The organism is Dietzia sp. UCD-THP (genome assembly GCF_000349585.1).
Taxonomy (GTDB): domain Bacteria; phylum Actinomycetota; class Actinomycetes; order Mycobacteriales; family Mycobacteriaceae; genus Dietzia; species Dietzia natronolimnaea_A.
The window spans coordinates 406,048-463,718 of record NZ_KB714650.1 but is presented as its reverse complement, the minus strand read 5'-3'; the positions used below and the strand labels follow the sequence as shown (position 1 = coordinate 463,718).

50 protein-coding genes and 1 tRNA gene (3 of these 51 cut by a window edge) are annotated in these 57,671 nt (G+C 70.4%); 36 read left to right on the top strand and 15 right to left on the bottom strand.

The genetic code is table 11. From position 1 onward, the window contains the following. Window positions 1-76: the final stretch of a hypothetical protein gene (locus H483_RS30640; RefSeq protein ID WP_017837132.1), read on the top strand. 326 nt of this gene lie to the left of the window's left edge; 76 of the gene's 402 nt are visible here — the last part of the coding sequence; the start codon falls outside the window, past its left edge; its stop codon occupies window positions 74-76. Here H483_RS30640 and H483_RS30635 read toward each other — a convergent pair. After that, window positions 1-1,672 carry the 5' portion of a PH domain-containing protein gene (locus tag H483_RS30635; RefSeq protein WP_017837131.1) on the bottom strand. The gene continues 5 nt to the left of window position 1, outside the view, so the window shows 1,672 of its 1,677 coding nt (coding positions 1-1,672); it begins with the start codon at window positions 1,670-1,672; its stop codon lies off the left edge, out of view. The two genes, H483_RS30640 and H483_RS30635, sit on opposite strands and share 81 nt — an antisense overlap. Beyond that, window positions 1,669-2,313 (bottom strand): PH domain-containing protein, encoded by a 645-nt coding sequence (locus H483_RS30630; protein ID WP_017837130.1) that lies wholly within the window; start codon window positions 2,311-2,313, stop codon window positions 1,669-1,671. The genes H483_RS30635 and H483_RS30630 overlap by 4 nt, the downstream gene beginning before the upstream one ends. A gap of 99 nt (window positions 2,314-2,412) precedes the next feature. On the opposite strand from H483_RS30630, the gene H483_RS30625 reads away from it, so the two are divergent. The 3 genes from H483_RS30625 to dapC all read left to right on the top strand — a co-directional run bounded on the left by H483_RS30625 (window position 2,413) and on the right by dapC (window position 6,535). Further along, window positions 2,413-5,007 (top strand): bifunctional FO biosynthesis protein CofGH, encoded by a 2,595-nt coding sequence (locus H483_RS30625; protein ID WP_031264923.1) that lies wholly within the window; start codon window positions 2,413-2,415, stop codon window positions 5,005-5,007. Window positions 5,008-5,093: 86 nt separating this feature from the next. Continuing rightward, entirely contained in the window at window positions 5,094-5,417 is a 324-nt protein-coding gene (fdxA, locus tag H483_RS30620) for a ferredoxin (protein WP_017837128.1), read from the top strand. 5 nt (window positions 5,418-5,422) lie between these two features. Beyond that, on the top strand, window positions 5,423-6,535 hold the full coding sequence (gene dapC, locus H483_RS30615; protein WP_017837127.1) for a succinyldiaminopimelate transaminase: 1,113 nt from the start codon (window positions 5,423-5,425) through the stop codon (window positions 6,533-6,535). Window positions 6,536-6,601: 66 nt separating this feature from the next. Here dapC and dapD read toward each other — a convergent pair whose 3' ends face one another. Next, entirely contained in the window at window positions 6,602-7,570 is a 969-nt protein-coding gene (gene dapD / locus H483_RS30610) for a 2,3,4,5-tetrahydropyridine-2,6-dicarboxylate N-succinyltransferase (protein ID WP_017837126.1), read from the bottom strand. Window positions 7,571-7,630: 60 nt separating this feature from the next. On the opposite strand from dapD, the gene dapE reads away from it, so the two are divergent. The 8 genes from dapE to H483_RS30575 all read left to right on the top strand — a co-directional run bounded on the left by dapE (window position 7,631) and on the right by H483_RS30575 (window position 14,310). Continuing rightward, window positions 7,631-8,800 (top strand): succinyl-diaminopimelate desuccinylase, encoded by a 1,170-nt coding sequence (gene dapE, locus H483_RS30605; RefSeq protein WP_017837125.1) that lies wholly within the window; start codon window positions 7,631-7,633, stop codon window positions 8,798-8,800. A gap of 64 nt (window positions 8,801-8,864) precedes the next feature. Further along, the gene (locus H483_RS30600) at window positions 8,865-9,665 is read left to right on the top strand and encodes a TIGR00730 family Rossman fold protein (protein WP_017837124.1); all 801 of its coding nucleotides are present in this window, start codon (window positions 8,865-8,867) and stop codon (window positions 9,663-9,665) included. Next, window positions 9,665-10,219, top strand: coding sequence for a TIGR00730 family Rossman fold protein (locus H483_RS30595; protein WP_017837123.1), 555 nt, complete (start codon window positions 9,665-9,667; stop codon window positions 10,217-10,219). Before H483_RS30600 ends, H483_RS30595 begins: the two co-directional genes overlap by 1 nt. Before the next feature lie 68 nt (window positions 10,220-10,287). Next, window positions 10,288-11,100, top strand: a complete 813-nt coding sequence (gene folP / locus H483_RS30590) for a dihydropteroate synthase (protein ID WP_081615195.1) — start codon at window positions 10,288-10,290, stop codon at window positions 11,098-11,100. 84 nt (window positions 11,101-11,184) lie between these two features. Beyond that, on the top strand, window positions 11,185-11,535 hold the full coding sequence (locus tag H483_RS30585) for a DivIVA domain-containing protein (RefSeq protein ID WP_017837121.1): 351 nt from the start codon (window positions 11,185-11,187) through the stop codon (window positions 11,533-11,535). 90 nt (window positions 11,536-11,625) lie between these two features. Continuing rightward, window positions 11,626-11,793, top strand: a complete 168-nt coding sequence (locus tag H483_RS38800; RefSeq protein WP_081615186.1) for a DUF3117 domain-containing protein — start codon at window positions 11,626-11,628, stop codon at window positions 11,791-11,793. Between the two features lie 79 nt (window positions 11,794-11,872). Beyond that, window positions 11,873-13,348, top strand: a complete 1,476-nt coding sequence (locus H483_RS30580) for a M17 family metallopeptidase (RefSeq protein ID WP_017837119.1) — start codon at window positions 11,873-11,875, stop codon at window positions 13,346-13,348. Beyond that, window positions 13,345-14,310: a putative RNA methyltransferase gene (locus tag H483_RS30575; protein ID WP_238556298.1), complete on the top strand. Its 966-nt coding sequence runs from the start codon at window positions 13,345-13,347 to the stop codon at window positions 14,308-14,310. The genes H483_RS30580 and H483_RS30575 overlap by 4 nt, the downstream gene beginning before the upstream one ends. Here H483_RS30575 and glgA read toward each other — a convergent pair. Next, entirely contained in the window at window positions 14,299-15,465 is a 1,167-nt protein-coding gene (gene glgA, locus H483_RS30570) for a glycogen synthase (RefSeq protein WP_202959114.1), read from the bottom strand. The genes H483_RS30575 and glgA overlap by 12 nt on opposite strands. A 143-nt stretch (window positions 15,466-15,608) precedes the next feature. Between glgA and glgC the strand changes: the two genes are divergently transcribed. Next, on the top strand, window positions 15,609-16,835 hold the full coding sequence (glgC, locus tag H483_RS30565) for a glucose-1-phosphate adenylyltransferase (protein WP_017837116.1): 1,227 nt from the start codon (window positions 15,609-15,611) through the stop codon (window positions 16,833-16,835). Window positions 16,836-16,901: 66 nt separating this feature from the next. Here the strand turns inward: glgC and H483_RS30560 are convergent, their stop codons facing one another. Beyond that, window positions 16,902-17,510 (bottom strand): O-methyltransferase, encoded by a 609-nt coding sequence (locus H483_RS30560; RefSeq protein WP_017837115.1) that lies wholly within the window; start codon window positions 17,508-17,510, stop codon window positions 16,902-16,904. Between the two features lie 206 nt (window positions 17,511-17,716). Here H483_RS30560 and sigE point away from each other — a divergent pair, with 206 nt between their 5' ends. From sigE to tatB, 4 genes are all read left to right on the top strand, one after another. Next, window positions 17,717-18,340: an RNA polymerase sigma factor SigE gene (gene sigE, locus H483_RS30555; RefSeq protein WP_017837114.1), complete on the top strand. Its 624-nt coding sequence runs from the start codon at window positions 17,717-17,719 to the stop codon at window positions 18,338-18,340. Window positions 18,341-18,459: 119 nt separating this feature from the next. Further along, window positions 18,460-18,879, top strand: coding sequence for an anti-sigma factor (locus H483_RS30550; RefSeq protein WP_017837113.1), 420 nt, complete (start codon window positions 18,460-18,462; stop codon window positions 18,877-18,879). A gap of 10 nt (window positions 18,880-18,889) precedes the next feature. Then, entirely contained in the window at window positions 18,890-20,443 is a 1,554-nt protein-coding gene (locus H483_RS30545; protein ID WP_238556297.1) for a S1C family serine protease, read from the top strand. A 61-nt stretch (window positions 20,444-20,504) separates the two neighbouring features. Beyond that, a complete protein-coding gene (gene tatB / locus H483_RS30540; protein ID WP_017837111.1) occupies window positions 20,505-21,005 on the top strand; it encodes a Sec-independent protein translocase protein TatB in 501 nt (166 codons plus the stop codon). A 48-nt stretch (window positions 21,006-21,053) separates the two neighbouring features. Here tatB and H483_RS30535 read toward each other — a convergent pair whose 3' ends face one another. The 4 genes from H483_RS30535 to H483_RS30520 all read right to left on the bottom strand — a co-directional run bounded on the left by H483_RS30535 (window position 21,054) and on the right by H483_RS30520 (window position 25,342). Next, the gene (locus tag H483_RS30535; RefSeq protein ID WP_017837110.1) at window positions 21,054-22,193 is read right to left on the bottom strand and encodes an Mrp/NBP35 family ATP-binding protein; all 1,140 of its coding nucleotides are present in this window, start codon (window positions 22,191-22,193) and stop codon (window positions 21,054-21,056) included. A 54-nt stretch (window positions 22,194-22,247) separates the two neighbouring features. Next, window positions 22,248-23,378, bottom strand: coding sequence for a lytic transglycosylase domain-containing protein (locus tag H483_RS30530; protein ID WP_017837109.1), 1,131 nt, complete (start codon window positions 23,376-23,378; stop codon window positions 22,248-22,250). 72 nt (window positions 23,379-23,450) lie between these two features. Then, window positions 23,451-24,002: a DUF1003 domain-containing protein gene (locus tag H483_RS30525; RefSeq protein ID WP_017837108.1), complete on the bottom strand. Its 552-nt coding sequence runs from the start codon at window positions 24,000-24,002 to the stop codon at window positions 23,451-23,453. Beyond that, window positions 23,999-25,342: a magnesium transporter MgtE N-terminal domain-containing protein gene (locus H483_RS30520; protein WP_017837107.1), complete on the bottom strand. Its 1,344-nt coding sequence runs from the start codon at window positions 25,340-25,342 to the stop codon at window positions 23,999-24,001. Before H483_RS30520 ends, H483_RS30525 begins: the two co-directional genes overlap by 4 nt. A gap of 70 nt (window positions 25,343-25,412) precedes the next feature. Here H483_RS30520 and H483_RS30515 point away from each other — a divergent pair, with 70 nt between their 5' ends. The 3 genes from H483_RS30515 to H483_RS30505 are packed head-to-tail and all read left to right on the top strand — an operon-like array spanning window position 25,413 to window position 27,564. Beyond that, window positions 25,413-26,453 carry a CoA ester lyase gene (locus tag H483_RS30515; RefSeq protein WP_017837106.1) on the top strand — a complete coding sequence of 347 codons (1,041 nt, stop codon included), beginning with the start codon at window positions 25,413-25,415 and terminating at the stop codon, window positions 26,451-26,453. Further along, the gene (locus tag H483_RS30510; RefSeq protein WP_017837105.1) at window positions 26,453-26,959 is read left to right on the top strand and encodes a general stress protein; all 507 of its coding nucleotides are present in this window, start codon (window positions 26,453-26,455) and stop codon (window positions 26,957-26,959) included. The genes H483_RS30515 and H483_RS30510 overlap by 1 nt, the downstream gene beginning before the upstream one ends. Then, complete coding sequence (locus H483_RS30505; protein WP_017837104.1) at window positions 26,956-27,564, top strand: suppressor of fused domain protein; 609 nt, start codon at window positions 26,956-26,958, stop codon at window positions 27,562-27,564. The genes H483_RS30510 and H483_RS30505 overlap by 4 nt, the downstream gene beginning before the upstream one ends. On the opposite strand, the gene H483_RS30500 is transcribed toward H483_RS30505, so the two are convergent. After that, on the bottom strand, window positions 27,565-28,638 hold the full coding sequence (locus H483_RS30500; RefSeq protein ID WP_042329829.1) for a magnesium and cobalt transport protein CorA: 1,074 nt from the start codon (window positions 28,636-28,638) through the stop codon (window positions 27,565-27,567). Window positions 28,639-28,782: 144 nt separating this feature from the next. On the opposite strand from H483_RS30500, the gene H483_RS30495 reads away from it, so the two are divergent. Continuing rightward, entirely contained in the window at window positions 28,783-29,697 is a 915-nt protein-coding gene (locus tag H483_RS30495) for a glycine betaine ABC transporter substrate-binding protein (RefSeq protein WP_017837102.1), read from the top strand. 163 nt (window positions 29,698-29,860) lie between these two features. On the opposite strand, the gene H483_RS30490 is transcribed toward H483_RS30495, so the two are convergent. The 3 genes from H483_RS30490 to H483_RS30480 form a co-directional block, all read right to left on the bottom strand. Beyond that, window positions 29,861-33,736 carry a multifunctional oxoglutarate decarboxylase/oxoglutarate dehydrogenase thiamine pyrophosphate-binding subunit/dihydrolipoyllysine-residue succinyltransferase subunit gene (locus tag H483_RS30490; RefSeq protein ID WP_017837101.1) on the bottom strand — a complete coding sequence of 1,292 codons (3,876 nt, stop codon included), beginning with the start codon at window positions 33,734-33,736 and terminating at the stop codon, window positions 29,861-29,863. Window positions 33,737-33,862: 126 nt separating this feature from the next. Further along, window positions 33,863-34,558, bottom strand: a complete 696-nt coding sequence (locus tag H483_RS30485; RefSeq protein ID WP_017837100.1) for a hypothetical protein — start codon at window positions 34,556-34,558, stop codon at window positions 33,863-33,865. A gap of 84 nt (window positions 34,559-34,642) precedes the next feature. Next, a complete protein-coding gene (locus tag H483_RS30480; protein WP_017837099.1) occupies window positions 34,643-35,977 on the bottom strand; it encodes a D-arabinono-1,4-lactone oxidase in 1,335 nt (444 codons plus the stop codon). Between the two features lie 131 nt (window positions 35,978-36,108). Between H483_RS30480 and H483_RS30475 the strand changes: the two genes are divergently transcribed. From H483_RS30475 to H483_RS30455, 5 genes are all read left to right on the top strand, one after another. Further along, complete coding sequence (locus H483_RS30475) at window positions 36,109-36,747, top strand: TetR/AcrR family transcriptional regulator (protein ID WP_017837098.1); 639 nt, start codon at window positions 36,109-36,111, stop codon at window positions 36,745-36,747. A gap of 36 nt (window positions 36,748-36,783) precedes the next feature. Further along, complete coding sequence (locus H483_RS30470; RefSeq protein WP_031264915.1) at window positions 36,784-37,968, top strand: alanine racemase; 1,185 nt, start codon at window positions 36,784-36,786, stop codon at window positions 37,966-37,968. Next, a complete protein-coding gene (locus tag H483_RS30465; RefSeq protein WP_017837096.1) occupies window positions 37,965-39,299 on the top strand; it encodes a M20/M25/M40 family metallo-hydrolase in 1,335 nt (444 codons plus the stop codon). The genes H483_RS30470 and H483_RS30465 overlap by 4 nt, the downstream gene beginning before the upstream one ends. Before the next feature lie 65 nt (window positions 39,300-39,364). Further along, window positions 39,365-40,576, top strand: a complete 1,212-nt coding sequence (locus tag H483_RS30460; RefSeq protein WP_017837095.1) for an MFS transporter — start codon at window positions 39,365-39,367, stop codon at window positions 40,574-40,576. A 13-nt stretch (window positions 40,577-40,589) separates the two neighbouring features. Next, window positions 40,590-42,746, top strand: a complete 2,157-nt coding sequence (locus tag H483_RS30455; protein ID WP_017837094.1) for a DEAD/DEAH box helicase — start codon at window positions 40,590-40,592, stop codon at window positions 42,744-42,746. Window positions 42,747-42,793: 47 nt separating this feature from the next. Here the strand turns inward: H483_RS30455 and H483_RS30450 are convergent, their stop codons facing one another. Next, complete coding sequence (locus H483_RS30450) at window positions 42,794-43,555, bottom strand: HNH endonuclease family protein (RefSeq protein ID WP_017837093.1); 762 nt, start codon at window positions 43,553-43,555, stop codon at window positions 42,794-42,796. Window positions 43,556-43,741: 186 nt separating this feature from the next. On the opposite strand from H483_RS30450, the gene H483_RS30445 reads away from it, so the two are divergent. The 8 genes from H483_RS30445 (at window position 43,742) to H483_RS39230 (ending at window position 54,898) form a co-directional block, all read left to right on the top strand. Next, entirely contained in the window at window positions 43,742-46,711 is a 2,970-nt protein-coding gene (locus H483_RS30445) for a DEAD/DEAH box helicase (protein ID WP_017837092.1), read from the top strand. 83 nt (window positions 46,712-46,794) lie between these two features. Beyond that, entirely contained in the window at window positions 46,795-47,499 is a 705-nt protein-coding gene (locus tag H483_RS30440) for a hypothetical protein (RefSeq protein WP_017837091.1), read from the top strand. A gap of 61 nt (window positions 47,500-47,560) precedes the next feature. Next, a complete protein-coding gene (locus tag H483_RS30435; RefSeq protein WP_017837090.1) occupies window positions 47,561-48,748 on the top strand; it encodes a metallophosphoesterase in 1,188 nt (395 codons plus the stop codon). After that, window positions 48,745-51,387 carry an ATP-binding protein gene (locus tag H483_RS30430; protein ID WP_017837089.1) on the top strand — a complete coding sequence of 881 codons (2,643 nt, stop codon included), beginning with the start codon at window positions 48,745-48,747 and terminating at the stop codon, window positions 51,385-51,387. The genes H483_RS30435 and H483_RS30430 overlap by 4 nt, the downstream gene beginning before the upstream one ends. Before the next feature lie 75 nt (window positions 51,388-51,462). Then, entirely contained in the window at window positions 51,463-51,942 is a 480-nt protein-coding gene (locus H483_RS30425; RefSeq protein ID WP_017837088.1) for a MarR family winged helix-turn-helix transcriptional regulator, read from the top strand. A 326-nt stretch (window positions 51,943-52,268) separates the two neighbouring features. Continuing rightward, the gene (locus tag H483_RS30420) at window positions 52,269-53,078 is read left to right on the top strand and encodes a hypothetical protein (RefSeq protein ID WP_017837087.1); all 810 of its coding nucleotides are present in this window, start codon (window positions 52,269-52,271) and stop codon (window positions 53,076-53,078) included. Window positions 53,079-53,282: 204 nt separating this feature from the next. After that, window positions 53,283-53,486, top strand: coding sequence for a hypothetical protein (locus tag H483_RS30415; protein ID WP_017837086.1), 204 nt, complete (start codon window positions 53,283-53,285; stop codon window positions 53,484-53,486). Continuing rightward, window positions 53,483-54,898 carry an HIRAN domain-containing protein gene (locus H483_RS39230; RefSeq protein WP_152427956.1) on the top strand — a complete coding sequence of 472 codons (1,416 nt, stop codon included), beginning with the start codon at window positions 53,483-53,485 and terminating at the stop codon, window positions 54,896-54,898. The genes H483_RS30415 and H483_RS39230 overlap by 4 nt, the downstream gene beginning before the upstream one ends. 552 nt (window positions 54,899-55,450) lie before the next feature. On the opposite strand, the gene H483_RS30410 is transcribed toward H483_RS39230, so the two are convergent. Next, a tRNA-Arg gene (locus H483_RS30410) sits at window positions 55,451-55,523 on the bottom strand. A 212-nt stretch (window positions 55,524-55,735) separates the two neighbouring features. Here H483_RS30410 and argS point away from each other — a divergent pair. Together argS and lysA are read left to right on the top strand one after the other, a co-directional pair. Further along, window positions 55,736-57,388 (top strand): arginine--tRNA ligase, encoded by a 1,653-nt coding sequence (gene argS, locus H483_RS30405; protein WP_017837085.1) that lies wholly within the window; start codon window positions 55,736-55,738, stop codon window positions 57,386-57,388. Next, window positions 57,385-57,671, top strand: the 5' portion of a protein-coding gene (gene lysA, locus H483_RS30400) for a diaminopimelate decarboxylase (RefSeq protein ID WP_017837084.1). Its footprint extends 1,132 nt past the window's final position; the window shows 287 of its 1,419 coding nt (coding positions 1-287); its start codon is at window positions 57,385-57,387; the stop codon falls past the right edge of the window. The genes argS and lysA overlap by 4 nt, the downstream gene beginning before the upstream one ends.

Here is a 57,671-nt window from a genome sequence, read left to right as displayed (position 1 = left end):
GGTGGTGGGCGGTCTCATCCCGCTGTGGGTCGCGACGCTGAGACGCCCGCTGCGGGCGGACGCCCATCGACGGTGAGGAGCGCACGTCGGAATCCCCGTCGTGGTGCCACACGTCCGTGATGCCTGGGGTCAGCGCCTCGGCCAGTGCCCACGCCTCATCGGCGTCCATGTCGACGACGGAGTAGACACCGTTGCCCGCCGGGGTGGCCGCCGAGACGGTCGCGACCCCGGCGGAACGCTGGAACACCGACTGGGTGACCGTCCACCCGATGATCCCCTCCGCCTCGAGCACGGTGCGCTTGGCGGTCCACGACCCACTCGAGCTCACCAGGACGTCCGGCAGCAAGGCGTGCCCGAGCATCCTGATCCGGTCGACGGACAACGCGAGGAAGAACACCAGGGCCGCCGGGATGCCCCACCGCACCCAGATGTCGGCGGAGGGGCCGGAGTCGATCCGCACCAGGACGATCAGACCGGCCACGACCCAGAACGGGAGGAGTCCACGGGTGATCCGCCGACGCGCGGCCTTCCACTGGTGGCGCCGGAGCCTCACGGTGACCGGCGTCGGGTCGCCGAGGATGCGGACGGCCACCCGCCGGACGTCCTTGATCGGGGCCTGCGGCAGCAGCGTCGACGCGGCGGCACCCTTCTTGGTCCCCGTCATGATCGGCTCGAGCCGGCCACCGCCCAGGAGCCGCAGATAGACCGGCAGACGGATCTCGACCCCGCGGAGCCTGGCCTTGTCCAGCGCCTGATGCTTGCGGCGAAGGATGCCGTTCTGGACGTAGAGCAACTGTCCACGGTCGGTGAGGGCGTACTTCCCGTAACGGATCGCGTACGTGATGATCGCCAGGACCCCGGCCACCATCCAGACCGCGATCACCTCGCCGACCAGCGTCCACGGCTGTCCCAGCGAGTCGAGCCACGAGACGGTCGCCTCGACCACCGCGAGCTCCATGACCCGGTCGTGCATGTCGCCCATCTGCCAGGTGAGGAGCCACAGGGACAGGAGCACGCCGAACCCGAGGAACGAGAACGGCGCGAACCGGGCCCACGTGACGCGCCACCGGGAGATGTCCTCGCCGTACCTCGACCCCCACTGCTCCTCGTCCTCCTCGCGCAGCGTCGGGTCCAGGGCGCGTCGGTGTTTGAGCAGCTCGTCGCGCAGCGGTTCGACCTGGGCCGTGTCGATGGCGTTGAGCCGGAACCGCTCGGCGTCCGACTTCCCGGAGTCCGCGCGGCCGGTGCCGACCTCGACGATCGACACCCGCATGACCCGGTGGAACAGGTCCGACTCGGTGTCCACACTGCGGATCCGCTGGCGCGACACCGTGACCACGTTGCGGCTGAAGAAGCCCTTCTTCAGGACGATGTGGGTCCGGCCGACCTGATAGCTCGTGGACAGCCACCTCAGCAGACCGCCCAGGACGATCAACGAGATGACGCCGATCTCGAACCAGTAATTGTTCCGATTCGAGCCCAGCCACAGGGAGATGAGGAAGAGCGGGAGCAACCGGGTGAGCATCCCCAGCGGGTCCACCAGCAGCATCCGCCAGGACAGCCGGTGCCACGGGGCCTCCGGGTCGACCGCGCCGGCGTCGTCGGGGGAGCCGGCCTCGTCGTCGTCGTCCGGACCGGCCGTCACCCCGGTCGCGGCCTGCGGTCCGCTCACGTCCCGTCCTCCGAGTCGAGGTTCGCGATGGCGATGAGGTGCTGGGCCAGCGCCTCCGCGTCGGCGAGCTCCAGGCCCCTGATCTCCACCGTGCCCTGTGCGGAGGCGGTGGAGGCGTGGACGGTGGCCAGGCCGAACCACCGCTCGAACAGGTTGCGGGTGGTGTAGACGGTCTGCAGGCGTGCCAGCGGGGCGATGCGGAACTGGGTGGTCCACCAGCCCTTGCGCGAACACACGGCCGTGTCCGAGACGTCCCACCGGGCCACGACGTAGCGCCACCACGGCGCCACCACGATCGACATGAACGCGAACGGTACGGTCGCGGCCAGCGCCACCCAGTTCCAGAAACCCATCACGTTGTCGCCCCAGAAGTACCATCCGACCTGCAGGGCGGCGAGGATCGCCCACGACCAGATCCCCTCGATAACCCAGAGCACGGGCGTGCGGGGCGAGATGCGGTGTCGCGGAGCAGTGACCAGCACCCGGTTGGAAGTCAGCAGATCCTCCCCGGAGTCCGAGGAGTCGCCGGGGAGCGCCGACGGCGCCGGGTCACGCAACGCATGGGCGCCACCGGTGCCACGGGGTGGCGCGGACACGAGGGGATCGCCGTTGCTGCGCAGGGGGCGGTCGGGATCGGGCATGCAGCCCAGACTAGTGCGCGGTTCCGTTCGGCACGCCTCTGACCACCCACGGAGCACCGGTCGCCCGGGACGTCGGCGGTGTGGGGCATCATCGCGTGCATGGATCTCGCCCCGGAACCCGCCGATCCCCACCCCACGTCGTCCGCGATGAGGCGGGCGCTGCGCCGGGCGCGGGACGGACTGACTCTCGACGTGACGGAGGCGGCGGTCCTGCTGGCCGCGCGCGGTGACGACCTGGAGTCGCTCATGGGGCTCGCTGCCGCACGACGCGATGCCCGGCTCGTCGACGAGGGACGCCCGGGGGTGGTGACCTATTCCCGCAAGGTGTTCGTCCCGCTGACCCGACTGTGCCGGGACCGCTGTCACTACTGCACGTTCGTCACCGTTCCCGGCAAGCTCCGGGCCGCCGGCGAGGGGATGTTCCTCGACCCCGACGAGGTGGTCGACCTGTGCCGACGCGGGGCGGAGGCCGGGTGCAAGGAGGCCCTGTTCACGCTGGGGGACCGGCCGGAGGACCGCTGGCCGGAGGCGAAGCAGTGGCTGGAGTCCCGGGGCTTCGCCTCCACCCTGGACTACGTCCGGGCCATGGCGATCCGCGTTCTGGAGGAGACCGGGCTGCTGCCGCATCTCAACCCCGGGGTGATGAGCTGGTCGGAGATGTCCATGCTCAAGCCGGTCGCACCGTCGATGGGAATGATGCTCGAGACCACCGCCACGAGGCTGTTCACCACCCCGGGTGCGTGCCACCACGGCAGCCCGGACAAGGACCCTGCGGTGAGGCTGCGGACCCTGACCGACGCGGGGCGTCTCGCGGTGCCGTTCACCTCGGGGATCCTGGTGGGCATCGGCGAGAACCGGACCGAGCGGGCCGAGAGTCTGCTCGCGCTGGCCGCGTTGGCCCGGGAGTTCGGTCACCTGCAGGAGGTGATCGTCCAGAATTTCCGGGCCAAGCCCGACACCGCGATGCGCGGGGTGGCCGACGCGGATCGCGACGAGTTCCTGGCCGCGATCGCCGTCGCGCGGCTGGTGCTCGACCCGCGTGTCGCCGTCCAGGCCCCTCCCAACCTCGTTGAACGTCAGGACGTGCTGGCGCTCGTCGGCGCCGGGGTGGACGACCTGGGCGGCATCTCCCCGCTCACACCCGACCACGTCAACCCCGAGCGTCCGTGGCCGCACCTCGAGGGACTGACCGCCGACCTGGCGGCGGCGGGCTGGTCGTTGACCGAGCGACTCACCGCCCACCCGCGCTACGTCGGTGCGGGCGACGCCTGGATCGACCCCAGGGTGTCGGGGCACGTCCACGCGCTCGCCGACCCGGACACGGGCCTGGCGGCGGTCGGCGGTGGTGGCGAGGGCGACGACGACGAGGTGGTCCGTTCCTCGGGGCGGCCGTGGCAGGAGCCCGACGACGACTGGGACTCGAGCGGCCGGACCGACCTGCACACCGCGATCGACGCCGAGGGCCGCAACACCGACACCCGTTCGGACATCGGCGAGGCGTTCGGCAACTGGGACGTCATCCGGGCCCGCGCGGCCGAACTCGGCGCCGCGGCGCTGGTTCCCGAGCGGGCGGATTCCGAGGTGGTCGCGGCGCTGCGGGCCGCGGAATCGGACCCCGCCGGCCTCACGGACGACCAGTACCTCGCCCTGGCCACCGCGACCGGGGACGGGCTCGCCGCAGTGGCCGGACTCGCCGACCGGATCCGCGCGGACGTGGTGGGCGAGACGGTGACGTACGTGGTCAACCGGAACATCAACTTCTCCAACATCTGCTACACGGGGTGCCGGTTCTGCGCGTTCGCCCAGCGCAAGGGGGACGCCGACGCGTTCTCGCTCTCGGCAGCCGAGGTCGCCGACCGCGCATACGAGGCGTACGTCGCCGGCGCGTCGGAGGTGTGCATGCAGGGCGGGATCGACCCGGACCTTCCGGTCACCGGGTACGCCGACCTCGTCCGGGCGGTCAAGGAGCGGGTGCCGTCGATGCACGTCCACGCGTTCAGCCCCATGGAGATCTCCAACGGGGCGGCCAGGTCCGGAGTGGGGGTCAGGGACTGGCTCACCGAGCTGCGGGCGGCCGGCCTGGACACCATCCCCGGGACGGCGGCCGAGATCCTCGACGACGAGGTCCGCTGGGTGCTGACCAAGGGCAAACTCCCGGCCTCCGAGTGGATCGACATCGTCACCACCGCCCACGAGGTGGGGCTGCGCTCGAGCTCGACGATGATGTACGGCCACGTGGACACGCCGCGGCACTGGGTGGCGCACCTGCGCACGCTGCGGGGGATCCAGGAGCGGACCGGGGGGTTCACCGAGTTCGTCCCCCTGCCCTACGTGCACCGCAGCGCGCCGCTGTACCTGGCCGGCGCCTCACGGCCCGGACCGACCTGGGAGGAGAACGTCGCGGTCCACGCCCTGGCCCGCATCATGCTGCACGGGGCGATCGACCACGTGCAGACGAGCTGGGTCAAGCTCGGGGTCGCGGGGACGCGGACCATGTTGCGATCCGGCGCCGACGACCTGGGCGGGACCCTGATGGAGGAGACCATCTCGCGGATGGCCGGCGCAGAGAACGGCTCGGCCAAGACCCCGGAGGAGATCGAGGAGATCGCCACCGGGATCGGACGTCCGGTCCGCCGTCGTGACACCGTCTACGGACCCGCCCACCGACCCGTCGGGGTGACCGTCGTCACATAGGTCGACCGGCTCGCGGGGCGGCTCCCGCATCCGCGTGGCCTGTGACATACGATTCAGGTCATACCGCTACGAGGAAGGTGGCTGACGTGACCTACATCATCGCAGAGCCGTGCGTCGACGTGATGGACAAGTCCTGCGTCGAGGAGTGTCCTGTCGACTGCATCTACGAGGGTGGACGGATGTTGTACATCCACCCCGACGAGTGCGTCGACTGCGGGGCGTGTGAGCCGGTCTGCCCCGTGGAGGCCATCTTCTACGAGGACGACGTCCCGGACGAGTGGACCGAGTACATCGCCGTGAACGCGGACTTCTTCGTCGAGCTCGGATCGCCGGGCGGCGCGGCCAAGGTCGGCAAGGTCGACTACGACCACCCGATGGTCAAGGCGCTCCCGCCCATGAACCAGGAGTGACCCCGGTGGTGTCGCGCCCGGAGCGCCGTCCTCCCGCGCGCGCACTTCCCGTGTTCCCGTGGGACACCCTCGCCGAGGCGAAGACCCTCGCCTCGGCGCATCCCGACGGCCTGGTCGACCTCACCGTCGGTACGCCCGTGGATCCGGTCGCCCCGGTGATCCGCGAGGCGCTCGCCGCAGGCTCGGACCGGCCCGGGTACCCCACGACCGTCGGCACCCCCGCTCTGCGGCGGGCCGCGGTTGACGCGCTGGAGCGCCGGTACGGCGTCACCGGCCTGGATGCCGGCTCGGTGCTCCCCGCCATCGGAACCAAGGAGATCATCGCGGGGTTACCCACCCAACTCGGACTCGGTCCGGGCCACACGGTCGTCGTACCGGAGGTGGCATATCCGACGTACGAGGTGGGGGCACTGCTCGCGGGGGCGGCAGTCGTCCGCGCCGACTCTCTGACCCAGCTCGGCCCGTCGTCGCCCACCCTGCTCTACCTCAATTCTCCGGCGAACCCCAGCGGTCGGGTACTCGGAGTGGATCACCTGCGCAAAGTTGTCGAGTGGGCCCGCGATCGCGGTGTGATCGTGGCCTCCGACGAGTGCTACCTGGGGTTGGTGTGGGAGGGGGAGGCGCCCTCGATCCTGGACCCCCGTGTGTGCGACGGCGATCACTCCGGCCTGTTGGCCCTGCACTCGCTGTCCAAGACCTCGAATCTCGCCTCGTACCGGGCGGGCTTCGTGGCGGGTGATCCGACCCTCGTGGCGGAGCTGCTGGCGGTCCGGAAGCATGCCGGCCTGATGATGCCGCTGCCCGTTCAGAACGCCATGACCGCGGCGCTGCGGGACGACGCACACGAGGCCGAGCAGCGCGAGCGATACCGGGCCCGGCGCGAGCTCCTGCTCCCGGCCGTGGAGGCCGCCGGATTCCGGGTGGATCACTCGGAGGCCGGGTTGTACCTCTGGGCGACGCGGGACGAGCCCTGCCGCGAGACGGCGGGCTGGTTCGCCCGGCGCGGACTGCTGGTGGCGCCCGGCGAGTTCTACGGGTCCGCTGGCGCCCGGCACGTCCGCATCGCCCTCACCGCCACCGACGCCACGGTGGCCGAGGCGGTGCGGCGGCTGGCCTGAGGCCGCTGAGCCCCGGCCGGCGCTCTTGTCGATGTTGGACGTCAGACGTGGGACGTCCTCCTGAGGTCAGTCGTTGGCGTGGAGCGCGTCGTTGAGCTCCACACCCTCCTTCTTCCACGGCACGGCCTCGACCGCGCCGGAGACGGAGTTGCGACGGAAGAGCAGGTTGTCCATCCCGGAGAGCTGGCCGGCCTTGACGGGTTCGCGGTCGGCCCAGGCACCCGCCCGGACGTCGACCTTCGTGCCCGCGGTGACATAGAGCCCGGCTTCGACCACGCAGTCGTCACCGAGCGAGATCCCTATCCCGGAATTGGCTCCCAGCAGGCACCGCTCGCCGATCGAGATGGTCTCCTTGCCGCCGCCCGAGAGCGTGCCCATGATCGAGGCGCCACCGCCGACGTCGGAGTCGGCGCCGACCACGACCCCGGCCGAGATGCGTCCCTCGACCATCGACGGCCCGAGGGTGCCCGCGTTGAAGTTGACGAACCCCTCGTGCATGACGGTCGTGCCCTCCGCCAGGTGAGCCCCCAGACGGACGCGGTCGGCGTCGGCGATCCGCACCCCGGACGGGACCACGTAGTCCACCATGCGCGGGAACTTGTCGATTCCGTAGACCGTGACAGGTCCGCGGGCGCGGAGCTTGGCGCGGACCAGCTCGAAGCCCTGGACAGCGCAGGGACCGAAGTTGGTCCACACCACGTTGCTCAGGGTCCCGAAGAGGCCGTCCATGTTCGCGTAGTGGGGCTTGATGAGGCGATGGCTGATCAGGTGGAGCCGGAGGTAGGCGTCGTACGCGTCGGTTGGGGCCTGCGTGAGGTCGTCGATCTCCACCCGGACCGCGACGCGCTCGACACCGCGGTCGGCATCGGGTCCGGTCAGCGGGGCGAGCTCGGCGGGGACCTCGTCGCCCGAGAGGATCCGGTGGCCCCCCTCGGAGGCGGCACCGAGCTCCGGCGCGGGATACCACACGTCGAGAACGGTGTGATCGGACGTCAGGGTGGCGATTCCGGTGGCTACGGCTCCGTGTGCACTCATACCCCGATGCTAGCGGTCGTCCCCGGCGCGCAACGGCGACGGGCATCTAAGGTGGACGCCGTGACCGCCGCCCTCGATCTGACCGCAGACCCGGTCGACCTCGCCCGTGCGCTCGTCGACATCCCCAGCCCCTCCCGGGCGGAAGCGGCGATCGCCGGCGCCGTCCACGCCGCGCTCGAGAAGGCGGTCGCCGGTTTCACCGGGCCGGCCGCCGGGCGGACCGAACTCATCCGGGACGGCGACCGCGTCCTGGCCCGGACCACCAGGGGCCTGCCCACGCGCGTGGTACTCGCGGGCCATCTCGACACCGTCCCGGTGGCGGACAACGTGCCGTCCACGATCACCGGAGAAGGCGAGGATCTGGTCCTGCACGGGTGCGGGGCGGTCGACATGAAGTCCGGGGACGCGGTGTTCCTCCACCTGTTCGCGACCCTGGCCGACTCCGCCGGGCTCGCACACGATCTCACCCTCGTCCTCTACGACTGCGAGGAGATCGAGGCCACCGCCAACGGCCTGGGGTTTCTCGAGCGCAGCCACCTTGACTGGCTCCGCGGGGACGTGGCGATCCTCGGTGAGCCCACCGGTGGTCTGATCGAGGCGGGATGTCAGGGGACCCTCCGTCTACGGATCCACACCCGCGGCACCCGAGCCCACTCGGCGCGGAGTTGGTTGGGCGACAACGCGGTACACCGGCTCGCCCCGCTGTTGGCGGCGCTCGAGTCGTACGAGCCGCGCTCGGTGGACATCGACGGATGCGTGTACAGGGAGGGGCTGCAGGCGGTGCGGATGTCCGCAGGCGTGGCCGGCAACACCGTCCCAGACGAGGCATGGCTCGACGTCAACTTCCGGTTCGCCCCGGACCGGGATCCCCATGCGGCGCTCACGCACGCACTCGAGGCGCTCGGGCTGACCCGGCCGGACCGCATCCCCACGGGTGAGGATCCGCCGAACGAGCCCGGCGTGTACTGGGAACTGACCGACATGTCCCCGGGAGCGCTGCCCGGTCTCGCGGCCCCGGCGGCCGCCGACCTCGTGCGTGCGGCGGGTGGGCGGGTGCGGGCGAAGTACGGGTGGACCGACGTGTCGCGGTTCGCTGCTCTGGGCATCCCCGCGGTGAACCTCGGCCCGGGCGATCCCGGGTTGGCGCACACGCGGGAGGAACACTGCCCGGCCACCCAGATCACCGCGGTGACCGGGATGCTCCACGCCTACCTCACCGCATCCGGCTGAACCCCGGAGCCGACACGATCCGGCCTCCGATTCCGGGCCGACCACTGTAGGAGATCTGACCCTGATGGCACAGAACGATTCGGTACACCTGCGCGGCCCGCTCCTCCTACGACGGGACAAGGGCGGCGATCGCACGACCACGGACCAGCGGTTGCTGGACAAGAATCAGGACACAGACTGGTTGCACACCGACCCGTGGCGGGTCCTGCGTATCCAGAGCGAGTTCGTCAACGGGTTCGGTGCACTCGCGGAGCTCTCCGACGCGGTGAGCGTCTTCGGCTCGGCGCGGACGCGCCCGGGCGATCCCGCCTACGAGCAGGCGGTCGAACTGGGTCGTGCGCTCGCCGAGGCGGGGTACGCCGTCGTGACCGGTGGTGGGCCCGGTCAGATGGAGGCGGCGAACAAGGGCGCCTGGGAGGCGAACGGTGAGTCCGTGGGTCTGGGGATCGAGCTGCCCACGGAGCAGGGGATCAACCGCTGGGTCGACCTCGGCCTGCACTTCCGCTACTTCTTCGTCCGCAAGACGATGTTCGTCAAGTACACGCAGGCCTTCGTGTGCACCCCGGGCGGTTTCGGCACCCTCGACGAGTTCTTCGAGGCCATCACCCTGGTCCAGACCAACAAGATCACCCGGTTCCCGATCGTGTTGCTGGGTGTGGACTTCTGGACACCTCTGGTGGACTGGATCCGGGGCACCCTCGCCGAGCAGGGCATGGTCTCGGCGTCCGATCTCGATCTGTTCCTTGTCACGGATTCCGTCGACGAGGCCGTCCAGTACATCCGCCGGGCGCATCATCAGGCCGCGCTGACCGCAGAGGAGCGGGAAGACCTGTTCGGCGAGGAGCACCGCGGGGTCGAACGATGATGGCCCCGGTGCCCGGGCGCAGGGTCTGCGTCTACTGCGCCTCCTCGTCGTACGACCCCGAGCTGCTGGGGATCGCCACCGAGGTGGGGGCGGCTATCGCCCGCCGCGGGTGGTCCCTGGTCTCGGGTGGAGGGCACGTGTCGATGATGGGCGCGGTCGCGGAGGCGGTGCGGGACGGCGGAGCCCGGACCGTGGGTGTCATCCCCGAGGGGCTGCGGGTGCGGGAGGTGGCCGACACCGCCGCGGACGAGTTGGTGGTGGTGACCACCATGCGGGAGCGCAAGCGCGAGATGGAGGAGCGCTCCGACGCCTTCCTCACCCTGCCCGGGGGGATCGGGACTATGGAGGAGATGTTCGAGATGTGGACGTCCGCCTCGCTCGGTTTCCACCACAAGCCGGTGGTGCTCTACGACCCGATCGGCTTCTACCGGCCGTTGCTGGACTGGGTAAGGGGACTCGTCGAGTCGGGGCTGGTCTCACCTCAGGCGTTCGAGCATCTCGTGGTCCGCGATGAGGTGGAGGCAGCCCTCGACGCCTGCGGAGGGCGTCGGTGACCCCACCGCCCTCGACCCCACCGCCCACGCTCTGCGGTCACCCGGTTCCCGTCGACCGTCCACTGGTGATGGCGATCGTCAATCGCACCCCCGACTCCTTCTACGACCGCGGAGCGAGCTTCACCGACGCGGCGGCGATGGAGCGGGTCGAGCGGTGCGTGGCGGACGGCGCGGACATCCTCGACATCGGTGGGGTCAAAGCGGGGCCCGGTGAGCTCGTCGACGCCCGTGAGGAGGTGCGTCGGGTCGTCCCCTTCGTCGAGGCGGTGCGCAGCAGGTACCCCGACGTCGTCCTCTCCGTCGACACCTGGCGCGGGTCGGTCGCCAGGCAGGCGCTGGCCGCAGGGGCCGATCTGGTCAACGACACGTGGGCCGGACACGATCCCGAGGTTCTGGCCGCAGCTGGCGAGGTGGGGGCGGGATTCGTGTGTTCCCACACCGGCGGCGCGGTTCCGCGGACCCGTCCCTTCCGGGTCGGGTACCGCGATGTCGTGCTCGACGTGGTCGCGGAACTGTCGGCCGCCACCGACCGCGCGACCGCCGCGGGCGTCCCGGCCGACGGGATCCTGATCGACCCCACCCACGATTTCGGGAAGAACACCTTCCACGGTCTGGAACTGCTGCGGCGGCTGGACGAGATCGTCGCCCTGGGCCACCCCGTCCTCATGGCTCTGAGCAACAAGGACTTCATCGGCGAGACCCTGGACGCGGGCATCGACGACAGGGCGGAGGGCACACTGGCCGCGACCGCCGTCGCGGCGATGATGGGTGCCCGGGTGTTCCGCACCCACGACGTGCTCGCGACCCGTAGGGCGGTGGAAATGGTCGCATCCATCTCGGGGAGCCGCCCACCTGCGCGAACGGTCCGGGGCCTGGCCTGACCCCGGGCGAGTCGCCGCCGCCGCCGTCGTGGCGGATGTGCCAGACTGGGGGACCGGCCCGGAATCCGAGGGGGACTCGCCCGCATGCTCACCGTCGTCGTCTACGTGGTGCTCACCCTGATCGTCGCCGCCGCGCTCTTCGCCCTGTCAGTCGTGGTCTTCGGCCGCTCCGAGTTACTGCCGGCCGTGGCGCGGGGCCACACGGTCACCTCGCTGCCGGAGGGCCCGCTCCGTGGAGACGATCTGCGATCGGTCCGGTTCGGGATGTCCGCACGTGGGTACACGATGGCGGAGGTGGACTGGGCGCTCGAGGAGGCGGCCGCGGAGATCGACCGCCTCCGCGCTCGACTCGACGGCGCGGGAAACGGCCCGCAGGCCTCGGACGAGGCGGGCCCAGAACGCGCTCCCGCGTCCGGGCACGGTGTGACGCGCTAGAATCGCAGCATCCATTCAGCAACACCGCACGTGGGCGCGGTCGTCCTCATCGGACGCGGCCCACTGCCAAGGACGAAGGGAATCGACCTGATGGCGGCTATGAAGCCCAGGACCGGTGACGGACCGATGGAAGCGGCCAAGGAGGGCCGCGGGATCGTCATGCGCGTCCCTCTCGAGGGTGGCGGACGCCTCGTCGTGGAGTTGACCCCCGATGAGGCGAGGTCGCTCGGCGAGGAGCTGACCCAGGCCATCTCCTGATCGTTCTCTGCTCTGTCGACTCGACGCACCCGACCCACGTGGCGGGTGCGTCGTTTCGGCTCTACGGAAGGTGAACCCGATGTCCGAGATCCCCTCACGTCCACTTCCCACCGTCCGAGTGGTCGGCGGATCGGAGGACGTCGACGGATGGCCCCTGGTCACCCGGCCCGCGGCGACGGTCGGATCCCTCCGTGGTCGCCCGGCGGAGGCGCGGACGAGCGTCGTCGACGGGCGGCCGGTGGTGGAGGTGGAGGTCGACGCGTCGTCGCCCCGCCCCGGCTGGGCGGGCACGGTGGACGTCGGGATCGGTTTCCGGCGCGCGGGGGCGGCCGTGGCGAGGCACCTGCGCGATACGGGCAGGACCGAGCAGGTCGCGGTCGCGGTTCCCGGGGTCGTTCCGGTGGACCGGCTGGGGGATCTGGTGCTGGGATACCTCCTGGGCGCCCGTGGTCAGGACGTCTTCGCCGCCGAGCTGACGCCGGTGCCACCGGCCCTGGTGGTCCGGGTGTCGACCGGCACGGGGACCGAGGACGACGACGAGGAGGTCGTCCGCGCCACCGTGGCGGCCGCCGAGGGCTCCGCTCGGGCGACCGCCCTGGCCCGCGATCTCGCCGGCGCTCCCGCCGACCTCAAGACCCCTGAGTGGCTCGTGGCGCGGATGGCCGACGTGCTGTCCGATGCCGGGATGAGGACCCGGGTGCTCGAGGGTGACGAGCTCGTCGAGGGCGGATTCGGGGGTGTCCTCGCGGTGGGCGGTGGTTCCGCCGCGTCCCCCCGGGTCCTGGTGGCGCGCCGACCCGGACCCGGTACGCGCGTGCTGCTGGTGGGAAAGGGCATCACGTTCGACACCGGCGGGATCTCGGTCAAACCGGCGGACGGGATGCATCTCATGCGCACGGACATGGCGGGTTCGGCCGCGGTCGTGGCGGCCGCGGCCTCGTACTGCGCCGACGCGAGTGACCGGTACGCCGATCTCGATGTGACCGTCGTGGTGCCCTCGGCCGAGAACATGCTCTCCGGTTCCGCGTACCGACCCGGGGACGTGGTCACGCACGTGGGGGGTACGACGTCGGAGGTGACCAACACGGACGCGGAGGGCCGGATGGTGCTGGCCGATGCGTTGGTGCACGGTATCGCGGAATGCGATCCGGACGTGGTCGTGGACGTGGCCACTCTGACCGGGGCGATGAAGGTGGCGCTCGGGATGCGGACGGGTGCGGTGATGGCGACCGACGACGATCTCGCGGACCGCGTGTCCACCGCGGGAGCGGACGCGGGCGAGCGGTGGTGGCGCCTCCCGCTTCCCGACGACCTGCGCCGGGCCGTGGATTCCGGTATCGCGGATCGGCGGCAGGCTCCCGCGGGCCCGGGTGCGATCACCGCGGCCCTCTTCCTGGAGGGGTTCGTCGACGGTCGGCCGTGGGCTCACCTGGACATCGCCGGCCCGGCGCGGTCTCCGGAGGAGATCGACGAGGTAGGACCGGTGGCGACCGGTTTCGCCACCCGCACCCTGGTGGGGCTGCTCCGGGATCTCGTGGACCGGCCGCGGCGGTGACCCCGGCCCCGGCCGCGCTGACGAGGGCGGTGCCGCTGTTGCGGTGTCCGCTGTGCCGAGCGCGCCTGGAGTCGACAGAGGCCGGAGTGCGGTGCGAAGGCGGGCATGCGTTCGACCGCGCGCGCGGTGGTCATCTGACGCTCCTCGGCGCACGGGGCCGACGATTCCCCGGCGATTCGGTGGACCAGGTCGCCGCCCGCGAACGAGTCCTCGGCCACGGGGTGTTCGACGGCGTGGCCGAGGTGCTGGTGGAAGCGGCGGTGGAGGCGGTGTCGAAGGGGTTTGCCGGGACGGTCGACTCAGACGATCGCCCCGTGGTCCTGGACGCCGGTGCCGGCACCGGGTTCTATCTCGACAGGGTCATCGACGCGCTGCGCCGTACCGGTCCGAGGAGCGGGGCGGGCAGTGGTGCGAGCTGTGGTGCGGGGGGCGATGAGGCCGCGGACGCCGCGGGAGGCCCGCTCGGCATCGGCACGGAACTCTCCGTCGCCGCCGCCCGTCGGCTGGCCCGCGTCAATCCTCTCGTCGCGGCGCTGGTCGTCGACACGTGGGACGGGTTACCCCTGGAGGACGGGTGCGTCGATGTGGTCCAGGTGGTCTTCGCACCCAGGAACCCCGCCGAGTTCGCGCGGGTCCTACGACCGGGCGGGACCCTGCTCGTCGCGGTGCCGGGCCCGGGCCACCTCGAGCCCCTGCGGACCCGTGCCGGGATGCTCGCGCCCGCGTCGGACAAAGCGCAACTCCTCGACACCCGACTGGCCGCGGGCTTCGACACCGGACCGGTCCGGGTGGTCGACGTCACCACGGCGGTCCCCGCGCGCATCGCCGCGGATCTCGCGCTCATGGGGCCCAGTGGCGTGCACCTGGACCGCGCCGGTGTCGAGGCCGCGGTGGGGGTCGGTGACGCTCCCCTGCGGGTCCACGTCGAAGTGCGGTCCTTCCGCAGGTCTCTACAGGAGTGAGGCGTACATCGCGTGGGTCTGCTCGGCGATCGCCTCCCACGCGAACCGGGTCCGGGCCCGCTCCTGACCGGCGCGGCCGTAGGCGGCGGCCTCGACGGGGTCGGCCACCAGCTCGTTGACCGCGGCGGCGAGGCCGGCCTCGAAGGCGTCCGGGTCCGCCTCGTCGTAATGGACGAGGATGCCGGTCTCGCCGTCGACGACGACCTCCGGGATCCCCCCGACATCAGAAGCCACGACCGCGGTGTCGCACGCCATCGCCTCGAGGTTGACGATCCCGAGGGGTTCGTACACGGATGGGCACGCGAACACCGTGGCGGCGGAGAGGATCTCGATGACCTCGTCGCGCGGCAACATGTCACGGAGCCAGAACACGCCGTCACGGGAGGACTGCAGATCGCCGACCAGGGACTCCATCTCGGCGGCGATCTCCGGGGTGTCCGGCGCACCCGCGCACAGCACGAGCTGCGCGTCCGGGTGGAAGTCCCGGGCGGCACGGACCAGGTGGGGCACCCCCTTCTGTCGGGTGATGCGGCCGACGAACGCCACGATCGGCCGGTCGGGGTCGACACCGTGGCGGCGGAGGACGGAGTCCTCGCCGGCGAACGTCTCGACCGGCGACCACACGGAGGTGTCGATACCGTTGAGGATCACGTGGATCCGGCTCGGGTCGACCTCGGGGTAGACGCGGAGGATCTCGTCCTTCATCCTCGCACTCACGGCGACCACCGCATCCGCGTGGGCGAAGGCGTTGCGCTCGGACCACGACGAGACGCGGTAGCCTCCGCCGAGTTGTTCCGCCTTCCACGGGCGACTGGGTTCCAGCGAGTGCGCGGACACCACATGCGGGATCCCGTAGAGCTCCCCGGCGAGGTGACCCGCGAGGCCCGCGTACCAGGTGTGGGAGTGGACGATGTCCGCCCCCTCCGCGGCCACACACATGCGCAGGCCCGCCGAGAGGGTGCGGATCGCGGGGTTGGCGTCCTCGCCCAGCTCCGGATCGGGGCGAAACGCCCGAGCGGTGTCCCGGTCGGCGCCCATGCACAGGACGTCGACCTCACACAGCGGCCTCAGGGTGGCCACCAGTTCGGTCACGTGGACGCCCGCCCCGCCGTAGACCTCCGGCGGGTACTCCCTCGTCATCATCGCTACTCGCACACCGGCCAACCTAGCCGCCCACGGCGTCCCCTGGAGCGTTGCGGGTGAACCCCGCCCGACCACGGGGTGTCCTGCCGGGGCGGTGCGGGGGCAAGTCCCGCGATGGCCCGCGTCGGCGGCCCGGAAATCGTTACGGTGGGGGTGTGAGGAATCAGCCGCACGTCCTAGCAATAGTCCTCGCCGGTGGCGAGGGCAAGCGACTCTTCCCGCACACGGCGGACCGCGCCAAACCAGCGGTCCCGTTCGGCGGGTCCTACAGGTTGATCGACTTCGTCCTGAGCAACCTCGTCAACGCCGGCTTCATGCGGATCTGCGTCCTCACGCAGTACAAATCGCACTCCCTCGACAGGCACATCTCGCAGGTGTGGCACATGAGCGGGATGGGCGGTGAGTACATCACCCCCGTCCCCGCGCAGCAGCGGCTCGGGCCGCGGTGGTACACCGGATCGGCGGACGCCATCCTGCAATCGTTGAACCTGGTCTACGACGAGAGGCCCGACCACATCGTCGTCTTCGGGGCGGACCACGTGTACCGCATGGATCCCCGTCAGATGCTGGAGCACCACATCGAGACGGGAGCCGCGGTCACGGTCGCCGGGATCCGGGTCCCGCGGCGTGAGGCCTTCGCCTTCGGTTGCATCGACGCGGGGGAGGACGACCTGATCCGCGACTGGGTCGAGAAGCCCTCCGATCCGCCGGGGACTCCGGACGACCCGGACGCGACCTTCGCCTCGATGGGCAACTACATCTTCACCGCGGACGCGCTCGTCGACGCCCTCAAGGCCGATGCGGAGAAGCCGGATTCCACCCACGACATGGGCGGGGACATCATCCCCGCGCTGGTGGAACAGGAGCGCGCGTACGTGTACGACTTCGCTCGCAACCGGGTCCCGGGTGAGACGGAGCGCGACAAGGGGTACTGGCGTGATGTCGGGACCATCGACGCCTTCTACGACGCCCACGTGGATCTGGTCTCGGTGCACCCGGTCTTCAATCTCTACAACAAGCTGTGGCCGATCCGTACGCAGCAGGACAACCTCCCGCCCGCCAAGTTCGTCAACGGTGGGATGTCCCAGGAGTCGATGGTGGGGGCGGGGACGATCATCTCCGCGGCCACTGTGCGCAACTCCGTGGTCTCCAACAATGTGGTCGTGGAGGACGGCGCCGTGGTGGAGGGCAGCGTGCTCATGCCCGGTGTCCGGATCGGCCGGGGGGCCGTGGTGCGCAAGGCGATCGTGGACAAGAACTGTCAGATCGGGGCGGGTGACGTGATCGGGGTGGACCATGAGCGCGACCGTCTGCGGTTCCCCGTCAGTGCCGGCGGCGTGGTGAGCGTGTCCAAGAACTCGGTCACGTCGCTACCGGGCTGAGACGGATCGGCGGGCACCGGCCGGCCGCCGCCCGGCCCGGTGTGGATCAGCCCGGTGCGGTGTGGATCAAAGGGTGACGACGGTCAGCCCGCCGCCGACGGGCAGGACGGTGGCGTGAGCGTGCTCGGGCAGGTCCGCCCCCTCCGGCAGCGGAGCGTGCTCACCGATCAGCACCAGCGCGCCACCGGGGCGCAGCAGATGGTGGGCCCTCGCCAGTACCCGGGAGACCGAGTGGTCCGGCACGTCGGCGACGAGCAGGTCGTAGGCCCCGTCGGCGAGCCTGTCCGCCACCTCCAGGGGCCGCGCCGCGATGTAGCGGGCGGCGGACGCGGGGTGGCCGGCGTCCCGCACCGCGGCCCGGGCCGCCTCCAGGTGATGAGGGTCGTCGGTGATGCAGGTGACCACGGCCCCGGAGCCCTGTCCGGCTGCCGCCAGGATCGCCAGGGCGGGGACGCCGGGAGCGGGGGAGATGCACACCGCGGCCCGGGCGCCGGTCAGTCTCGCGACCAACCGGATCACCTCGGCGGTCAACGCGTCCGGAGAGGCGGCACCCAGTTCGGCCGCGTCCGCGCGTGCTGGGGCGTAGAGCGAGTCGTCGACCAGGCCGGCGCTGCGACGCGCGAGATCGGTGAGCCGGGAACGGTCGGTGGCGGGGACATCAGTCGAATCGGACACCTGATCAGCGTATCGCCGTGTGCGCGTACGACGTGTCCAACGCGCGGTGATCGGATCGGTATGAGACTCTCAGGGGGATCTCAGTACGGGTATACCGTGAGGACAGCCCGATGAGGGAGGGTGGGACCACGTCGCGCCACGAGGGTGCGGCGGAAGACCGCGCGGGCGACTTGCGAGGATCCCGCGCCGGAAGGCGGCGGCAGCGCATGTACTCGCAGACCGTGCACGAGACGTCGATCGTCCCCGGCGGGGACCACGAGGAGGCGGTGGGGACCGCGCGCTTCGACGCGAGCGGCGACGCCGCGGACATGCCGTCCTGGTCCCACCTCGTCGCCCAGCACGGGGACAGGGTCTACCGACTGGCCTTCCGGCTCTGCGGTAACGCCCACGACGCGGAGGACATCACCCAGGAGGCGTTCATCCGGGTGTTCAGGTCCTTGGACAAGTACAAGCCGGGCACCTTCGAGGGGTGGATGCACCGCATCGTCACCAACCTCTTCCTCGACATGGCGCGACGCCGGTCCCGCATCCGCTTCGAAGCTCTCCCCGACGACGCCGAGCGGGTGCCGGGCCGGGAACGCAGTCCGGAGCAGGTCCTCTCGGAGGAGACCTTCGATCCGGTACTCCAGACCGCCCTGGCCAACCTCTCACCCGAGTTCCGCGCGGCGGTGGTGCTGTGCGACATCGAGGACCTCAGCTACGAGGAGGTCGGGCGCATCCTCGGGGTGAAGATGGGGACGGTCCGCAGCCGGATCCACCGGGGACGGTCCGCCCTGCGAGCCGAGCTCGAGGCGGCCGGGGTGACCGGGGTGCACCAGGGCGTCGACTGATCTCTCCGGGTCTGCGGGGAACCAGAGCCGCTCCCGGCGCGTTGATCCCCTTGGACGGTGGGAGCACCGGGCGCCGGCCGGGATCCGGTGCCGAGGCGGACGGACGAGAAGGGGCGAGGGTGGACCGACACCAGGCGGGACGCGGGTCCACCCCCGAGTACCGGTTGTCCCGGGATTCGGTCCGTGAAGTGGCCGAGAGCACGCCGCTACCTCGTGGGGGGCGCCACTTCCTGTCCACCGACCACCTCTCCACCGAAGCGGCCGCGGCGTATGTCGACGGGTGCCTCCCCGCCTCCGGAAAGGTCCGCGCGGACGCCCATCTCGCCCAGTGCCCGCAATGTCGCCGCGAGGTGACCGAACAGCAGGACGCACGTCGGGCTCTCCGCGGTTCCGGGCCCATCCACATGCCCGGGGACCTGCGGGATCGGCTCCGACGGCTCGGGGAGGGCGCGTCCGAGGACGTCCCACCGGTCACGGAGCCCTCGTCGCGCAGCCCGTGGTCCAGGCTCCTGCGCCGCCTGCGCCCGTCCGGCCGTTAGGCTGGGCCGCGTGGAGGATGAGAATGGAGTGCCGGGCCCGGCGGGGCGGGGTGCGGATCCCGACCGACCGCTCCGCGAGCCGGCCCCGATCCACAAGCCCGAGGTGGACGAGGCCGCCGCGGGGATCTTCTCCCGTCCGGCTGGGGTGACCGGGGGATTCGATCCCCGTCGCCCGGCGTTACCGGACGCCCCCTCGTCACCGGGCCCCTCGTCACCGGACCAGGCGTCCGGGCCGGCACACCGAGACGATTCCGACCCCGCACTGGCCGCCGCGTTCGGCCCGTCCGAGGACACGGGCGGGGGAATCCAGCGACACCCGTCGTGGCAGGACCAGGCCGAGGAGCCGCCACCCGCATCACCCGACCCCTGGCGCGATCCCCACGCGCCGGTGGGGTTCGGCGCACCCGCCGTGGAGGCGGCCGAGGAGTTCGGGCCCCAGGACCTGTCCGGTGACTCCGGGCCCCCGCCTTCCAGGCTGTCGCTCTCCGAGGCCCTGTTCGAACGGCGACTGAGTCGGCAGGCTCTCGCGGGAGCAGCCGCCGCCGTCGCCGTCATCGCCCTGGTGGCTGGTGGGATCGGAGCGGTCGTCGCCGATTCGGCGCGAGTGCTCACCACATCGACCGTCCGCATCGCCGACGCGCCGACGAACGTCCTGCGGCCCGACAACCCGGTAGGTGAGGTGGCCCAGCGCGTCCAGCCGGCGGTGGTCAACATCCAGGTCTCGACTCCCTCGGCGCGGGGTGAGGGCTCCGGTATCGTCATCGACCCGCAGGGTTACATCGTCACCAACAATCACGTCGTCACGATGGACGGCGCCGCGGACCGGGCGGACATCGACGTCGTCTTCCCGGACGGGACCAGGGCGTCGGCCGAACTGGTGGGCCGCGACCCAGCGACCGACCTCGCGGTGCTCAAGGTCGACGGGGTCCAGAACCTCACCGTGGCGACACTCGGGGATTCCGAGCGGGTCGAGGTGGGCGAGCAGGTGGTGGCCATCGGTTCGCCCCTGGGCCTGGCCAGGACGGTCACCGAGGGCATCGTGTCGGCCACCGAGCGGCCGATCGCACTGGGGGAGTCGACGTCCGACGGGGATGTGGTGATCGACGCCATCCAGACGGACGCGGCGATCAATCCCGGCAACTCGGGCGGCCCGCTCATCGACGCCAGTGGGGCGGTGATCGGCATCAACACCTCGATCTTCACCCGGACCGGCGGATCGATCGGCCTGGGTTTCGCGATTCCCGTCAACGACGTGCGCGCCATCGCGACCTCGCTCATGACCGAGGGCTCCGTGCGTCATGCCACAATCGGAGTGAACGCGCGCAAGGCGGACAACGGCAACGTCGAGGGCGCCGAGCTCGTCAACGTCCGCGAAGGCTCGCCCGCGCTCGAGGCCGGCCTGCGGGAAGGCGACGTGGTGACGATGATCGGTGACCGTCGGGTTCGCTCCTCCGACGAACTCATCGTGGCCGTCCGTCGCGCCGGCGCGGACGTGGACGTCCCGGTGGAGGTCATCCGCGACGGATCACGGATCGAGGTGACCGTCCGGCCCGTCCTCGCCTGACTCCGCCGTGGTCCGAGGTCGTGGTGACCAGGGGCGCCGGGACGACGTATCCTCAGAGACGATGTTCTCAAACGTGGGTTGGTCCGAGCTCCTGGTGTTGGGCGTGATCGCGCTCGTCGTCCTGGGGCCCGAACGCCTGCCCGAAGCCGCCCGGTGGCTCGCCTCCGCGATCCGCAAGGTCAAGGAGTTCGCAGGGACCGCCCAGCAGCAGCTGCGCGATGACTACGGGGCCGACTTCGAGGAGTTCCGCGAACCGCTCAAACAGCTCAGCGACCTGCGGGGCATGAGCCCCCGCGCGATGGTGACCAAACACCTCCTCGACGGGGACGACTCCCTGTTCACGGGCGATTTCGGCGCAGCGGCGCCAGCAGGGGGGCCACAACCCGCCGGTTCCCAGTCCACCGGGCCGCAGTCAACGGGACATCAGTCCACCGGCTCGCAGTCGGCCGGCCCCCAGAGAACCGGACCCCGCCCGTCCGCCCCCCGGTCGACCGGGCCGTCCCCCCTGTCCTCGCCCACGTCTCCGGGCGCCACGCCGACCTGGGACCCGGACGCCACCTGAGCCGCCCGCACCCGCCCCCTCGGACGGGTCGACACCGCAGTTCGCCGGTCAGAGGTGGCGGGTGGTGTCGATACCGAGGTTCATCCCCGCCAGGCCGCGAGGCCGGACCGCGAGACCGTCCGCGATCTCCCGGTAGGCCCGGCCGGACGGAGAGTCCGGTTCGGCCAGGACGATCGGGGTGCCCTCGTCGCCGTGCTCGCGGACGGCCTGCTCGAGCGGCACCTGGCCGAGCAGCCGGACCGGCGCCCCCACCGAGCGGGAGAGGTTCGCGGCGACCTCGGCGCCACCGCCGGTGCCGAAGACGTCCATGCGGGTCCCGTCGGACAGTTCGAGCCAGGACATGTTCTCGATCACGCCCGCGATGCGCTGACGCGTCTGGAGGGCGATCGACCCGGCCCGCTCGGCCACCTCGGCGGCCGCCTGCTGTGGTGTCGTGACCACGAGGATCTCCGCCGACGGGATGAGTTGCGCGATCGAGATGGCCACGTCACCCGTGCCGGGCGGCAGATCCATCAGCAGCACGTCGAGGTCCCCCCAGTACACGTCGGCGAGGAACTGCTGGAGTGCGCGGTGCAACATCGGGCCACGCCAGACCACCGGGGTGTTGCCCTTGGTGAACTGGGCGATCGAGATGACCTTCACGTCGTGGGAGACCGGCGGGAGGATCATCTGCTCGACCTGGGTGGGTCGCGCGTCGGTGCCGAGCATCCGGGGGATGGAGTGCCCGTAGATGTCCGCGTCGAGAACCCCCACGGACAGCCCGCGGGACGCCAGCGCGGTCGCGAGGTTGACGGTGGCGGTGGATTTACCTACGCCGCCCTTGCCCGAGGCGACCGCGTACACCCGGGTCAGGTTGCCGGGCTGGGCGAACGGGATGACGGGCTCGGCCGCGTCGCCCCTGAGGTGTTTGCGCAGTTCCGTGCGCTGCTCGTCGTTCATCACGTCGAGGTCGACCACGACCTCGCCCACGCCGGCGACGTCCGCGACCGCGGTGCGGACCCGATCCGTGATGGTGTCCCGCATCGGGCACGTGGCCACCGTCAGGTAGATGCCTATGTCGACCCGGCCGGAACCCTCGTCGATGCTGACGCCCTTGACCATGCCGAGCTCGGTGAGCGGCTTTCGGATCTCCGGGTCGTCGACTTTGGCCAGGGCGGCGCGGATCGATTCTTCGCTGGGTGCACTCATGATGCCCCCGAGTCTAGGCGTCCGGGTGGGGGCGTCGGGGTGGGGGCGGGCGATTCAGGCGGGTGGTGGCACGCAGAACGGCGCGATGCAGGGGAGCTCGAAGACCGGCAACCCGGGTGGAGCCGGGGCGACTTGTGCAGGCGGCGCGGGCGGCCGAGGAGCCGGAACGTTCTCCGGGGACGGGGACGGCGGTGCGGGCTCCGCAGGGGGTGCGGGCGGCGGCGTTACCTCGGTGCACCCGGGCACCGGGGCACCGGGCTCTCCGGGCTCTCCCTGCCGGGGAGGCGCCGGTGGGGCGGTGGGCCGCCCCTCCCAGCCGTCCGGGCAGTGTTCGGGGGTCGCCGGGGGTTCCACGATCGGCTCGGGCTTGTGGATCTCCGGCAGGTCCGCGGGCAACGGGTAGGCGTTGACGGCGTACCCGTGGGCCCAGGCGTTGACGTTGGCGACGTAGGCGAGCGAGTTGTTGTAGGCGAGGATGGCCCGGGTGCGAGCCGCGGGGTCGCCCATCGACCCGCCCTGTCCGCACAACAGGGTCGCGGCCGCGAGTGCGCCGTCGTAGATGTTGTTGGGGTCGGCCACACCGTCTCCGTTGCCGTCCCTGCCCAGCACGGCCCAGGTGGACGGGATGAACTGCACGGGCCCGACCGCCCGGTCGTACTCGGTGTCGCCGTCGAACCTCCCACCGTCGGTGTCGGTGATGACGGCGGTACCGGGCAGCGATCCGTCCAGGCGGGGACCGAGAATCCGACCGATGGTGTTGCCCTGCGCGTCGAAGCGGCCTCGGCCCTGGTTGGACTCGACCTGACCGATCCCCGCGAGGATGGTCCAGTCCATCTCGCACTCGGGCTTCTCGATGTTGAGGCGGTCGGTGGCGCGGTGGTAGGCGTCGAGGGCGATCCCGGGAATGCCCAGGGGTCCGTCGGGAATCGTCGCCGGCTCGATGTGTGCGGCCCCGGGATCGTCCGTCTCGCTCGGCGGCGGTGTCTCAGAGGTCGGGGAGGTGGTTCCGGGCGCGATCGACGGATCCTGAGCCGCGGTCTCGGCCGCCTGGACTATGCCGGATGCGCCGGTGGGTCGACTGTGGTCCATGGTCAGGCTCACGGCCGTGAGTACGCCGATCACACCCACGGCGACCGCCGCGCTGGTCAGTGCCCGTCGATCAGTATCGTGCGCGATCTTGCGCAAAGTTCCCCCTACAACGTCCGGACGGTGTCGCGAGCGGGGTGCGTCGTGACATCGCTGCCGTGCGGGTCGACGCTACCTCCGGCCCCTGGTGTCTGAATCGTTCTTGACCGGTTCGGTGTTACCGCCATCACAATCCCGTGTCGCGAGCAGGGCCTCGATCCGCTCGACCGAGCTCTTGAGGTCGTCGAGCTCGCGGCGGAGGTAGTCGCGGGTGACCGTCTCACCCACGGAGAGCCGGACGGAGGCCAACTCGCGGGCCAGGAACTCGGTGTCCGCCTTGGTCTGGGTCGCGCGCAACCTGTCCACGGCGATGGACTCCTTGTCCCGGTCCTCCTGCCGGTTCTGTGCCAGCAGGATCAACGGCGCCGCGTAGGCCGCCTGGGTGGAGAAGGCGAGATTGAGGAGGATGAACGGGTAGGGGTCGAAGCGCAGCGCCACCACCGTGACGTTGATGAGGATCCAGACGATGACGACGACCGTCTGGATCAGCAGATACTGGCCGGTTCCGAAGAAGCGTGCGATGGCCTCGCTGTATCGACCCACGGCGTCGGGATCGACGCTGATGCGGGGCCGCCGTGAGGTGACGGGGGTCGAGAGAGTCGAGCGTGTACCGGGTTCGGTCACCGACGTACCTCCCTGTTGTCGTGCAGGTCCATGTCACGCCAGTCCTCGGGGAGGAGGTGATCGAGGAGATCATCGACCGCCACCGCCCCCAGCAGGTGGCCCTCGTCGTCGACGACCGGGCCGCATACGAGGTTGTACGTCGCGAAGAACCTGGTCACCGAGTCGACCGAATCCGTGGGGCGCAGGGTGGACAGGCTGGTGTCCACGGTCTCGGCGATCATCGTCGACGGCAACTCCCTGAGCAGTGCCTGGATGTGGACACAGCCGAGGTACTTCCCCGTCGGGGTGGCCGTGGGGGGCCGGACCACGAAGACGAGACTCGCCAGCGCCGGGCTCAGGTCGGGATTGCGGCAGTGGGCCAGGGCCTCCGCGACGGTCGTCTGCGGCGACAAGATGATGGGCTCCGGGGTCATGAGCCCGCCGGCGGTGTCGGCGTCGAACGTTAGCAGGCGCCGGACCGGCGCGGAGTCGTCCGGGTGCATGAGCTCGAGGAACGATTCCGCGTCTTTCTCCGGCAGTTCCCCCAACAGGTCCGCGGCGTCGTCGGGGTCCATCGCCTCGAGGACGTCCGCCGCCCGTTCGAGTTCGAGCCGGGTCACGATCTCGGTCTGCTCGTCGTGGGGGAGTTCCTGGAGGATGTCCGCGAGCCGCTCGTCGTCGAGGGTGCGGGCCACCTCGAGCCGGCGCACCTCGGGCAGTTCCCGCAGGGCGTGCGCGACGTCCGCCGGCCGGAGATCGGCATAGCGTTCGACCAGGCTCTCGGCCCCGTGTTCGGGGGTGCCGATGGCGTCGTCGTCCAGCCCCTCGATCCGAGCCCACGGCTGGATCGACACCGGCCCCCGGCGACCGAGTGGTCCGCGCCCGCGTCGAACCCGGACGGCCAGACGGGAGACGAGCCAATCGCGGGTGCGCTGCTGCTCGATCTCCACGTCGACCACCTGGTAGCGCGCCGCCGGCGCCGACAGGGCCGTGCCGACAGACCCGGACGCGCCGGGGGACGCGATGCCGGTCGTACTGCGGTCCGGATCGACCCCGACGATCGAGTCCACCAGCGCACCGAGCACGAGGTTCTCCCCGGGCCTGGACTGGAACCGGTGAAGATTGATGGTTCCGGAGATGAGCGCGACCGAACGGGGCTCGACCGCCGCGACCCTCAACATCGGGACGAAGATCCGCCGACGGGTCGGAAGCTCCACCACCAGTCCGAGCACCCGGGGCTGCTTGTGCCGGGCACGCATCGTCACCACGACGTCACGGATCCGCCCGATGTCGTCCCCGTCAGGGCCGATCACCGGCAGTCCGGCTAGCCTGGCGACGAAAGCCTTGTTGAGGTTCGCCATGCGGACCAGGTTAGTCACCGGGTGGTGGATCGCACCCCGCCCGCACCGCACCGGAAGGGAGTGCCCGCAGATGACCCCCGCCCAGCACACGGATCCCGCACTGTCGGATTCCGCCGCGGCGACGATCGCCGGTCTCCGCGCCCGCCCACGGCGCACGGTCCTCGCCGTCCCCGGCAGCAGCGTCAAGATGATCGACAAGGCGCGCGGCCTGCCGGTGGACGAGGTGTTCCTCGACCTCGAGGACGCCGTGGCGGGGCCGGCCAAGGAGCAGGCCCGGGAGAACGTCGTCGACGCGCTCACCACGGGGCGCTTTGCCGCGCCGACCGTCGTCGTGCGGGTCAACGCGTGGGACACCGAGTACACGGTCCGCGACGTGACCGAGGTGGTCGGCCGGGCAGGCGCGCACGTCGACGCACTACTGCTGCCCAAGGCGCGGTCGGCCGCGGAGGTCCGGGCCCTCGACCTGGTCCTGACCCAGGTCGAGAAGTCAGCGGGGTTGCCGGTAGGGCACATCGGGATCGAACCCCAGATCGAGGACGCGCTCGGGCTCACCCACATCGATGAGATCGCCACCGCCAGCCCCCGGGTCCTGACGCTGGTGTTCGGACCCGCCGACTTCATGGCCTCGATCGGTATGCGCACGCTCACCGTGGGGGAGCAGCCCGAGGGATACGCGCCGGGGGACGCCTACCACCACGTGCTGTTGAGCATCCTCGTCTCGGCCCGTGCGCACGGGTTGCAGGCGATCGACGGGCCGTTCCTCAAGGTGAGGGACGTGGAGGGTTTCACGCGGGCGGCGGCGCGCACCGCGGCGTTGGGGTTCGACGGCAAATGGGTCCTGCATCCCGCCCAGGTGGACGCGGGCAACGAGGTGTTCAGCCCACGCCAGGACGAGTTCGACAAGGCGGAGGGGATCCTCGCCGCCTACGCTCACTCGACGTCGGCCGAGGGAGGGGCCCGGGGCGCGGTGATGTTCGGAGACGAGATGCTCGACGAGGCCAGCCGCAAGATGGCCCTGGTGGTGTCCGCGCGGGGCCGCGCCGCAGGGATGACCACGTCGGGCGCACAGGAGACCGACCCCTCCGGGTCGGCGACGGAAGGACCGAACTGATGACCACCCCGATCTCCCCGACCTCCGGCAGGCGCGGCCGCGGGCAGACGCCCGGGCTCCCCACCCCACCCACCGGGTGGGTCGTGGGTTCCTACCCGACCTATGCCCAGGCGCAGGCGGCTGTGGACCACCTCGCCGACGAGGACTTCCCCGTCCACGAGGTGACCATCGTGGGCGTGGACCTCATGCAGGTGGAACGTGTCACCGGCCGTCTGACCTGGCCCAAGGTCCTGCTCGGGGGACTGGCGACCGGGGCGTGGCTGGGGCTCTTCGTGGGTCTGCTCATCGGGATCTTCACCCAGCCGATGTGGGGGGTCGTCCTCACCGGGCTCGTGGGCGGTTCGGTGTTCGGCGTGGTCTCGGCGTCGCTGTCCTACGCCGCGACGCGGGGCAAGCGCGATTTCGCCTCGACCTCGCAGCTGGTCGCCGGGCGCTACGACATCCTGTGCGAGCCCGCGAACGCCGAGAAGGTCCGCGACGAGCTCGCGCGCCTCGGCCTCTCGTGACCCTCCCGGGAACCGGATCCGACTCGGCTGCCGTCCTGGCAGCGGTCCGGGAGCACCTGGTCACCCAACTCGGCCCGGAACCGCAGGAGGCGTCGGTCACCTTCCTGGGTGCGGCTCCGATCCGGGTCCTGCGCTTCGTGGACGTGGAGTCGGGGCTGGTCCGCTACGCCTCGCTCGGATGCTCGGCCGATCCCATGGGGGACCCGTCCGCCCTCGTCCCCGACCCGGCGGCGCCACGGGCCGAGCTCTGCCTCGTGCTCCGGGGCGGGGTGGACGGGGTCGTGCGCGCGCTGGCCGTCCTCGCGGCCGCGCCGGCGGTCGAGGGTCTGGTGCTCTCGGAGGGCGCACTCATCGACCTGGGCGAGCCGCTGTGGCCGGGCGCGGCGTTCACGGCCGTCGTCCTGCGCGCGCCCGAGGTCCCCGACGTCGAGTTGAGCGGGGAGGCCGCGCCCGTGCGGGTCTTCCGCGCGGTCCCGGTGACACACACCGAGGCGGCCTGGGTCCGGCTCAAGGGGGCCGCGGAACTCGAGGACGCGTGGACCGAGGCCGGGATCGACGTGACCGACCCCGCGCGCCGAGCGGTGAACCCGGGCCTGGCGCGCTGACTACAGCCAGCGGTTCCTCCGGAAGAGCAGGAACAACCCCGTGCACGCGGCGGCCATGACCCCGAGCACCACGTAGTAGCCGTACTCGGACCGCAGTTCGGGCATGTTGGTGAAGTTCATCCCGTAGATCCCCGCGATCATCGTGGGCACCACGGCGATCGCCACCCACGCGGAGATCCGCCGCATGTCGGTGTTCTGCTGGACGCCGATCATCGCCATGGCGGCGTGGACCAGAGAGGTGATCTGCTCATCGAGAGTCGAGATCCCCGCGGCGACCCGGGTGTGGTGGTCGTGGACGTCGCGGAAGTAGTGCCGCACCACCGAGGGGATCAGATCCAGATGCTCGACCGACAGCCGCCGCAGGGGAAACGCGAGCGGCGCGATGTCGTGCTTGAGTTCGAGGAGCTCGCGCTTGAGCACGTAGATCTGCTCGATGCCGACCCGCGTTCGCGGGGCGAAGACCGCGATCTCGAGATCGTCCACCTCTCGTGACATCTTCTCGGCGACCCGCAGGTAGCCGTCCACCACCAGGTCGACCACGGCGTGCATCACCGCCGCGGGTCCCCGGGCCAGCCTCTCGGGCGTCCCCTCGAGTTCTGCGCGGAGGCCTGACAGGCCCGCGACGTCGCCGTGGCGCACGGTAATCACGAAATCCCGGCCCAGGATCACCATGATCTCCCCGGTGGAGACGATGTCGGTGGTGTCGGTCACCTTCTGATGCTCGAGGTACTCAACCGTCGACATCGCCAGTACCAGGGAGTTCTCGTAGACCTCCAGTTTGGGCCGCTGCCGCCCGGCGGCCGCGTCCTCGGTGATCAGCTCGTGCAGACCGAACACCGACGCGAGCGCCTCCATCTGGTGCCGGTCCGGATCGTGGAGGCCGATCCACACGAAACCCCGCCCGGTCTCGCGGACGCGTTCGAGCGCGGCCTGGTGGGTGACATGGCCCGGCTCGCGGACGCCGTCGACGTAGACACCGCAGCCGACCACCGCGCGTTCGGTGGGGACGGTCAACCGGGAGGGTGGGGGCGCGGGAGCGGTCGTCGTGCTCTGCAGTCTGCGGATACTGGGCACCTGGGCTCCCCTCGATCGTTGCCCTGACACTATCGGGCAATCGCGCGTGGGGCCTGGACACGAGACCGTTAGGGTGCTGCTGGGAGACTGTAGGGCAGGTGCTGCACCAGCGGGTGCGGGCGTGGCGAGGAAGGACGTGGTCGGGTGCGACTGTCGCGGGGTGGGGCCGGGGTCCGGGCACTGGCGATCGCCGGGGCCGCCGTGGTGGGGTTGAGCGGATGCCAGGCGCAGTCCTCGATAATCCCCGCCCACCAGCCCGATCCGGTGGTGGTGATCGAGACCGCATCCTTCGGTGAGGCCGAGATCGTCGGCCACATCTACGGCAACGCGCTGTTGCGCTCCGGCTCCCGGGCCACCATCCGGTCCCAGTCCGGGAGCCAGACCGAGGTTCTCGAGTCGGTGACGAGCGGGGACGCCACCTTCACCATCGGGTACACCGGGGAACTGTTGCGCTCGTTCGATCCCCGCTCGACGGCGGTCGACGCGGACGAGGTCTACAGCGCGATGATGGCCGCACTGCCCGAGGGTGTGACGGCGGCCGACCCGGCTCCCGCCGAGGACGCCCCCGTGTACGTGGTGACCCGCCACACCTCGGAGACCCGCGGTCTACGGACCATGTCCGACCTCGAGAGCCGGTGCGGCGAATTCACGCTGGGCGGACGCCAGGAGGCGCTCGCGGACCGCGAGCTCGCCACCGCCGTGGGCGGGACGTACGACTGTGGGTTCGGGCGGCGGGTGGCGCTCGGACCGAACCCTCGCGCGGTCCTCGAGGCGCTGCGGGCGGGCGAGATCGGCGTGGGGTTGGTCCAGTCGACCGACCCGGTGCTGGATCCCGACGACATGGTGGTGTTGGACGACGACGAGGACGCGATCCTGGCCCAACACCTCGTCCCGGTGTTCCGCAAGGGCTCCCTCTCGGAGGACCAGTTGGCCCTGGTCAACCGGATCAGCGGGGAGCTGACCACCGACGACGTCCGGGAACTGCTCCTCGGGGTGGAGTTCGGGACATCCACCCCGACCGCTCTCGCCGACTACTGGCTCGACTCGCACGACTACTGACTCCCGGAGCCGAGTCCCCCCCGACGCACGAATCCGCTACCCCCGGTCGGATCCGCTACCCCGATTCGGGTAGCGGATCCTGCGGTGGGGTAGCGGATTCGGATGATCGGACTCGGGGGGCGCTGAGGCCCGCGCCTACCCCGCGCCTACCCCGTGGCCGTGATCAGGAGAACGCCTCGTCGACGAGAGCCTTCTGCTCGACCGCGTGGACCTTGCTGAGCCCGGTCGACGTGGCCGCCATGGCCCGCCGCGACACCCGCTTGATCGGGGGGAACTCCGGGATGACCTCCGGCAGGTTGAGGGCCAGGAAGCTCCACGCGCCCTGGTTGGCCGGTTCCTCCTGCACCCACCGCACCTCGGAGAGGTTCGGGTAGTGCCCGAGTGCTTCGCGGAGACGGCGGAACGGGATCGGGTGGATCTGTTCCAGCCGCACGATCGCGATGTGGTCGTGGCCTTCCTTCTCCTGGCGGGCCGCCAGCTCGTAGTAGAGCTTGCCGGAGACCAAGAGCATGGTCGTGACCTTCTCCGGGTCCTTCCCACCGTCGACGAAGGTGGGATCGTCGAGAACCGAGCGGAACTTGCCCGTCGTGAAGTCCTCGAGGGCGCTGACGGCCTTCTTGTTGCGCAGCATCGACTTGGGGGTGAAGACGATCTGCGGACGCTTGATCCCGTCCGTGGCGTGACGGCGCATGAGGTGGAAGTAGTTCGCAGGTGTGGACGGCTGGGCGACCGTCATCGAGCCCTCCGCACACAGCTGCAGGAAACGCTCCATGCGACCCGACGTGTGATCCGGTCCCATGCCCTCGTGTCCGTGCGGGAGGAGGAGCGTGACCGAGGACTTCTGGCCCCACTTGGCCTCACCGGAGGAGATGTACTCGTCGATGATGGTCTGGGCACCGTTGACGAAGTCGCCGAACTGGGCCTCCCACAACACCAGCGCCTCCGGGTCACCGACCGAGTATCCGTACTCGAATCCGACGCCGGCGAACTCGGTCAGCGCCGAGTTCCACACCTCGAAGCGACCCTCGGCGTCCTCGAGGTTCTGCAGGGGCGAGTACGGCTCCGATGTGGTCTTGTCGACCACAACGGCGTGGCGCTGCGTGAAGGTCCCGCGCTGCGAGTCCTGCCCGGCCAGACGCACGGTCCGGCCCTCCTGGACCAGCGAGCCGATCGCCAGCAGTTCGGCGAACGCCCAGTCGATGTTGCCGTTGTAGGCCATCTTCTGACGCGCCTCGTAGACCGGCTTGACCCGCGAGTGGATGTGGAAGTCCTCCGGCAGGTTGCCGAAGGCGTCGCCGATGGCGTGGATGACCGACTCGTCGACCGCCGTCACCAGGCGCTTGGGCAGCGGCTGGTTGGGCAGGATCGACTCGGACGCCTTGACCGGGTGCTTCTCGAGCTCCCGGACCTCGTTGAAGACCCGCTCGAGCTGCCCCTGGAAGTCGCGGAGGGCGTTCTCCGCCTCCTTCTCGGTGATGTCGCCGCGGCCGACCAGATCGTCTGTGTAGGACTGGCGGACGCTCTTCTTGGCGTCGATGACCTCGTACATCCGTGGTTGCGTCATCGACGGGTCGTCGGCCTCGTTGTGCCCGCGGCGGCGGTAGCAGACGAGGTCGATCACGACGTCCTTCTTGAACTGCTGGCGGAAGTCCATGGCCAACCGGGCCACCCGCACACAGGCCTCGGGATCGTCGCCGTTGACGTGGAAGATCGGCGAGCCGATCATCTTGGCCACGTCCGTGGCGTACTGGCTCGACCGGCCCGCCTCGGGTGCCGTGGTGAAGCCGATCTGGTTGTTGACGACGATGTGGATCGTGCCGCCCGTGCGGTAGCCGTCGATCTGGGAGAGGTTGAGGGTCTCCGCGACCACGCCCTGCCCGGCGAACGCGGCGTCACCGTGCAGCATGAGCGGCACGACCGGGTACTCCGCGCGCCACTCCGGGTCCTCGATGAGGTCCTGCTTGGCGCGCACGATCCCCTCCAGGACGGGGTCGACCGCCTCGAGATGCGACGGGTTGGCGGTGAGCGAGACCTTGATCTCGTTCTCCCCGAACATCTGATACTGGATCCCCTCGGCTCCGAGGTGGTACTTGACGTCCCCGGAGCCGTGAGCGGCCGAGGGGTCCATGTTCCCCTCGAACTCGGTGAAGATCTGGCGATAGGGCTTACCCACGATGTTGGCCAGCACGTTGAGACGCCCGCGGTGCGGCATCCCGATCACGACCTCGTCGAGGGCGAACTCGGCGGCCTCGTCGATGACGGCGTCCATCATCGGGATGACCGACTCCGCGCCCTCCAACGAGAAGCGCTTCTGACCGACGTACTTGGTCTGCAGGAAGGTCTCGAACGCCTCGGCGGCGTTGACCTTCGACAGGATGTACTTCTGCTCGGCGACCGTCGGCTTGTCGTCGACGCCCTCGAGCCGGTCCTGGATCCACTGTCGCTGGTCGTTCTCGAGGATGTGCGTGTACTCGATGCCGATCTTGCGGCAGTACGCCGCGCGGAGCGCCGAGAGGACGTCGCGCAGGCGCATCTTGTCCTTGCCGACGAACCCGCCCACGGAGAACTTCCGGTCCAGGTCCCAGAGGGTCAGCTCGTGCGAGTTGACGTCGAGATCCGGATGGAAGGTGCGCCGACGCTGGGCGTGCCGACCGTCCAGTGGATCGATGTCCGCCATGAGGTGACCACGGTCGCGGTAGGCCGCGATGAGCTCGAGGACGCGGGCGTCCTTGTCCACGCGCGGGTCGGTGATGTCCTGGCGCCACCGCACCGGCTCATAGGGGATGCCGAGGACGTCGAAGATCTCGTCGTAGAACTCGTCGGCGAGCAGGAGGCGGTGGATCTCGCGCAGGAACTCGCCGGACTCCGCCCCCTGGATGATCCGGTGGTCGTAGGTGGAGGTGAGCGTGGTGATCTTGCCGATGGCGTTGTTGGCCAGCTGTTCGTCGCTCGCACCCTGGAACTCCGCCGGGTACTCCATCGCGCCGACGCCGAGGATCGCTCCCTGTCCCGGGGTGAGGCGCGGGACCGAGTGGACCGTGCCGATACCGCCGGGGTTGGTCAGGGAGATGCTGACGCCGGAGAAGTCCTCCATCGTCAGCTTGCCGACCCGGGCGCGGGAGACGATGTCCTCGTAGGCGTCGAGGAAACCGCGGAAGTCCAGCTTCTCGCAGTTCCGGATGGCGGCCACGACGAGGGTGCGCCCCGCCTTGGTCTTCATGTCGATCGCCAGGCCCAGGTTGATGCCGTTCGGGGTCACGACATTGGGCTTGCCGTCGATCTCCTCGAAGTAGTTGTTCATGTTGGGGTAGGCCTTGACGGCCTGCACCATGGCGTACCCGATGAGGTGGGTGAACGAGATCTTCCCACCGTGCGTGCGCTTGAGGTGGTTGTTGATGACGATCCGGTTGTCGATCATCAGCTTCGCCGGGACCGCACGGACCGAGGTGGCCGTGGGCAACGCCAGCGACGCGTTCATGTTCTTGACGATGGCGTTGGCCGGGCCGCGGAGGACCTTGTTCTCGGGTTCCTCCGGCGGCGTGTACTCGGGCTTGGTGGTCCGTTTCGCGGCCGGGGCCTCGGACCTCTTCCGCGTCTCGGTCGACCGGACGGGGGCGGGCACGCCCTGGCCTCTGGCCTTGCGCGCGGGGGTGCTGTCGTCGGCGGGCTTGGCGGCCACGTCTTTCGCCGAGGACTCCGGGGACACGTCGGCCACGGTCAGCTCCGAGGTCTTTTGGGTGTTGGCGTCGGGGGTGGCGTTGTCGCCCCCGGATGTGTCGGCGGAGACCTTCTTGCCCTTCTTGGCGCCACCGTTCTTCTCGTCACCATTCTTCCCACCGGTGCGTGTGCCACCCCCGCCCGACGCCGCGCCGGCTCCGGACGAGCCCGTCGACGCATCGCGGCCGGTGGCTGCCCCGGGGTTCGCGTCGAAGAACTCGTGCCAGGACTTGTCCACGGAGGAGGGGTCCTTGGAGAACCGCTCGTACATCTCGTCGACGAGCCACTGGTTCTGTCCGAACTGTGAGACGGTTTTGCTCACGATGTTGTGGTGCCTTCCTGATCTGTGGTGGGTTTCACACGCGATGGACCCAGGCTAGACCTTCCGCGCGTTCCGGGCCTTCCGATCTCACCTGACAGGGGGATGCGGTGTCCGGGTGGACGGCGGTCAGCTGGCGGGCCAGCTGTCCGGCGGGGTACCGAAGGTGGTCGCCGCCGCGGTGACGACCGTCCGCCCCAGCCGTCGGTTGCCCCAGCCGCCCACGGCCGCGCCGATACCGGCGGGGGCCAGTTTGCCCATGGCGAGGGTGGCCCGCTTGACCGCGAACTTCCGGGCGAACCGGGACACCATGCGCCGGTTGACCTCCTTGAGGCCGGGGAGCCCCAGCGACCTGCCCGCGAGTGATCCGCCCGCGGACGCACCGCCGTTCGTGCTGACCGCGTTGGCGAGGATCGCGGTACCCGATGCGCCGAGCATGACGGTCATGACGAGCAGCTCCTCATGCTCGCCGAGCTTGACGTCGATGCCGTGCACCTCCGCGACGGCCAGGGTGTAGAACGCCGCGGCTTCGATGAAGACCAGGGACTCGGCGCCGATGGCGCCGAAAGCGATGACGGTGCCCACCCCCGGGACGGCCGCCGTGGCGCCCACGGCGGCGCCGGACGCGGTGACGGCGGTGAGGAAGCGGGAGTCGAGCCGCTCGCGGATCCGTGCGGGACTCTCGTCGGGGTGGCTCTGGCGGAGCATGCGGACGTATCCCTTCGCCGCCCCGGCCTGGCTGCGTATCGCCTTGCGCAGGGCCCCGGTGGCGATTCCTGCGAGCGGACCGGAGACGTCGGCTTCGGCGGGGACGCGTTCTGACACGGGATCTCCTCGAGGGTGGTCGCGACAGGAACGGCTGGTCCTGTCCGTCACCCCACGGTACGGAGATTCAGGTGGTCTCGCCTCCTACGGCAGGACCTGTTCGGTGTACTGGTTCGCGAAGACCCGGTCCGGGTCGAGTCGGTCACGCACCGAGACGAAGTCGTCGAAGTGAGGGACGGTGGCCGAGAGATCGGCGGCGGTCCTCGTGTGCATCTTGCCCCAGTGCGGGCGGCCGTCCGCGGCGAGGAAGATCTCCTCGGCCGACCGGAAGAGTTCGGTGTGGTCCATCTGGTGGAACTGGTGGACCGCGATGTAGCAGACGTCCCGCCGGTAGGCGGTCGACAACCAGACGTCATCCGCCGCGGCGAACCGCACCTCGACGGGGAACGGCGTGACGACGCCGGTGCGGTCGATCATGTCGCGCAGGTCACCGAGCACGGTGGTCGCGGCAGTCACCGGGACCGCGTACTCCATCTCGCGGAAGCGCACCCGCCGCGAGGAGGCGAAGACCCGGTAACTGCGGTCGGTGTACACGCGGGCCGACATCACCCGTGCGGCGACGCGGTTGAGTCTGGGGGTCAGCGCCGGCCGGCGCGCGGCCGTCCGGCACAGCGCACCGAAGGCCTCGTTGGACAGGAACTCGTCGGCGACGAGCTCACGGATGCGGCCGAGCGGACGCAGGTCCGCGTCACCCGGCAACCGGGTGTTGCGTCTGACGGTGACGGCATCGGTGTGCGGGAACCAGAAGAACTCCGCGTGGTCGGCGGAACTCGCGAAGCCCTCGAGATCGGCGAGCGCGGCCGTGAGGGTCCACGGGTGCTCCTCGGCGTTCAGTGCGAACGCGGGCACGCAGTGGATGGTCAACTTGGTGATGATCCCGACCGCACCGATCCCGAGGCGCGCCGCCTCGAATACCTCGGGATCCGCCTCTCGCGAACAGTTCAGGACGGTGCCGTCCGCCGCGACGATCTGTAGTCCGACCACGGTGGCCGGCAGGCCGACGGCGGCCCGGCCCGTGCCGTGGGTGCCCGTGGACACCGCGCCCGCCAACGATTGTTCGGCGAAGTCGCCGAGGTTCGGCTGTGCGAGTCCGAGGTCCCAGAGGAGGGGGCCGAGCCGGTGGAGTCGGGTGCCCGCCCAGACGGTCACATCAGCCCCGTCGACGTTCCCCTCGGGATCGCGGGTCGGGACGATCGACTCGATCCCGGTCAGGTCGTCGAGCGAGACCAGTACCCCGTCGGTCGCGGCGGCGGGGGTGAAGGAGTGACCTGCGCCCACGCACTTGACCCTGGAGCCGCGCTCCGCGGCCGAGGTCACGACCCCGGCGACCTCGGCGACCGTCGTGGGGTCGGACCGGCCCGACGGCGAGGCGAGGACGTTTCCGGCCCAGTTGTTCCACCGCGTGGTCGAGGTCGTCATGGGTGCAGAGGCTACCTCTCGGTGTGATTCCCGGGGTCGATCTGGACAACAGACCTGATGCCGGTTCGGCGGCTGGCGGGGCCGTGAGGTGTAGTGCGCCCGTCGGGTCGTCGTCGTCGTACCATGGACGGGTGACCAGACGCCTGCCATCCGATCAGCGCCGAGCGCAGCTCCTCCGGGCCGCCCTCGAGATCGCGGAACACTACGGACTCGGCGCGGTGACCGTCCGCGGTGTCGCCGAGCGCGCCGGCGTCTCTCTGGGAGTAGTGCACTACTGCTACACGGACAAGGAGGAGCTCCTCCGCGAGGTGATCGGTGCGGTCAACTCGGAGGTGCACCAGGCGGCCAGGGCGTTCATCAACGTCGACTTCGACTCGGGCGCCCTCGGCAGGGAGGGGCTGCGCCGCAGGCTGTACGAGGCCATCGACCTCATCTGGGCGGTCATCTCCGCTTCTCCGGACCGTCAGCTCCTCACCTACGAGATCGTCTCCTACTCGCTGCGCACGCACGGGACACCGGAGATCGGTCTGGCCCGTCATCAGCAGGAGTCCAACGAGGAGATCATCCGGTCCGTCCTCGAGCGCACCGCGCAGTCGGCGGGTATGCGCTGGGGTATGGGGCTCGACGACATGGTCGGCGTCGTGGAGGCCACGGTGGCGGGGATCGGGTTGCGCTGGCAGATCTGCCGGGATGACGACGAGGCGATCTCGCTCCTCCACCGGGCCGTCGACCTGGTGGTGGCGGACGCGCACCCGATCGACGGCGACTAGGTCGTCCCGGTGAGGGTCGAGGGGGTGACCAGGGCCATGCCCGGACTCGCGCCAGGCGCCGTCGAGGCGGTCGATGTCGCCACCGCCGGACTCGACGCACCGCTCGCCGCGCTCCACCTGCCCACTCTGCGGACGAACCTCGCCGATCTCCGGCGCCGAGCGGGCGGGACGCGGATCCGCATCGCCAGCAAGTCCGTGAGGTCGCGAGGTGTGCTCGAGGAGGTCCTGGGCCCGGGGCTCCGCGGCGACGAGACGGTGCGCGGGATCATGGCCTACTCGCTCACCGAGGCCCTGTGGCTCGTCGGGGCGGGCTGCCGAGACGTCCTGCTCGGGTACCCGACGGTCGACCGTGGGGCGCTCGGCCGGCTGGGCGCGGATCCGGCCGCTCTCGCGGCGGTGACGCTGATGGTCGACGACGAACGCCATCTGGAGATCGCGCAGGAGTCGGGTGCGGGCGGCGCGAGGGTGTGCATCGACGTGGACGCCTCCCTCCGGCTCGGACCGGTCCACCTGGGTGTGAGGCGCTCCCCGCTGCGTGGCCCGGTCGACGTGGAGCCTGTAGTCCGTCGCGCCGTCGATCTGGGATTCAGGGTGGTCGGGGCGATGTTCTACGAGGCGCAGGTCGCCGGCGTCCCCGACGACGTCCGAGGGGTGGGCGTGGTCAAGCGCCTGTCCATGCGCCGCCTGCTGGGAGTGCGTCACGCGGTCGCCGACGTGATCGCCGGGGTCACCGGCGAGAGGCCGGAGATCGTCAACTCGGGCGGATCCGGTTCGATCGCCGAGAGCGCAGCGGATCCGGCGGTCACGGAGGTGACCGCTGGATCCGGTCTCTTCGTCCCCGGTCTGTTCGACCACTATCGGTCATTCACCCCTCGCCCCGCGCTGTTCTACGCCCTGCCCGCCGTCCGGACCCCGGCGCGCGGCCTGACGACGTTCCTCTACGGCGGGTACGTGGCCTCCGGGGCGCCGGGGCCGGACCGGCTGCCGGTCCCCGCCCTCCCCACGGGGTTGCGCTACCTCGGCAGGGAGGGCGCCGGCGAGGTGCAGACCCCGGTTCGGGGGGACGTGGCGATCGGGGACCGCGCCTGGTGGCGTCACGCGAAGGCAGGCGAGGTCTGCGAGCGGTTCGACACGCTCCACGTGGTGGACGAGACTGCACAGGGGCCCGCGGTGGTGGACCGCTGGCCCACCTACCGTGGGGAAGGGAAGTGCTTCGGATGACGGACACCGTGCCGATGACCGACGAGATGCGGGCCCTCCTGCACTCCGAGGTCGTCTCGATCACCGCCGACCTCGTCTCCATCGACTCGACAAACACCGGCGACCCCGCCTCGATCGGCGACGGTGAGACCCGCGTGTGCCGACGGATCGCCGAGTACCTGGACGAGGTGGGCATCCCGAGTGAACTGGTGGAGTCCGTGCCCGGCCGGGGCAGTCTGTTCGCCCGTGTGGACGGGTCCGATGCCGCCGCCGGAGGCCTCGTGGTCCACGGCCACGTCGACGTGGTGCCCGCCGTCGCCGAGGACTGGTCGGTCCCGCCGTTCGCGGGGGAGATCCGTGACGGCTGGCTCTACGGCCGGGGAACCGTCGACATGAAGAACATGATCGGCATGATCCTGGCCGTCGTGCGCCACTACCGCCGCGAGGGGATTGTGCCGCGCAGACCCCTGTTGCTCGCCTTCTTCGCCGACGAAGAGGCCGCGGGGACGATGGGGGCACAGTGGGTGGTGCGCGAACGGCCCGAGATCTTCGACGGAATGACCCACGCGCTCAGCGAGGTCGGCGGGTGGTCCGTTCCGGTGTCCGGGCGCCGGCTCTATCCGATCGCGGTCGCCGAGAAGGGCGTCGCCTGGGCACGGGTGAGCGCGAAGGGTGCCGCCGCCCACGCGTCCCGTCCGACTCCGGACAACGCGGTCGCCGCGATCGCCGGCGCCGTACATAGGGTCGCGAGTCGCCACTTCCCCGTCGCACCCACGGAGGCCAACACCGCCCTCGCGTCCGTGGTCGGGGAGCTCGCCGGGACGAGTGGTGACGTCGCGGACCTGCCAGCGCACCTCGGCGTGCTCGGGCACTTCGGCCCGCTGGTCGAGGCGTCGCTCTCGCACACCGCGTCGCCGACCGTCCTGTCCGCCGGGTACAAGACCAATGTCATCCCCTCCGAGGCGTTCGCGGAGATCGACTGCCGCGTGCTGCCCGGGGGAGAGGAGACCTTCCGCGCGGAGATCGAGGCCGAGCTCGGGCCCGACGTCGCGGTCGACTGGATCTGGCAGCCGCCGATCGCCGCGCCCGCGGACGATCCTTTGGTCGCCACCATCCGTGAGGCGGTCCTGGAGGCCGACCCCGGAGCCCTGGTCGTCCCGTATCTCCTGCCGGCCAGCACGGACAACAAGCACCTCGCTCCTCTGGGGATCCACGGGTACGGTTTCGTCCCGCTGAGGGTCCCGGACGAGTTCGACGTCTTCGGCCATTTCCACGCCGTCGACGAGAGGGTCCCCGTCGACGCCCTGCACTTCGGCGCCGACGTCCTCGCCCGGGTGCTCCGGTCGGCGTGAGAGGCCTGTTCCCCGCTAGTCGCCGGACCGCGCAACCGCGGACCCCGCTACCCGCGGATGTGTGGGTGCTGGTCGCCGCCGCGTTCGCCGTGGCGATCGGTTACGGTCTCGTCGCCCCCGTACTCCCGCAGTACGCACGGAGTTTCGACGTCTCGGTGACCGCCGCGTCGGTCGTCGTGAGCGCCTTCGCCTTCTTCCGTCTGGTGTTCGCACCCGCCGGTGGGTTCCTCGTGGACCGCCTGGGCGAACGCTGGGTCTACATGTCGGGCCTGCTCATCGTGGTCGTGTCGACCCTGGCCACCGGCATGGCCCAGTCCTACTGGCAGTTGCTGGTGTTCCGGGGGCTCGGCGGGCTCGGGTCGACGATGTTCACCATCTCGGCGATGGCGCTGCTCACCCGCCTCTCGCCCCCCGGCGCCAGGGGACGGATCGCCGGTCTGTACGCCACCGCGTTCCTGATCGGCAACATCGGCGGGCCGGTTCTCGGCGGGCTGCTGGCCGGGTTCGGCATGAGGGTGCCGTTCTTCGTCTACTCCTTCACCCTGCTCGTCGCGACCGGGGTGGTGGCGGTGTTCCTGCGGGGAGGGCGCCGGCCCTCGGCGGACGACGGGATGCCCGAGCAGGAGGCGCTCCCGGTGCGGGAGGCGCTACGCGACAGCGGCTACCGCGCAGCGCTCGTGTCCAGCTTCGTCAACGGGTGGAGTTCGTTCGGCGTGCGCGTGGCGATCGTCCCACTCTTCGCCGCCGCGAACTTCGATGCCGGCGCCGGTGTCGCCGGCACCGCGCTGGCCTCCTTCGCCGTGGGCACCGCGGCTGTCGTCTCGGTGGCGGGGTGGTTGTCCGACAGGTACGGACGACGGCCACTGGTGATCGGTGGACTGGTGGTCTCCGGGGTGTCCACGCTCGCGCTGGGCTGGTGCGATACCGTCCCCCTCCTCGTGGCGGCCTCGGTCGTGGCGGGAATGGGTGCGGGGGTGCTCAATCCCGCGCAGCAGGCCTCCGTCGCGGACGTGATCGGTGCGGATCGTGCGGGCGGTAAGGTGCTCGCGACCTTCCAGATGGCGAGTGATTCCGGAGCGATCCTCGGTCCGGTGCTGGTGGGTCTCGTCGTGGACGGGTTCGGCTACACCGCCGGATTCGTGCTCTCCGGAGCACTGCTCCTGGCCGCTGTGGTGCCGTGGGTGTTCGCCAGAGAGACGCATGAGCGCCTCGGCCGGGAGGGCGACGGGGGAGTGACCAGCGCCGCGGTGTCGCGAACGGGGTCGTCGACGCCGTAGCATGAGTCTTCTCATGAGCAACGACAACGAGGACCGTACCGCCACCGCCGGCGACGAGGTCGAGACCGCCGCCAGCGCCCCAGACGCCACTGAGCCCGCCGCGGAGCCTGCGGCGGAGCCCGCCGCCGGGTCGGTGGCGGAGCCCGCCGCGGAGCCCGTGGCCGAGCCCGCCGCGGAGCCCGTGGCCGAGCCCGTGGCCGAGCCCGCCGCAGAGCCCGCCGGAGAGCCCGCGGCCGAGTCCGGGCCGAGCGGAGCCGCCTCGGGGAACCGCGCCCCGGCCACGGAGAGCGCGGAGAACGCGGGCGACGGCGCCGTCACGTTCGCCGACATGGGGCTCGCCCCGGCCGTCGCCAAGGCGGTCAAGGAGGTCGGGTACGAAGTCCCCTCGGGCATCCAGGCCGCCATCATCCCCCTGGTGATGGAGGGCCGCGACGTGGTGGGGTTGGCCCAGACCGGCACCGGCAAGACCGCGGCCTTCGCGCTGCCGATCCTTTCCCTCATCGACCCGTCGGTGAAGAGCCCGCAGGCGCTCGTGCTCGCCCCCACCCGCGAGCTCGCGCTCCAGGTCGCCGAGGCGTGCATCACCTACTCCGCCAACATGCCCCAGGTCAGCGTCCTGCCGATCTACGGCGGGCAGGCCTACGGGATCCAGCTCTCCGGTCTGCGTCGGGGGGCCCAGATCATCGTGGGGACGCCCGGCCGGGTGATCGATCACCTGAAGAAGGGCACGCTCGACCTGTCGGGACTGCGCCATCTGGTCCTCGACGAGGCAGACGAGATGCTCGCGATGGGCTTCCAGGAGGATGTCGAACGGATCCTCTCGGACACCCCGCAGTCCACCCAGGTCGCACTGTTCTCGGCCACGATGCCGGCTGCCATCCGCCGGATCTCCCAGAAGTACCTCACCGACGCGGCCGAGGTGAAGGTCGCGTCGAAGACGGCCACGGCGCCGACGATCCAGCAGCGCTATGTGTTGGTGAACCACCGCGACAAGCTCGACGCGCTGACGCGGATCTTCGAGGTCGAGGACTTCGACGCGATGATCCTGTTCGTCCGCACCAAGTCGGCCACGGAGGAGCTGGCGGAACGTCTGCGGGCGCGCGGATTCTCCGCGGCACCGATCAACGGCGACATCCCGCAGAACCTGCGCGAGCGGACCATCGAGGCGCTCAAGGACGGTCGGACCGACATCCTGGTGGCCACGGACGTCGCAGCCCGTGGTCTGGACGTGCCCCGGATCAGCCATGTGGTCAACTACGACATCCCGCACGACACGGAGTCGTACGTCCATCGGATCGGCCGCACGGGCCGCGCGGGTCGCAGTGGTCAGGCGCTGCTGTTCGTCACCCCGCGGGAACGGCGGCTGCTTTCGCAGATCGAGCGGGCCACGCGGCAGCCGCTGACGGAGATCCAGCTGCCGAGCGTGGATGACGTCAACGAGATGCGGATGGCCAAGTTCGCCCAGTCGATCACGGAGAGTTTGAACGACCCGAACCTGGCGATGTTCCGCCGCCTCGTGGAGGAGTACGCCGCCGAACACTCGGTCTCGATGGCTGACATCGCCGCCGCCCTCGCCACCCAGTCCAGGAATTCCGCCGACTTCCTCATGCGGGAGCCGGAGCGGCCGGCCCGGCGTGACCGTCAGGACGATCGCCGCGACTCGCGGCGGGACGACCGGCGCGAGCGCCCCGGGCGGGGCTTCTCGGACGGGCCCCGCCCCTCGCGGTCCGGCAAGGACATGGCGCAGTACCGGATCGCCGTGGGCAAGCGGAACAACGTCAAGCCCGGGTCGATCATGGGCGCGTTGGCCAACGAAGCCGGACTCAGCGGGGGCGACATCGGACGCATCTCGATCCGTTTCGACCACTCGATCGTCGAACTCCCCGCGGGTCTGTCCCGCGACCAGATCGACTCGATGCGCGGAATCCGGGTCGCCGGTGCGGAGATCGATATCCGTCCGGACTCCGGCCCGCCCGCCGGTCGCCCGTCCGCGACGAGGGACGACCGCGGGGGCCGTCCCCGCGGTGGGGATCGCGGTGGCCGCGACGACGCCCGCAGAGGCGAGCGTCGCGACGAGCGCGGGGGAGGATTCCGGCGGGGAGGCGACGGCGACGACCGCCGCGGAGGCGGGTTCCGTGGCCGCTCGGGCGGCGGATCGGACAGGTACTGACCGCACCCGATCAGGTCCGGGCAGGCCCGGGCGTTGCCGTCCCGCGGTCACCCGCCACGAGGGCAGCGCCGGACCGCCGCAGCCAGCGCCTCCCAGTCCCCCGTGGTCACCGGCAGTCCGTAGGCCACCGCCGCGGTGAGGTAGCGGGCCGCGTAGAAGCAGTGCCTGCCGGGGTCGGGTGGGAGCCAAGCCTCCGGTGTCAAGTCGCTCTTGCGGGTGTTCACGGATCCGGTCACGGCGAGCAGGTTGCGCTCGACGTCGTTGGCGAACGCCGCCCGCCGTCCTGGAGACCATTCCCAGGCGCCCAGGTCCCACGCGGCGGAGAGCGGGAACACGTGGTCCACGTGGATCCCCCGGAGACCGGATCCGCTCACGTCCATGACCCGGCCGGTGTAGGGATCCACCAGGGTCCCCCCGTCGACCGTGCACCCCGAGGCGCGATCCGCGGGGGTGCCCCGGAGGTCGCGGGCCAGCACGTCGTGACGCGTGGAGCAGCCGTTCCCCGAGCCCGGTGCTCCCGTCGCGTCGCTCCAGGCCGGCCCGAACACGCACGCGGACGCGCCGGAGCACTCTCGCTCGTAGCCCGGCACCGTTATCCGTTCGGGGACCACGTCGACACGAGCGAGCAGGGCCTCGACGGCCTCTCTGCCCGGACTCCCGGGCGCCGAGTGCCTGGGTTCCGCCCACCACAGGACCACGCAGAGCGACACCGCGACCGCCATCGTGAGACAGAGCGCCCTCGGGCCGATCGGGGGGATGATCCGCCCGGAGCCCAGGGGCCGGGGCCGCGTGGGGCAGTGGTCGGTCACGGGATGAGTATGGGTGACCGCCCGGCCCCGGGGGCCGTTCGTCGGTGGCCGGCGCCCCGGGCCTGTGGACACGGCGACCGGGTGTGGATCGGCGGCGTCGCGACAAGGGGCGGAGGACGCCCCGGTCGCGTGCGGTACCGTCCCCGCACTCGGGGGAGTGTCGGACGAACGTGCTTACATGGCGACGTGACCCCGACCGCCGATCCCCGTCTCCACGCCGTCTGGCACTCCGGGGTCGTGGGGTTGTGGTGCGACACGGGGCTGCGACGGCCGCACTCGGTGGCGCCGGCTGCCGCCGTGACGGCCGTCGCCCGGGCCGGCGCCCCGGATGAGGTGGTGGATTTCCTCGGGCGGTATCGGCTGTCCCACCGCATCGGGGTACGTGCGATCGTGGACGGCAAGGCCAGATCGGCGACGGTGCCGGGGGTCCGGGTGTCCGTCGGTGACGCTGTGGACCTCTGCCGCCTCCTCGGACCGGAGGAGCGATGGGTGGGGGCCGGACTGCAGGCACTGGCCGCGCTGTCCTCGGGCGTGGCGTCCCTCGTGGCCGCGGGTCACGCGGTGCCCCGTCTCACTCGCCTCGACGGGGCGTGGGGCGCCACCTGGGATCTCGTCGCCTCGCCGGTCATCGGGGCCTGGACGGCCGAGAGCCTGCACCGTAGTCACGGGTTGGTCGCGACCCGGGAGGAGCTGGACCGGCTCCTGTCGGAGTTGGCGGATCATCACGCCCGCGCGGCACTGGCTCCCCTCGCGGCCGAACGCCGCAGCGAACTCGGCGAGGCGTTGGTCGCGGGTGGTCAGGTGGCATCGGCCGGGCAGGCCCTGGCCGATGCGGTCCGCGAGTTCGGCCGCGCGGCTGCGGCGAAGGACGTGGACGTGGTGTTCCGCGTGGTCGAACCGTCCGACGACGACACGGAGGGCGGGGGAATCGCCGTCGGGGACGCTGCCGTGGACGGGGGCACTGCGGCGGACAGGGGCACGGCGCCGGACAGGGGCACGCTGGACGTCGCCTCCGTGGGGGGTCAGGCCGAGGAGCCACCGGGCGTCGACGTCCTCTGGCGGTTCCAGGTGCTCGTCCGGACGGGCGCGGATTCGCTCCGTCCGTTCTCCGATCTCGCCGACACCTCCTCGGTGGACGGGCCCGTACGAGATGTGGTGGCGCGGGCGGTCCGCTCGTGGCCGCCGTTGTCCCGCGCCACCCAGGCGGCCGGTGCTCCCGATCTGCTGCTCCCGACCGACCTCGTGGTCGACCTGGTCGACGAGGGAATCGAGGCGCTCCGGGGCCGTGGGATCGAGGTCCTCCTCCCGAGATCCTGGACGAGGGTCAGAACCGCGGTGAGGGCGACCGTCACGGAGCCCGGGACCGAGACGGTGGACTCGGGGCAGAGACTCGGGCTCGACCAGCTGGCGGACGTCGACTGGGAGCTGGTGGTCGACGACAGCCCGCTGGACGCCACGGAAGCCCGGATGTTGCTCGACGCCGCCTCGGATCTGGTCAAGCTCCGTGGACAGTGGGTCCGCGCCGATCCCGGCGCGCTACGACGGGCGGCACGCTTCCTCGCGGCCAGGCGAGGTCAGAGGACGACAGCCCCGGCCCTCGTCGCGGCACTGATGTCCGACGAGGCGGAGGGCGTCGGGGTCGAGGCGCCCACCACTCTCGACTGGATACCCTCGTCGTCGTTGCCGATCGCGCTGCCGGAGTGGTTCCGGGCCTCACTACGGCCGTACCAACTGGACGGCGTCAGGTGGCTCGCGGCCCTCTCACGGGCCGGCACCGGGGCGGTTCTGGCCGACGACATGGGGCTCGGCAAGACGATGCAGGTCCTCGCGCTCACGGCGACCGAACACGCGGCCGGGGGGCCCGGTCCCACCCTGGTGGTCGCGCCACTGACTCTGGTGTCCACGTGGGAGCGCGAGGCGTCGAGATTCGCCCCGGAGCTCCGGGTCCACGTCCACCATGGTCAGGGGCGCGACAGGGGGGAGGTGGCCGCCGAGCGGATGACGGACTCGGATCTCGTCCTGACCTCCTATGGAACGGCCACCCGGGACGTCGACCTGCTGGCCGGCGTGGAGTGGCGTCGCGTGGTCGCCGACGAGGCCCAGACCGTCAAGAACCCGGTGACCGCGGTGTCCCGCGCGATCCGCTCCATCCCCGCCCGGCACCGGATCGCGCTCACCGGGACGCCGGTGGAGAACAGGTTGGACGAGCTGCGGGCGGTGTTCGACTTCGCCAACCCCGGGCTGCTCGGGTCGGCCAGTACCTTCCGCGCCCGGTTCGCGGTTCCCATCGAATCGCACAGAGACGAGGCCGCGGCCACCCGGTTGCGCGCCCTGGCGGCCCCGTTCGTCCTGCGTCGGCTCAAGTCGGACCCGCTCGTGGCCGCGGATCTCCCGGCCAAGCAGCACATCAGGGTCGACGCGCCCCTGACCCGTGAGCAGGCGACCCTGTACCAAGCGGTCGTCGAGGACATGATGGAGCAGGTCAAGGAGTCGGAGGGCGCGTCACGCAAGGGTGCGATCCTGTCCGGTCTCACCGCGCTCAAGCAGGTCTGCAACCATCCCTCGCACTATCTCGGGGACGGGTCCTCGCTGCTGCGGGGTGGGCGACACCGGTCCGGCAAACTCGCGGCGCTGGACGAGGTCCTCACCGAGATCCTCGACGCGGGGGAGAAAGTCCTGTTGTTCACCCAGTACCGCGCTTTCGGGGATCTCATCCTCCCGCTGCTCGAGCGTCGCGCGGCGACAGGGGTGCCCTTCCTCCACGGGGGCGTCACCGCAGGCGGTCGGGCATCGATGGTCGAGGAGTTCCAGAGCCCGCACGGGCCGCCGCTGATGCTCGCCTCACTCCGGGCGGGCGGAACCGGGCTCACGCTGACGGAGGCCAACCACGTGGTGCATCTGGACCGGTGGTGGAACCCCGCCGTGGAGAACCAGGCGACTGACAGGGTGCACCGGATCGGTCAGACCCGTCCCGTCCAGATCCGGACCCTCGTGGCCCCCGGGACGGTCGAGGACCGCATCGACGAGTTGCTCGAATCCAAACGCGAGCTGGCGGATCTGACACTGGGGCCCCTCGCGGGCGTGCTCACCGAGCTCACCGACGCGGACCTGGCCTCTCTGGTCGCACTGACCGATGAGGGGAGGGACGACGCGTGAGCCGACGCGGCAGAGGCGGGCGGAGCACAGGCGGGCGGACGGGTATCCCCACCAGGTCGAAGGCCGGGCCGTTCGGGACGCACATGTGGAGCCGCCGGTGGTCCTCGGACATCGAGTCCGGTGCGACCCGCAGCGAGGTGTCCCTCGGCCGCAGGGATGCGCGTGAGGGTCGGGTGCTCTCGGTCGAGCACTCCGGCCGGATCGTGCGGTGCGACGTCGACGGCAGCCAGGCGGACCCGTTCACGGTGGAGTTCGAGTTCTCCCCGCTCGACACCACGGACACCGAGGCGCTACGGGTGGCGCTCCGGGGTGAGGACGGGGGAGTCCTGGGCGCGCTCGCCGGTGAGTTCTCCGACACCGTCGGGTTCCTGCTGCTCCCGGCGGTCCACGGCGCCACCCGGTTCTCATGCCGCTGTCCGGTGCAACCGGGTCCCTGTCGGCACGTGCTGTCCGCCGCCTATGTGCTGGTGGAATGGTGGGACGCCACCCCCGAGGTGATGTTCGCACTCCGGGGACTGAGCGCCGAGGCGGTCGGTGCGGTGCTGGGAGGGCACGCCGACGGAGACGCCGGCGCGATCGCGTTCGATGTGGAGGACAGCCTGTGGGGGCGGGATCCGCTGCTCCCCGCTCTTCCCACACCGGCCCCGGCAGGCCTCGAGGACCTGCTCGACGCGCCGGTGACCAGGAGGCTCGCCGCGGCGGCGACCGGGGACCCGCTCGAGCAGTTGCGGGTGGTGGCCGACCTCGAGGATTTTCTCGACGCCTTCACCCGGTACCGGTACCCGTGATCGGCGCGGCCGGGGTGCATCCCGAGGAGACCGTGTCGGAGCGTCGACCTACGATGCGGCCATGGACAGGCGACGGGACGGCGGCATGATCCGATTCCTTCATTCGGCGGACTGGCAGCTGGGGATGACCCGGCGATTCCTCGGCACGGAGTCGCAGGCGGTATACACCGCGGACCGTCTCGCCGCGGTGGCGTCGCTGGGTGATCTGGCCGTCGAGAACGGCGCCGAGTTCGTCGTCGTCGCCGGTGACGCGTTCGAGGACAACGCGGTCCCCCGCTCGATCGTGCTCCGTGCCGCGGAGGTTCTCGCCGCGTTCCCGGTGCCGGTGCTGATCCTCCCCGGGAACCACGACCCGCTCGACGTCTCCTCGGTCCTGCGGTGTCGGGACTTCTCCTCGGCGGTGGAGGGCGGAGCAGTCACCGTCCTCTGCGACTCCGAGCCCGTCGAGGTGCGTCCCGGAATCGAGGTGGTGGGGGTCCCGTGGACCTCGAAACGCCCGGATCCCGCCCGGCTTCCCGCGCTTCTCGGCGACCTCGAACCGACGGACAACCTGCGAGTGCTGCTCGCGCACGGCGGTACCGATGAGGTCTACGGCGGTGACTCCCCGTCCGTCGAGGCCATCCGCGTCGCAGACCTCGAGGCCGCCGTCGGGTCGGGGCTGATCGACTACGTGGCCCTCGGCGACAGGCACTCGGTCACCCGTGTGGGGACCGGCGACAGGATCTGGTACTCGGGAAGCCCGGAGACCACGGCCTTCGACGATGTGGAGAAGGCATCCGGTCATGCACTCCTCGTCGAGCTCGGGGCGGAGGGGGCGACCGGGGGCCCGGGCAGCTGCCTGGTCACACCCGTGCGCACCGGGCGATGGGCGTTTTGCGCGATCACCGCGGAGATCGAGACCGACTCGGACCTCGATGCGCTCGCGGAGGTCGTCGACGCCGTTCGGGACAAACCCAGGACGGTCCTCAAACTGGGCCTCACCGGAACCGTGGACGTGGCCCTCCGCGCCAGGATCGACGATCTCCTGGAGAGGTGGGCGGAGTTGTTCGCCGCGGCCTACCTGCGGGAGCGGCTCACGCATCTCGTGGTCCGCGCCGACGACTCGGACTTCGCCGGGATGGTCGACGGCTACGCCGAGCGTGCGGTGCGGGACCTCGTGGGGTTGGCGGCCTCGGACGGATCGGACTCCGAAGACGCGGGCAACGCTCTCAGCCTGCTGTACCGGCTCGTGGACGGAGGCACCAGATGATCCTGCACAGACTCCGTGTCGAGGACTTCCGCGGCGTGACCCGGGAGGAGGTGCAGGTGCCCCCTCGCGGTGTGTTCGTGATCGAGGGCCCCAACGAGTCGGGGAAGACGAGCCTCATGGACGCCCTGGAGATGCTCCTCGAACACAAGGCGTCCTCCGGGCGGGCGGAGATCAAGGCGGCAAGCCCGGTGGGGCGTGACGTCCCGGTGGTGGTGGAGGCGGAGTTCACCGTGGACCGCGAGCGGATGCGGTACCGCAAGGAGTTCGTCCGCGGAAAGCGCACGTCGCTCAAGTTCCCTGAGTCGGCGAAGGTGGCGCTGACGGGCGACGACGCCCACGACTACGTGCGGGATGTCCTCGACCGCAGGGTCGACAGGTCTCTGTGGAGGGCACTTCGCATCGCCCAGGACGAGCCCATCGGCCAGGTGGAGGCGGGTAAGGGGATGGAGTCGCTGAGACGAGCCCTGGACACCGCAGCCGGTGGGGCCGATCCCACCGGCGACGACACCCTGCTCACGCGGGTCGCTGAGGAGCGTCACCGCTATCTCACGGCGCGACGGGGAGAACCGACCGGTGACCTCGCGCGGTCCGAGACCCGGCTCGCCGATGCACGGACCGCCCTTTCCGAGGCCAGAGGGAGACTGGCCGAGCTTGATGCCGCGGTGGCCGAGCACGCCCACCACCTCGCAGCCCATTCCAGCAGACGTTCATCCCTGGAGGCCGTCGAGGCGGAGGTGGCGCGATTGGAGGAGTCGGGACGGTCCGTCGACCGGCTACGAGAGGCAGTGAGGGCTGCGGAGGGCGAGGTCGACCGCGCTGCGGTCGCGCACGATGCGGCGACCCGGCTCCAGCGGGAGCGCGCGAGCCTCATCGCACTCCGAGGGGAGGCGATGACCCGGGAATCCGAGCTGCGGGATGCCACCGAGGCTGCGGCGCGGCGACTGGAGCCGGCGGAGAACAGGGCGGGTGAGGCGCGAGCCGCACTTGAGGCGGCAGAGGACCGGGTCACCAGAGCCCGCAGGCTGGCCGACGCGGATCGGGACGCCCGCGACCAGGCACGGCGTCGCGCGGACCTGTCGGGCCTCGATTCTCTTCTCGAGACCCTCGGTTCTGTCGGGCGGGAGCTCGCCGCCACCGAGGCGGAGCTCGCGGCCATCGACCTTCCCGGTGGCACCGTCGACCGGATCCGCGCGGCGGAGGCATCCCTGCGCGAAGCCGTCGTCCGGAGCGCTGCCAGCGCCCCGACGGTGACGGTCGCCGGCGAGGGGACGGCCCGCATCGGCGAGGAGACGATCGATGCGTCCGTGGGCTGGGAGCGCGAGATCGTCGAGGACACGGTGTTCCGGGTGGGAACGGTGTCGCTGACCGTCGTCCCCGCCGGGGACACCGACGCCGTCCGACGCGCGGAAACGACGGCCAGAGCGCGCCTCGAAGAACTACTGCTCGAGTGTGGCTGCGAGTCGCTCGCCGAGGCCGAGACGCGTGAACGACGAGCCGAGGGACTCCGGGCCGACATCGCGGCACACCGGCGACGCAGGGCCGACCTGCTCAACGGGGACACCTCCGAGGACCTGGCCCGACGTCGGGAGGCTCTCGCCGCGGCGGTGGCGTCTGACGAGGATGCGCCCGCGGACTCGATCGACAACCCCACAGTCGCCGGCGAACCGGGCGACGGCGGTTCACCGGATCCGATTGCGGAGGCGGCAACGGCGGAGGAGGAGCTGAGCAGGTGCCGCGCTGAGGACCGGTCCGCGGCCGCTGAGGCCCAGACCCTGAGAACCGACCTCGCCACCCGGGGTGCGTTGGCCGCAGAGGCCGCGGAACGGCTCCGGGAGTCCGAGGAGGCGCTCTCCGCTGCGCGGACCATCACGTCTGACGACGAGCTCGACGCCGACATGGACAGGACCAGACGGGAGCTGGACGCCCGACGCGAGGCCGCGCGGGAGGCGCGAGCCCGGCTGGACGAGGCTCTCGCCGACGCACCTCCGGAACTCCTCGACAACGCACGGGCCTCGCTGGCCGCGCTCGTCGCGGAGGAACGGGAGAGCGCGTCGGCGGTGGCCACCGCGCTCGGCCGGGTCAACGCCATCAGTGACCAGGGACGACTCGGGGATGTCGCGGTAGCGGAGCGTGAGGTCGAGGCGGCGGAGAGGGAGAACGCCGCGTTGTGGCGCAGGGCCCGCGCGGCCGACCTCCTCCACCGAACGCTCGAACAACGTCGGTCCGAGGCGCTCCGGTCATACCAGGAGCCGTTCCACCGCGCGGTGGTCGAGCTCGGGAGACTCGTCTACGGGCGCGATTTCGACGTCCGGCTGGGGGAGGATCTCACCATCCTCAGCCGGAGGATCGGGGACGTCTCCGTGGACTACGAGTCCCTGTCAGGTGGGGCCAGGGAGCAGCTGGCGGTGATCGTGCGGATCGCCTGCGCCAGGCTCGTGGGGGACAACGGTGTCCCCGTGTTCCTCGACGACACCATGGGATACACGGATCCCTCCCGGCGCCTCACGATGGGAGCGGTGATCGCCGCGGCGGCGTCGACCTCTCAGGTCATCGTCCTCACCTGCGACCGTTCACGTTTCGCGGGTGTCGGTGGCGCGCGCACCCACGTGATGCGGGCAACGGGATCGGCCCCCGAGTGAGAGCGGTGATCCCCGGTCGACGGTGGACCGGTGGCTGAAGGTCCTTGCGGTGGAAGGTCGTGCTGTAATAACCCCATGAGCGAGACACGCTGGTTGACCGACGAAGAGCAGTGCATGTGGCGCCGGTACAGGGAAGTCAATCAGTTGCTCGACCTCGCGACCGAACGCCAGCTTCAGCGCGACGCGTCGATGTCCCAGTCCGACTACGCGGTGTTGGTCAGCCTCAGCGAGGCGGACGGTCGGGGTCTGCGCGCCCGGGACCTGGGAGCTGCTCTGGGGTGGGATCGCAGCCGCGTCTCACACCAGGTCCGTCGTATGGAAGCTCGGGGACTGGTGGCGAAGGGCGAATGCGCCGAGGACGGCCGGGGCACGATCGTCACCCTGACCGCCGCAGGAGCCGAGGCGATCGCCAGGGTCGCCCCGATGCACGTGGAGAAGGTCCGGGAGCTCCTCATCGACGTACTCACGAAGGACGAGATCAGCACACTGACCGGCATCTTCGAGCGGGTGGTCGCGCGCATCGGTGAGGTCGACGGGATCATCCTGCCGCGTTGACCTGGTCCGGCGGTGCCCCGAGAGGAACCGAATATCGAGTCCTCGGCCGGGGGTCGGCATTGCCGGATTAGGGCGCGAGGGCACGAGTGTGTTCGAGGAGCGCCTGGTAGCTGGGGTTATGCCGTGCACGTTGGTAGTCGGCCAGCAGGTTAGTGCCAGCAGGCTGACCGGCGGGAGTCCGCCGAGCCCCGGGCGGCTCCCGACGTCGCAAGCGACCAAGTGAGGACCGCAATTCCCAATTCGAGGTTACTGGCGCCCCCGCTTGATATGAAAGACCTTCTACTGTAGGGAGGTCTCTTGTGCGCCCCACACTTGCTGTTGCCGCCGTGGCGCTGCTGGCTCTCACGGGATGCTCGCGCACTGATTCCGAGCCGGCCTCACCCCCACCCGAGACTGCGACCGCCGCGCCGGTTGAGCCGACCGAGATCCTGATCGCGCTCGGTGAGCCGTTCACCGTCGATGGGCCGAACTACACCGCGGACATTACAATTGACCGCATCTATGTCCCTGAGACCTGCAACGGCTCCCCAAATGAATCGCTGGCGATAGCGGTGGACGTGGACGTCGAGTCGGGCGACGGGACCGCCGCAGTCCTGAACACCGGCACCATTCGTGAACGCACCCCGGACGGTTATCTCAAGAAGGACCGGGTTGTCTCACGGACCTGCGACAGCGCAGACGAGCTCGACGCAATAAACGTCCAGACCGGCGACAAATACCAGGGGATCATCTGGCTCGCGGATGACATCAACACGGAATCTGAACTCCTGATCAGCACTCCGACCGGTGGTGGGCCGATCACCAAGGTTTTCGTGCTCGATCTGTCAAGCGTTGAGATCGTCTCAGTACCGGCGGCGCCTGTGGTTGCGCCTCCCGCGGCGGCGCCTGCCGAGCCTGCTCAGGATCAGGCCGAGCCCTACGTCGTCGAGTGCATATTCGGTACCCCGGGCCCCTCCCGGATGTCGGATGGGACTATTCAGAACACGGACTTCTGCGCGAATCAGCCGGGTGCGGCGGAAAGCCGGTACCTGGAGTCGAACTGTTCAGATATGGCCTGGCGACACGGAATGGGCCTAGAGGGTGATCGGCTGTGTGGGTCGTCCCACTACGAGGACGGCGCGACCGGGGGCAACTAGCTCCTGCTAAGCCGAATCCTTCGTTTGGACGAGGCAGGCTGGGGTTATTGGCCGCCGAAGAACGGGCCCGGCTGAGACCGGAAGACTCTGCGAGGCCCAAGGCGGCCCGCTCGGGGCCCTCTAGCCAGCGGAGCGACTCCACTGCGAAACGGGAGCCGCTGGGGGAGAATCCCGGGAACTACCCCTCGATTGCCAAGGAGACTCGTGCCTCCCGTCACCGACCTCGACGAGTACCGCGCCGCACAGTTCGTCATCATGCTCGGCACGGTGGTCGAGGAGGCCCGCCGACACGACGAGGTGGACGCCGAATGCGAAACCTATCGGCGACCACGGGACGAGCATCTGCACCGCCCAACTGGGTGCGCCAGCGAGAACGCCCAAGACTCCGGGACGGAGGACCCGCTATGACGCGCTCCCGCGTCTTCCAGCCCTACGCCCTATGGGGTGTCAACCGCATCTGGCAGGACTTCGAGGTCGTCGGAGGGTCGAACTACCTGCCTGCGATCCGGCGGGCGTGGAATCGGACCCCGAAGTCCGAGTACAACGAAGTTCGGGTGGACTTGGAACTGGTCCCCGAGCCGGACAATCCTTACGATGTCCGTGCAATCTCCGTCCGCTACCAGGGACTGGTCGTCGGCTACTTCCCGAAAGAGACCACCTTGGATTGGTGGCCCGTCGTTGCTCGCGTCGCGTCGACCGGGCTCACTGCGGCCGCACCAGGCCGGATCTGGTACCAGAATTCTGCCGGATTCGAAACCGGCAGCGTGCGCCTTGGACTGGGCGAACCTGACCTGAGCCTGCCGCTCAACGATCCGCCCTCCCAGCCCCACAATCTTCTGCCCTCCGGCAACGTTGTTCAGGTAACAAAGGAAGCCGACCACTTCGATGTTCTCGCCGACTACGTCCCGCCAAGCGGTGCCGGTGCGCTCTACGTGACCCTCCACAAGGAAGAGATAGTCTCCGCGAGATCGCGGCGGGTCGTTGCTGAGGTACGCCTCGACGGCGAACGGGTTGGAGAGCTCACTAAGGCCACCAGCGAGAAGTTTCTGCCTGCGATCGAGCACAACACCGACCGCGGGCTGGGGACGGCGGTTAGAGCCGCGATCAAGGGTTCCGGAATCGCTGCGGAGCTCACCATCCGCGCAGCCAAAGCTCACGAGCTGGACGACGCAGCCCTAGACGGCCCAGCGGTGCGCCTGCCCAGCCTCCCTCCCTACGATCCAAACGCGCAGTACCGCGTACCCAATGCCTACGGCCAGACCACCACCGCAGTGCGTGCTCGCTCGATCCGAGAAGAGAAGCAGGCCTTCGGCCGAGGCGCAAATGTCGGCCACGACGCTGAAGCTCGCATGCCGTCCACACCGCGGGTAAAGATCCAGCCAACTCTGGCTCAGCCGCCGCGATCACAACCGGCCAGCCATTCTGCACCACCCTTGAGATCGCCTGAGCCCAACCATGCCCCGGCTTCGCCGCGGGCCGCACCTGTGGCGAGACCGCCGCTGCCCCCGCAGCCAGTATCGGAGACACTCCCGCTCGTCCCGTACGGTGCATCTTCGTGCGGCAAGGCTCCGCTGCCCGTGGCGAAATCTCGCAAGAACTCGAAGGGAATCGGCCGAGCCCTCGGCCTGGCCGCTGCAACGTTCTTCGCCGCATTCGCCCTCGGAATCCTAATCTCCGGACTCGGATCTCCCGGCGGCGGCGCCGTCGCTTGGTTACTCGGCGTTCCGGTGGCGATCGCCGTCGGGATTTGGTCGCGACAGGCCGCCAGTGTCTCCGCTGAAGAGAACCAGGACCCGGGCGACAGGTGGAAGGGGCCGTGAGAACTGACCCTCCTCGTCGTTGCAGCGGGCCAGACGGCGAAGGTCATATTCGTCGTTTGGGTAGCGTTCAGGCGGGCTATCGGCGAGGCGGATTCTCCGGACGGAGTTTCCTGTCAGGAGGCCTGAGTGCATCGGGCGTTCACCCCGCTCCCGAACCGGCGGCGGGGCTTAGCCCCGGCCGCCTGTGGAACCCTTCTGCTCAACGACGTGTAGTGCGGACGTGATCGACTGCGGGATTTGCCGCTCGTCGTCACCCTTAGGCTGTGCGGGCCCGTCCGCTACATCGATTTCACCGCTCATTCTGTGGGCCGCCCACGTTTGGCGCATCGGCCTAGGCCCTGCTCTGCTGTCGGGTGGCCGGAGCCGAGGAGAAATCTCTCGTTAGAGACCACGTCGATGCTCGGCAAGGGGCCAGGGCATGCCATTCTGCGACAACAATCCTCTGGTCGTGGGCCGAATCCGTGTGTAATCCCTGGGATGGGCGGACGCTGGATGCGGCGAAACCCTCTCCCCGTCCCGCTCTATTGCAGGGGGGGGAGAGGGTTTCTGTCGTGCCCCCGAGAGGAATCGAACCTCTGACCTTTGGTACCGGAAACCAACGCTCTATCCCCTGAGCTACGAGGGCGGAATACCGGCCCCGCGGGGCCGGAGGCTGACCACCGGGCGGCTGCATCGAACCGCCCTGCTGAACAGCGAGACCGATCGTAGCACCGGGGCGCTCCCGGCCCCGCATCGGCCCCGAACCGGCCCTGCATCGGGACGCCGCGGCTCGGCCGCCTGGGCACCAGCCGGTGTCCGATTCCGCTGCCGACGTGCCGACACCTAGGATAGGAAGACGTGACTCCCGCCGACCTCGCCGCCGTCATCCGCGCCGCTCTCATCACCGTTCTCGCCGAGCGTGGAGCCGACATCTCGGTGGTGCCGGACACGGTGACGGTCGAACGCCCGCGCAACCCGGAACACGGCGACTACGCCACCAACATCGCGTTGCAGTTGGCCAAGAAGGTCGGAGCCTCTCCGCGGGATCTGGCGCAGGAGATCGCCACCGCGCTCGCCGCCGATCCCGGTGTGGCGTCGGCGGACATCGCCGGCCCCGGATTCCTCAACATCCGCCTCGACTCCGGTGCCCAGGGGTCGCTCGCGGCCTCCGTCATCGAGCAGGGCGAGGCGTACGGCACCGGGGACGCGATGGCCGGTCGTCGGGTGAACCTCGAGTTCGTCTCCGCCAACCCGACCGGCCCCATCCACCTGGGCGGCACGCGGTGGGCGGCGGTCGGCGACGCCCTCGGGCGCGTGCTCGAGGCATCCGGTGCGCAGGTGACCCGGGAGTACTACTTCAACGACCACGGTGCCCAGATCGATCGGTTCAGCAGGTCGCTGGCCGCCGCGGCCCGCGGCGAGGCGACTCCGGAGGACGGGTACGCGGGAGCGTATATCGACGACATCGCCGCCCGGGTCGTCGCGGAGCACCCGGACGTCCTCGAACTGCCGGAGGCCGAGGGGCTCGAGACGTTCCGCGCCACGGGCGTCGATCTGATGTTCACCCACATCAAGGCGTCGCTCGCGGAGTTCGGCACTGTCTTCGACGTCTACACCCACGAGAACTCGATGTTCACCTCCGGCGCCGTGGACCGGGCCATCGAGGTGCTCAAGGGCAACGGCAACCTGTACGAGTCCGAGGGCGCCTGGTGGTTGCGCTCCACCGACTTCGGGGACGACAAGGACCGCGTGGTCCTTAAGTCCGACGGCAACGCGGCCTACATCGCCGGCGATATCGCGTACTTCCTGGACAAGCGGGACCGCGGGTTCGACCTGTGCATCTACATGCTCGGGGCCGACCATCACGGGTACATCGCACGGCTCAAGGCCGCAGCGGCGGCGCTCGGTGACGATCCCGCAGCGATCGAGGTCCTCATCGGGCAGATGGTCAGCCTCGTGCGGGACGGCGTCCCGGTCAAGATGAGCAAGCGCGCCGGCACCGTCATCACGCTCGACGACCTGGTTGAGGCGATCGGCGTCGACGCCGCGCGGTACGCGCTCATCCGCTCCTCGGTGGACCAGACCATGGACATCGATCTGCAGCTGTGGGCATCGGCGACCAACGACAACCCGGTCTTCTACGTCCAGTACGCGCACGCCCGCCTGTGCTCCCTGGCCCGGAACGCCGCCGACCTGGGGGTCACGACCGACGCGGCCGACCTCGCGCTCCTTGTCGAGGACCGCGAGGGCGCCCTCATCAGGACGATCGGCGAGTTCCCCAGGGTCGTGGCGAGCGCCGCCGAACTTCGGGAGCCACACCGGGTCGCCAGGTACCTGGAAGAACTCGCCGGCGCCTACCATCGCTTCTACGACACGTGTCGGGTCCTGCCGATGGGTGACGAGGAGGCCGGTCCGCTCCACGCGGCCCGACTCGCGCTCAGCACGGCCACCCGACAGACCCTGGCCAACGGTCTGCGGTTGATCGGCGTCACCGCCCCGGAGAAGATGTGAGCGCGCACCCGGCCGGGTCCCGGCACGAGTTCCCGCACGCGCCCGGCATCGGCGAGCGTCCCGCCGACGCGGCCCGGGTGATGGCCCTGGACCCGGCGGTCTGGCCGCGCGGCGCGGGTCGACGTGACGACGGTGTGGTGGAGTTCGCCGGGGTGGCCGCGGATGACCTCGCGGCCGAGTACGGGACCCCGCTGTTCGTGATCGACGAGGACGACTTCCGCTCCCGGTGCCGCGAGATGGCGGAGGCCTTCGGTGGCGCGGACCGGGTCCATTACGCCTCCAA

Coding starts and splice junctions, on each gene's coding strand:
- H483_RS30535 (WP_017837110.1), bottom strand. CDS start 22,193: ATGAGTGCACCCAGCGAAGAATCGATCCGCGCCGCCCTGGCCAAAGTC.
- H483_RS30580 (WP_017837119.1), top strand. CDS start 11,873: ATGTCCGAGATCCCCTCACGTCCACTTCCCACCGTCCGAGTGGTCGGC.
- sigE (WP_017837114.1), top strand. CDS start 17,717: ATGTACTCGCAGACCGTGCACGAGACGTCGATCGTCCCCGGCGGGGAC.
- H483_RS30595 (WP_017837123.1), top strand. CDS start 9,665: ATGGCCCCGGTGCCCGGGCGCAGGGTCTGCGTCTACTGCGCCTCCTCG.
- H483_RS30585 (WP_017837121.1), top strand. CDS start 11,185: ATGCTCACCGTCGTCGTCTACGTGGTGCTCACCCTGATCGTCGCCGCC.
- dapD (WP_017837126.1), bottom strand. CDS start 7,570: ATGAGTGCACACGGAGCCGTAGCCACCGGAATCGCCACCCTGACGTCC.
- tatB (WP_017837111.1), top strand. CDS start 20,505: ATGTTCTCAAACGTGGGTTGGTCCGAGCTCCTGGTGTTGGGCGTGATC.
- H483_RS39230 (WP_152427956.1), top strand. CDS start 53,483: ATGACGCGCTCCCGCGTCTTCCAGCCCTACGCCCTATGGGGTGTCAAC.
- folP (WP_081615195.1), top strand. CDS start 10,288: ATGGCGATCGTCAATCGCACCCCCGACTCCTTCTACGACCGCGGAGCG.
- H483_RS30510 (WP_017837105.1), top strand. CDS start 26,453: ATGACCACCCCGATCTCCCCGACCTCCGGCAGGCGCGGCCGCGGGCAG.
- H483_RS30470 (WP_031264915.1), top strand. CDS start 36,784: ATGCCCGGACTCGCGCCAGGCGCCGTCGAGGCGGTCGATGTCGCCACC.
- H483_RS30430 (WP_017837089.1), top strand. CDS start 48,745: ATGATCCTGCACAGACTCCGTGTCGAGGACTTCCGCGGCGTGACCCGG.
- H483_RS30520 (WP_017837107.1), bottom strand. CDS start 25,342: ATGGCGAACCTCAACAAGGCTTTCGTCGCCAGGCTAGCCGGACTGCCG.
- H483_RS30425 (WP_017837088.1), top strand. CDS start 51,463: ATGAGCGAGACACGCTGGTTGACCGACGAAGAGCAGTGCATGTGGCGC.
- H483_RS38800 (WP_081615186.1), top strand. CDS start 11,626: ATGGCGGCTATGAAGCCCAGGACCGGTGACGGACCGATGGAAGCGGCC.
- H483_RS30465 (WP_017837096.1), top strand. CDS start 37,965: ATGACGGACACCGTGCCGATGACCGACGAGATGCGGGCCCTCCTGCAC.
- H483_RS30515 (WP_017837106.1), top strand. CDS start 25,413: ATGACCCCCGCCCAGCACACGGATCCCGCACTGTCGGATTCCGCCGCG.
- H483_RS30625 (WP_031264923.1), top strand. CDS start 2,413: ATGGATCTCGCCCCGGAACCCGCCGATCCCCACCCCACGTCGTCCGCG.
- H483_RS30480 (WP_017837099.1), bottom strand. CDS start 35,977: ATGACGACCTCGACCACGCGGTGGAACAACTGGGCCGGAAACGTCCTC.
- H483_RS30630 (WP_017837130.1), bottom strand. CDS start 2,313: ATGCCCGATCCCGACCGCCCCCTGCGCAGCAACGGCGATCCCCTCGTG.
- H483_RS30600 (WP_017837124.1), top strand. CDS start 8,865: ATGGCACAGAACGATTCGGTACACCTGCGCGGCCCGCTCCTCCTACGA.
- H483_RS30455 (WP_017837094.1), top strand. CDS start 40,590: ATGAGCAACGACAACGAGGACCGTACCGCCACCGCCGGCGACGAGGTC.
- H483_RS30440 (WP_017837091.1), top strand. CDS start 46,795: ATGTGGAGCCGCCGGTGGTCCTCGGACATCGAGTCCGGTGCGACCCGC.
- H483_RS30435 (WP_017837090.1), top strand. CDS start 47,561: ATGGACAGGCGACGGGACGGCGGCATGATCCGATTCCTTCATTCGGCG.